This is a genomic window from Microbacterium sp. CCNWLW41 (assembly GCF_037083505.1).
Genome location: NZ_JBAOJP010000004.1, coordinates 569340 through 626428 on the forward strand (window position 1 = coordinate 569340; position 57089 = coordinate 626428).

General features: G+C 71.0%; 50 protein-coding genes, 4 tRNA genes and 1 pseudogene (1 of these 55 only partly in view). 19 read left to right on the forward strand and 36 right to left on the reverse strand.

Annotated features, from left to right (window positions below; translation table 11 throughout):
* Positions 1-136 precede the first annotated feature (136 nt).
* The 5 genes from V6R91_RS17915 to V6R91_RS17935 all read right to left on the reverse strand — a co-directional run bounded on the left by V6R91_RS17915 (position 137) and on the right by V6R91_RS17935 (position 1979).
* A complete protein-coding gene (locus tag V6R91_RS17915; RefSeq protein WP_169797637.1) occupies positions 137-301 on the reverse strand; it encodes a hypothetical protein in 165 nt (54 codons plus the stop codon).
* A gap of 123 nt (positions 302-424) precedes the next feature.
* Entirely contained in the window at positions 425-1516 is a 1092-nt protein-coding gene (locus tag V6R91_RS17920) for a calcium:proton antiporter (protein ID WP_336396375.1), read from the reverse strand.
* 168 nt (positions 1517-1684) lie between these two features.
* Positions 1685-1756, reverse strand: a tRNA-Val gene (locus V6R91_RS17925).
* A 25-nt stretch (positions 1757-1781) separates the two neighbouring features.
* Positions 1782-1852, reverse strand: a tRNA-Cys gene (locus V6R91_RS17930).
* Positions 1853-1906: 54 nt separating this feature from the next.
* Positions 1907-1979: transfer RNA gene (locus V6R91_RS17935), tRNA-Gly, on the reverse strand.
* A gap of 235 nt (positions 1980-2214) precedes the next feature.
* Between V6R91_RS17935 and V6R91_RS17940 the strand changes: the two genes are divergently transcribed.
* Positions 2215-2290 (forward strand) — tRNA-Val (locus tag V6R91_RS17940).
* Between the two features lie 45 nt (positions 2291-2335).
* On the opposite strand, the gene V6R91_RS17945 is transcribed toward V6R91_RS17940, so the two are convergent.
* Positions 2336-2638, reverse strand: a complete 303-nt coding sequence (locus V6R91_RS17945) for a hypothetical protein (protein WP_271062600.1) — start codon at positions 2636-2638, stop codon at positions 2336-2338.
* A 152-nt stretch (positions 2639-2790) separates the two neighbouring features.
* Here V6R91_RS17945 and V6R91_RS17950 point away from each other — a divergent pair, with 152 nt between their 5' ends.
* Complete coding sequence (locus V6R91_RS17950; RefSeq protein WP_336396297.1) at positions 2791-3906, forward strand: FUSC family protein; 1116 nt, start codon at positions 2791-2793, stop codon at positions 3904-3906.
* A 6-nt stretch (positions 3907-3912) separates the two neighbouring features.
* Here the strand turns inward: V6R91_RS17950 and V6R91_RS17955 are convergent.
* The 7 genes and pseudogenes from V6R91_RS17955 to zapE all read right to left on the reverse strand — a co-directional run bounded on the left by V6R91_RS17955 (position 3913) and on the right by zapE (position 11487).
* A pseudogene (locus tag V6R91_RS17955) lies at positions 3913-4682 on the reverse strand (SDR family oxidoreductase).
* Positions 4679-4846 carry a hypothetical protein gene (locus V6R91_RS17960; RefSeq protein ID WP_231820833.1) on the reverse strand — a complete coding sequence of 56 codons (168 nt, stop codon included), beginning with the start codon at positions 4844-4846 and terminating at the stop codon, positions 4679-4681. The pseudogene V6R91_RS17955 and the gene V6R91_RS17960 overlap by 4 nt, the downstream one beginning before the upstream one ends.
* A gap of 161 nt (positions 4847-5007) precedes the next feature.
* A complete protein-coding gene (locus V6R91_RS17965) occupies positions 5008-6219 on the reverse strand; it encodes an acetate/propionate family kinase (RefSeq protein WP_336396298.1) in 1212 nt (403 codons plus the stop codon).
* Positions 6216-8366: a phosphate acetyltransferase gene (gene pta / locus V6R91_RS17970; protein ID WP_336396299.1), complete on the reverse strand. Its 2151-nt coding sequence runs from the start codon at positions 8364-8366 to the stop codon at positions 6216-6218. The genes V6R91_RS17965 and pta overlap by 4 nt, the downstream gene beginning before the upstream one ends.
* A gap of 62 nt (positions 8367-8428) precedes the next feature.
* Positions 8429-9013, reverse strand: a complete 585-nt coding sequence (locus V6R91_RS17975; RefSeq protein WP_336396300.1) for a type II toxin-antitoxin system PemK/MazF family toxin — start codon at positions 9011-9013, stop codon at positions 8429-8431.
* Between the two features lie 59 nt (positions 9014-9072).
* Entirely contained in the window at positions 9073-10308 is a 1236-nt protein-coding gene (locus tag V6R91_RS17980) for an ammonium transporter (RefSeq protein ID WP_336396301.1), read from the reverse strand.
* Between the two features lie 114 nt (positions 10309-10422).
* A complete protein-coding gene (gene zapE, locus V6R91_RS17985; RefSeq protein WP_271061989.1) occupies positions 10423-11487 on the reverse strand; it encodes a cell division protein ZapE in 1065 nt (354 codons plus the stop codon).
* Positions 11488-11617: 130 nt separating this feature from the next.
* Between zapE and V6R91_RS17990 the strand changes: the two genes are divergently transcribed.
* Positions 11618-12514 carry a sulfurtransferase gene (locus V6R91_RS17990; protein ID WP_067243109.1) on the forward strand — a complete coding sequence of 299 codons (897 nt, stop codon included), beginning with the start codon at positions 11618-11620 and terminating at the stop codon, positions 12512-12514.
* Between the two features lie 19 nt (positions 12515-12533).
* Positions 12534-12983 (forward strand): SufE family protein, encoded by a 450-nt coding sequence (locus V6R91_RS17995; protein WP_067243111.1) that lies wholly within the window; start codon positions 12534-12536, stop codon positions 12981-12983.
* A 13-nt stretch (positions 12984-12996) separates the two neighbouring features.
* On the opposite strand, the gene V6R91_RS18000 is transcribed toward V6R91_RS17995, so the two are convergent.
* On the reverse strand, positions 12997-14160 hold the full coding sequence (locus V6R91_RS18000; protein WP_336396302.1) for an alpha/beta hydrolase family protein: 1164 nt from the start codon (positions 14158-14160) through the stop codon (positions 12997-12999).
* Between the two features lie 25 nt (positions 14161-14185).
* Here V6R91_RS18000 and V6R91_RS18005 point away from each other — a divergent pair, with 25 nt between their 5' ends.
* The 4 genes from V6R91_RS18005 (at position 14186) to V6R91_RS18020 (ending at position 19393) form a co-directional block, all read left to right on the forward strand.
* Positions 14186-14767 (forward strand): DUF3000 domain-containing protein, encoded by a 582-nt coding sequence (locus tag V6R91_RS18005; RefSeq protein WP_271061992.1) that lies wholly within the window; start codon positions 14186-14188, stop codon positions 14765-14767.
* Complete coding sequence (locus tag V6R91_RS18010; RefSeq protein ID WP_271061993.1) at positions 14760-15956, forward strand: ribonuclease D; 1197 nt, start codon at positions 14760-14762, stop codon at positions 15954-15956. The genes V6R91_RS18005 and V6R91_RS18010 overlap by 8 nt, the downstream gene beginning before the upstream one ends.
* A 75-nt stretch (positions 15957-16031) precedes the next feature.
* Positions 16032-17237 (forward strand): thiolase family protein, encoded by a 1206-nt coding sequence (locus V6R91_RS18015; protein WP_067250325.1) that lies wholly within the window; start codon positions 16032-16034, stop codon positions 17235-17237.
* Between the two features lie 11 nt (positions 17238-17248).
* Positions 17249-19393: a 3-hydroxyacyl-CoA dehydrogenase NAD-binding domain-containing protein gene (locus tag V6R91_RS18020; protein ID WP_336396376.1), complete on the forward strand. Its 2145-nt coding sequence runs from the start codon at positions 17249-17251 to the stop codon at positions 19391-19393.
* Positions 19394-19475: 82 nt separating this feature from the next.
* Here V6R91_RS18020 and V6R91_RS18025 read toward each other — a convergent pair whose 3' ends face one another.
* The 3 genes from V6R91_RS18025 to V6R91_RS18035 form a co-directional block, all read right to left on the reverse strand.
* Positions 19476-20147: a 2-phosphosulfolactate phosphatase gene (locus V6R91_RS18025; RefSeq protein ID WP_271061995.1), complete on the reverse strand. Its 672-nt coding sequence runs from the start codon at positions 20145-20147 to the stop codon at positions 19476-19478.
* A 44-nt stretch (positions 20148-20191) separates the two neighbouring features.
* Positions 20192-22135, reverse strand: coding sequence for a 1-deoxy-D-xylulose-5-phosphate synthase (gene dxs / locus V6R91_RS18030; RefSeq protein ID WP_271061996.1), 1944 nt, complete (start codon positions 22133-22135; stop codon positions 20192-20194).
* 63 nt (positions 22136-22198) lie between these two features.
* Positions 22199-23497 carry a citrate synthase gene (locus tag V6R91_RS18035; protein ID WP_336396303.1) on the reverse strand — a complete coding sequence of 433 codons (1299 nt, stop codon included), beginning with the start codon at positions 23495-23497 and terminating at the stop codon, positions 22199-22201.
* 106 nt (positions 23498-23603) lie between these two features.
* Between V6R91_RS18035 and V6R91_RS18040 the strand changes: the two genes are divergently transcribed.
* Positions 23604-24767 carry a citrate/2-methylcitrate synthase gene (locus V6R91_RS18040; protein WP_336396304.1) on the forward strand — a complete coding sequence of 388 codons (1164 nt, stop codon included), beginning with the start codon at positions 23604-23606 and terminating at the stop codon, positions 24765-24767.
* A gap of 26 nt (positions 24768-24793) precedes the next feature.
* On the opposite strand, the gene V6R91_RS18045 is transcribed toward V6R91_RS18040, so the two are convergent.
* The 5 genes from V6R91_RS18045 to dut form a co-directional block, all read right to left on the reverse strand.
* Complete coding sequence (locus V6R91_RS18045; RefSeq protein WP_336396305.1) at positions 24794-25774, reverse strand: Abi family protein; 981 nt, start codon at positions 25772-25774, stop codon at positions 24794-24796.
* A 286-nt stretch (positions 25775-26060) separates the two neighbouring features.
* On the reverse strand, positions 26061-28940 hold the full coding sequence (locus V6R91_RS18050) for an aconitate hydratase (protein WP_174522545.1): 2880 nt from the start codon (positions 28938-28940) through the stop codon (positions 26061-26063).
* 109 nt (positions 28941-29049) lie between these two features.
* Positions 29050-29847: a DUF3159 domain-containing protein gene (locus tag V6R91_RS18055; protein ID WP_336396306.1), complete on the reverse strand. Its 798-nt coding sequence runs from the start codon at positions 29845-29847 to the stop codon at positions 29050-29052.
* Positions 29844-30455, reverse strand: coding sequence for a DUF3710 domain-containing protein (locus V6R91_RS18060; protein ID WP_336396307.1), 612 nt, complete (start codon positions 30453-30455; stop codon positions 29844-29846). Before V6R91_RS18060 ends, V6R91_RS18055 begins: the two co-directional genes overlap by 4 nt.
* Positions 30452-30925, reverse strand: a complete 474-nt coding sequence (gene dut / locus V6R91_RS18065) for a dUTP diphosphatase (RefSeq protein WP_336396308.1) — start codon at positions 30923-30925, stop codon at positions 30452-30454. Before dut ends, V6R91_RS18060 begins: the two co-directional genes overlap by 4 nt.
* 13 nt (positions 30926-30938) lie before the next feature.
* On the opposite strand from dut, the gene V6R91_RS18070 reads away from it, so the two are divergent.
* Positions 30939-31418: a DUF3093 domain-containing protein gene (locus V6R91_RS18070; RefSeq protein ID WP_231820848.1), complete on the forward strand. Its 480-nt coding sequence runs from the start codon at positions 30939-30941 to the stop codon at positions 31416-31418.
* 74 nt (positions 31419-31492) lie between these two features.
* Here V6R91_RS18070 and V6R91_RS18075 read toward each other — a convergent pair whose 3' ends face one another.
* Positions 31493-31786: a DUF4193 domain-containing protein gene (locus tag V6R91_RS18075; RefSeq protein WP_067247723.1), complete on the reverse strand. Its 294-nt coding sequence runs from the start codon at positions 31784-31786 to the stop codon at positions 31493-31495.
* Between the two features lie 232 nt (positions 31787-32018).
* Between V6R91_RS18075 and sepH the strand changes: the two genes are divergently transcribed.
* Positions 32019-33068, forward strand: coding sequence for a septation protein SepH (gene sepH / locus V6R91_RS18080; RefSeq protein WP_271062444.1), 1050 nt, complete (start codon positions 32019-32021; stop codon positions 33066-33068).
* A gap of 299 nt (positions 33069-33367) precedes the next feature.
* Here the strand turns inward: sepH and V6R91_RS18085 are convergent, their stop codons facing one another.
* Positions 33368-34531, reverse strand: a complete 1164-nt coding sequence (locus V6R91_RS18085) for an alkaline phosphatase family protein (protein ID WP_336396309.1) — start codon at positions 34529-34531, stop codon at positions 33368-33370.
* Between the two features lie 96 nt (positions 34532-34627).
* Here V6R91_RS18085 and V6R91_RS18090 point away from each other — a divergent pair, with 96 nt between their 5' ends.
* Together V6R91_RS18090 and V6R91_RS18095 are read left to right on the forward strand one after the other, a co-directional pair.
* On the forward strand, positions 34628-37078 hold the full coding sequence (locus V6R91_RS18090; RefSeq protein ID WP_336396310.1) for a DNA gyrase/topoisomerase IV subunit A: 2451 nt from the start codon (positions 34628-34630) through the stop codon (positions 37076-37078).
* Entirely contained in the window at positions 37075-37596 is a 522-nt protein-coding gene (locus V6R91_RS18095; RefSeq protein WP_336396311.1) for an AAA family ATPase, read from the forward strand. Before V6R91_RS18090 ends, V6R91_RS18095 begins: the two co-directional genes overlap by 4 nt.
* 29 nt (positions 37597-37625) lie before the next feature.
* Here the strand turns inward: V6R91_RS18095 and V6R91_RS18100 are convergent, their stop codons facing one another.
* Genes V6R91_RS18100 through V6R91_RS18110 form a run of 3 tightly spaced genes read right to left on the reverse strand, consistent with a single transcriptional unit; the run spans position 37626 to position 41110 of the window.
* A complete protein-coding gene (locus V6R91_RS18100; protein ID WP_336396312.1) occupies positions 37626-38525 on the reverse strand; it encodes an arginase family protein in 900 nt (299 codons plus the stop codon).
* 12 nt (positions 38526-38537) lie between these two features.
* On the reverse strand, positions 38538-39008 hold the full coding sequence (locus V6R91_RS18105) for a GNAT family N-acetyltransferase (RefSeq protein WP_336396313.1): 471 nt from the start codon (positions 39006-39008) through the stop codon (positions 38538-38540).
* Positions 39005-41110, reverse strand: a complete 2106-nt coding sequence (locus V6R91_RS18110; RefSeq protein ID WP_271062671.1) for a DNA gyrase/topoisomerase IV subunit B — start codon at positions 41108-41110, stop codon at positions 39005-39007. Before V6R91_RS18110 ends, V6R91_RS18105 begins: the two co-directional genes overlap by 4 nt.
* A 180-nt stretch (positions 41111-41290) precedes the next feature.
* On the opposite strand from V6R91_RS18110, the gene V6R91_RS18115 reads away from it, so the two are divergent.
* The gene (locus tag V6R91_RS18115; RefSeq protein ID WP_067247707.1) at positions 41291-41506 is read left to right on the forward strand and encodes a DUF7455 domain-containing protein; all 216 of its coding nucleotides are present in this window, start codon (positions 41291-41293) and stop codon (positions 41504-41506) included.
* A gap of 91 nt (positions 41507-41597) precedes the next feature.
* Here V6R91_RS18115 and V6R91_RS18120 read toward each other — a convergent pair whose 3' ends face one another.
* The 6 genes from V6R91_RS18120 to V6R91_RS18145 all read right to left on the reverse strand — a co-directional run bounded on the left by V6R91_RS18120 (position 41598) and on the right by V6R91_RS18145 (position 47931).
* Positions 41598-42641 carry an alanine racemase gene (locus V6R91_RS18120; RefSeq protein ID WP_336396314.1) on the reverse strand — a complete coding sequence of 348 codons (1044 nt, stop codon included), beginning with the start codon at positions 42639-42641 and terminating at the stop codon, positions 41598-41600.
* Positions 42641-43348 carry an alanine racemase C-terminal domain-containing protein gene (locus V6R91_RS18125; protein WP_336396315.1) on the reverse strand — a complete coding sequence of 236 codons (708 nt, stop codon included), beginning with the start codon at positions 43346-43348 and terminating at the stop codon, positions 42641-42643. The genes V6R91_RS18120 and V6R91_RS18125 overlap by 1 nt, the downstream gene beginning before the upstream one ends.
* Positions 43349-43396: 48 nt before the next feature.
* A complete protein-coding gene (locus tag V6R91_RS18130) occupies positions 43397-44170 on the reverse strand; it encodes a type 1 glutamine amidotransferase (RefSeq protein WP_336396316.1) in 774 nt (257 codons plus the stop codon).
* On the reverse strand, positions 44167-45498 hold the full coding sequence (locus tag V6R91_RS18135; RefSeq protein ID WP_271062675.1) for a MurT ligase domain-containing protein: 1332 nt from the start codon (positions 45496-45498) through the stop codon (positions 44167-44169). The genes V6R91_RS18130 and V6R91_RS18135 overlap by 4 nt, the downstream gene beginning before the upstream one ends.
* A complete protein-coding gene (locus tag V6R91_RS18140; RefSeq protein WP_336396317.1) occupies positions 45482-46792 on the reverse strand; it encodes an RNA polymerase sigma factor in 1311 nt (436 codons plus the stop codon). Before V6R91_RS18140 ends, V6R91_RS18135 begins: the two co-directional genes overlap by 17 nt.
* A gap of 212 nt (positions 46793-47004) precedes the next feature.
* The gene (locus V6R91_RS18145) at positions 47005-47931 is read right to left on the reverse strand and encodes a proteasome assembly chaperone family protein (RefSeq protein WP_067247693.1); all 927 of its coding nucleotides are present in this window, start codon (positions 47929-47931) and stop codon (positions 47005-47007) included.
* A gap of 111 nt (positions 47932-48042) precedes the next feature.
* On the opposite strand from V6R91_RS18145, the gene V6R91_RS18150 reads away from it, so the two are divergent.
* The 3 genes from V6R91_RS18150 to sucB all read left to right on the forward strand — a co-directional run bounded on the left by V6R91_RS18150 (position 48043) and on the right by sucB (position 52770).
* Positions 48043-49521, forward strand: a complete 1479-nt coding sequence (locus V6R91_RS18150; protein WP_336396318.1) for a leucyl aminopeptidase — start codon at positions 48043-48045, stop codon at positions 49519-49521.
* On the forward strand, positions 49518-50891 hold the full coding sequence (gene lpdA / locus V6R91_RS18155; protein WP_336396319.1) for a dihydrolipoyl dehydrogenase: 1374 nt from the start codon (positions 49518-49520) through the stop codon (positions 50889-50891). The genes V6R91_RS18150 and lpdA overlap by 4 nt, the downstream gene beginning before the upstream one ends.
* A gap of 97 nt (positions 50892-50988) precedes the next feature.
* Positions 50989-52770 carry a 2-oxoglutarate dehydrogenase, E2 component, dihydrolipoamide succinyltransferase gene (sucB, locus tag V6R91_RS18160; RefSeq protein WP_336396320.1) on the forward strand — a complete coding sequence of 594 codons (1782 nt, stop codon included), beginning with the start codon at positions 50989-50991 and terminating at the stop codon, positions 52768-52770.
* On the opposite strand, the gene V6R91_RS18165 is transcribed toward sucB, so the two are convergent.
* The gene (locus tag V6R91_RS18165) at positions 52755-54266 is read right to left on the reverse strand and encodes a hypothetical protein (protein ID WP_336396321.1); all 1512 of its coding nucleotides are present in this window, start codon (positions 54264-54266) and stop codon (positions 52755-52757) included. The genes sucB and V6R91_RS18165 overlap by 16 nt on opposite strands.
* A gap of 157 nt (positions 54267-54423) precedes the next feature.
* On the opposite strand from V6R91_RS18165, the gene V6R91_RS18170 reads away from it, so the two are divergent.
* On the forward strand, positions 54424-55134 hold the full coding sequence (locus V6R91_RS18170) for a DUF4191 family protein (protein ID WP_067243202.1): 711 nt from the start codon (positions 54424-54426) through the stop codon (positions 55132-55134).
* Between the two features lie 63 nt (positions 55135-55197).
* On the opposite strand, the gene V6R91_RS18175 is transcribed toward V6R91_RS18170, so the two are convergent.
* Positions 55198-56391 (reverse strand): RimK family alpha-L-glutamate ligase, encoded by a 1194-nt coding sequence (locus V6R91_RS18175; RefSeq protein ID WP_271061421.1) that lies wholly within the window; start codon positions 56389-56391, stop codon positions 55198-55200.
* A gap of 17 nt (positions 56392-56408) precedes the next feature.
* On the opposite strand from V6R91_RS18175, the gene V6R91_RS18180 reads away from it, so the two are divergent.
* Entirely contained in the window at positions 56409-56903 is a 495-nt protein-coding gene (locus V6R91_RS18180; protein WP_336396322.1) for an ATP-dependent zinc protease family protein, read from the forward strand.
* Between the two features lie 55 nt (positions 56904-56958).
* On the opposite strand, the gene V6R91_RS18185 is transcribed toward V6R91_RS18180, so the two are convergent.
* Positions 56959-57089, reverse strand: the end of a protein-coding gene (locus tag V6R91_RS18185) for an RDD family protein (RefSeq protein ID WP_271061423.1). It continues 298 nt past the right edge of the window; 131 of the gene's 429 nt are visible here — the last part of the coding sequence; the start codon falls outside the window, past its right edge — the gene reads right to left on this strand; the stop codon is at positions 56959-56961.

The window sequence follows — 57089 nt, forward strand, 5'->3', positions numbered from 1 at the left end:
GCCCCCCGCCCCCGCGCCCCCCCCCCCCCCCCCGGGGGGGGGGGGGGGGCGGGCGCCCGCCCCCCCCCCCCCCCCCCCCCCCGCCCCTCGGGGTCTGTGCACGGGCGCGGGGTCGACGACCTCGCACCCGTGGTTCTCAGGTGCTGTTCCGTCCGGACATCGCGCGGATCAGCCAGGCGATGACCGTCAGGGCGAGCAGCACCAGCCCCACCCACAGCAGGAAGTTCAGCGACTGCACGAACCCGCCGGTGAAAGCCAGGATCACGGCGATGATCGCGATGACGATGAGAAGGATGTTCATGTCGTCGGCTCCTCTCGGCGAACGCGTCTGCGTCACCGGTCCCCACGCTAGAACCCCCCGATCCGCCCACGGAGGGGCTTGACGGCCGGGCCGCTCCCCCGCTAGCGCTCCTCCGCCCGCGGGTCAGGAGAAGACCGTGATGCCGTACAGCGCGAACACGAGCAGATGCGCGGCGCCGTGGAGGGCGGTGAGGCGGCGCCCTGCCACCGTGGCGACGGACAGCAGCAGCGTGACGCCGAGCAGGGCGAGATTGACCGGCGTCTCCGCCAGAACGACCTGCTGGCCGGTGAGGAGACCGATCGCCAGCACCGCCGGGATCGTGAGCCCGACCGTCGAGACGAGGGCACCGTGGCAGAGGTTGCTGACGCGCTGCATCTCGCCCGTGACCGCCGCACGGATCGTGGTGATCGTCTCCGGGAGGAAGACGATCATCGCGATGAGGATCCCCGACAGAGCCACCGGCGCCCCCGCTCTGTCCAGGCCGTCGTCGAGCAGAGCCGCCATGTCGTGGGACAGCAGGACGATCGGGATCACGGTGATGATCAGGACGAGGGCGCGCGCCACGAGCTCCCCCCGGTGCGCGGAGACGACGGCGGCGAGCGCCTGCGGCCGACCGGGGGCGGCTGCGACCGCCGCTGATCCCACCTCCTGGAAGTCCCCGCTCTGCGCGCCGGTCTGGCGGGCGAGGAAGAAGGCGTAGAGCAGGATCGTCATCACGAGGATGGGCACGGCCTGGGCGGGTGCGTACGCTCCCCCATCGCCGATGAGTCCGGGGACGGCGAAGGCGGCCGCCAACAGCACGATGAGCACGGCGAGATAGGCGGAGGCGCCGGTGCGATTGAGTCGGAGGTCGCCGCGACGAAGGCCGCCCACGACGAGCGCCGCGCCGAAGACGAGGTTCAGGATGATCATCGACACGGACATCACGGAGTCGCGGGCGATCGTGGTGTGCTCGCCGGGGCCGAGCATGACGGCCGAGATCAGGATGACCTCGATCAGCACGATCGACAGCGTGAGGACCAGCGTCCCGTAGGGATCGCCGAGACGGTGCGCGAGATGCTCGGCCTCCGTGACCACGCCGAACGCGCAGACGACGATGATGCCGACGATCGCGGCGAGGACCGTCCAGAGCACGAGTGTGGGCAGTCCGTCGGCGAGCACCGGGGCCAGCAGGGTGACGACGAGATAGCCTCCCCAGCCGACCGCGAGCCTCATGATCGCGGTCGGCGTGAGGACGGTGCGGAGAGAGGACGCAGACGTGGTGGACACGGGAGATCAGCCGATCTGCGAGGCCGTCCCCGCTTCGGACCACTCCGCCGGGTCGTCCCGTCGGTGTCTTTCACAGTGCACGAAAACCCCCGGGAGACCGGGGGTTTTCTTCTGTGCGCGATACTGGGATCGAACCAGTGACCTCTTCCGTGTCAGGGAAGCGCGCTACCGCTGCGCCAATCGCGCCCGAGGGCTATTCAGTTGTGCGGAGAGGTGGCGACGGGATTCGAACCCGTGTAAACGGCTTTGCAGGCCGGTGCCTAGCCTCTCGGCCACGCCACCGCGAGGTGGATTCGAACCCACATGCCGAAACCCCCGAAGGGGCTCCTGCACTCGAGCGGATGACGAGACTCGAACTCGCGACCCTCACCTTGGCAAGGTGATGCGCTACCAACTGCGCTACATCCGCATTTCGTTCCCGGCGTCCCGGGCACTTCAAATACATTAGCCGAGGATCGGCGCTTCGCCAAACCGGCCCGGGTCGTCGGGCGTGTCCCGCAGCCTCCTGCCCTGTCGGCGCTCACCGCCGCCGTCCTCCTCTCCCCGAGCGCGCGGCGGCACGCCCGGGACGCGGGCCTGGTCGGCGCACCGCCCGGGATCGGGTATGCTCAATACCTGTGCCGCACGGCACCACAACTCCACACGGGCGATTGGCGCAGTTGGTAGCGCGCTTCCTTCACACGGAAGAGGTCATCAGTTCGAGTCTGGTATCGCCCACCACGCAGGAAGCCCGCTCGGCACATGTCGAGCGGGCTTCGTCGTCCCTCAGTCCGGCTCACGCCCGTCGATCGGCGCGCCGGGCAGGTCGAGCTCGTCGGGATCGACGTCGACGTCACCGGTGTCGTCCGGCCCGCCCGTACCCGGGACGGCGCGGACGTCCTCCTCCGGGATGTCCGGGTCGACGGTTCCGGGAAGCGGATCCCGCTGCTTCTGGGCGGTCTCCGTCTCACTCCCCGGACTGTAGCTCATGTCCTTCCGGAGCGCCTCGTCCTCGGTGAGCGGTCGCGATCGCGCCGTCTCCGCCCGCGTCGAGTCTGCGGCGTCCGGATTCTCACGTTCGGTCTCCATGGGGCCGACGCTAAGCGTCCGGGTCCGTGGGGTCCGCCCCCTTGACAACGCAGACGCCTTCCGGAGGGTGTCAACCCCGTCCTCGTCGGATCCGCACGGCCGTATCGTCCAGGGACGCGGACTTTCCCCCACCCGCGCAGGAGGACGACATCATGCGCCCGGCCAGAGTCCTGCACGACGCCGTCTCCGCCGCGACGGGAGGGATCCGTCACGCAGCCCGCCCGGCACGCCTGCTCCTCGCAGCGAAGACGGCGGCCGCCGTCGCGATCGCCTGGTCCATCGCTCCCCTGGTGCCCGGCTCGGCGGACGACTATCCGTATTACGCCCCTCTGGGGGCGCTCATCAGCATGTACCCCACGCTGATGGGATCGCTGCGCTCCAGCATGCAGACCCTTCTCGGCCTCGCCGTCGGCATCGGACTCGCCGTGGTCATCGTCCTGACGATCGGACCCAGCGTCTGGACGATCGGGCTCGCCGTCGGTCTCGGCGTCCTCCTCTCGGGTACCGGGTGGTTCGGCTCGGGAAGCGAGTACCTGCCGATCGCCGCCCTGTTCGTGCTGCTGCTCGGCCGGGGAGACACCGACGGCTACTCCCTCGGCTATGTGACGCAGACCGCGCTCGGCATCGCGGTGGGCCTCGTGATCAACCTCGTCATCCCGCCTGCGCCGCTCGTCGCGCAGGCCGAGGGACGCGTGCAGCAGTTCCAACGGGATCTCGCCCAGCACCTCGACGACATCGCCGACGCGGTGGCGGGATCCTGGCCGCCGGAGAAGGCCGGATGGGCGCGGGACTCCCGGGCCCTCGCCGCGACCGGACGCTCGTTGCACGACGCGCTCGCCGAGGCCGACGACAGCCGACGAGCCAACCCCCGCGCCTGGCTCCGTCACCACGACAGCCGCGCCGTTCACGAGCGTCTCGCCCTGCTCGACGAGGTCGCGCACCAGATCCGGGACATCGCCGGCTGCCTCGGGGACACCGTTCTGGGCCGTGGAGCCGCCCTGCCGCTCAATCCGTCCTTCGTCCCGCCGTTGTCCGGCGCCTGCCGCGCCGTCGCGGAGGTCGTGCGCGAGGCGGCCCCCGGTGGCCCTTCCGTGGACACGGACGCACGCCGCGCCGCTGAAGACGCCGTCCTGCGCCTGCGTCGCATCGTGGCCACGGAGAGCATCGCGGCGGCGGAGGTGTCCGGCCCGGGCGTGCTGTCGGCGATGCACCTCGAGCGCATCCTGCAGCTCACGGCGGCTCGGGACGCCGACGAGGAGGAACCGTGACCGCGGTCAGATCCGTCGCCACCGGTCGTCGGCGATGCTGGCGCCCGCCTGCGGTCCCATCTGCAGCATCCCGCCGTCCACGACGACGGAGGTGCCGCTGACGTACCCGCCCTGCGAGGACGCCAGGAAGGCGATGAGGGCGGCGACCTCCCGTGCGTCGCCCGGTCGCCCGAGCGGTATCCCCGGACGCTCCTCGCTCCAGGGATCCCCGTCCGCCTGGTCCGTCATCGGGGTCGCGATCTCCCCGGGCGCGACGCTGACGGCGGTGATGCCATGCTCCCCCAGTTCGAGCGCGAGGTTCTTCATCAGACCGTCCAGACCGTGCTTGGCCGCGTCGTACGCGCTCGATCCGACCATCGGCTGATGGGCGTGCACGCTCGTCACCGCGATGAGGCGGCCGCCACGTCCGGCGGAGACCATCGCGCGGGCGGCGCGCTGCAGGCACACGAACGCGCCCGTGAGGTCCGTGTCGACGACGCGGTTCCACTCGTCGAGGGTGAGCTCCAGAACCGGCGTCCGGGTCCCCGCGCCGGCGTTGTTCACGAAGACGTCGATCCCGCCGAGCTCCTCGATCATCCCGTCCACCACCTCCCCGCATCGGGAGAGGTCGCTCACGTCGAGGTGCGCTCGGCGCCCTCCCGATCCGAGCGCCAGGTGACGCCGACGTCCGTTCCCGCCGCCGCCAGCGCGACCGCGGTGGCACGGCCGATGCCCGAGTCGGATCCCGTGACGATCGCACGTCGCGGCTCGAAGTGCTTCCCCCGCGCGGGACTCACGGCAGGTCCTCGACGTCGATCGTGTCGGAGTCCTCGTCCTCGTCGGTTTCCTCCTCGTCTCCGACCGGGTCTTCGCCGACCTGTCGAGCCACGAGGTCGTCGGGCACGTCGGCCCGCTCGTCCTCGGGCAGCCGCGGATCCTCGGGCAGTCGCGAATCGCTCATCCTCGTCCTCCTTCGTCCGCGGCCCGGCGGATCCGGGCGCGGTTCCGAGGATGCGCGCCACGCGGCCCGGACGCCCGGGGGTTGACATTCGCGTTCCGCGGGGACGGGACGCCCCTCTCCGCGTCGAACGCTGCGCGGGCGGCACCCGACGGAGTCAGGGGTCAGGTCGTGGCCTGAAGCGTCTGGCGACCGATCTCCAGTTCCTCGTTCGTGGGGACCACGAGCACCGTCACCCGGGAGTCGTCCGCGGAGATGACCCGGATCCCGCGATCCGTGGACTCGTTGCGGGCGTCGTCGATCACCACGCCGGCGAAGCCGAGCGTCGCCATCGACTCGCGCCGCACGAGCGGATTGTTCTCGCCGACGCCCGCCGTGAACACGATCACGTCGGCTCCGCCGAGCTGAGCGAGGTACGCGCCGGCGTAGGCGCGGAGCCGGTGGATGTACACGTCGAGCGCGAGCGCGGCGTCCACGTCCCCGTCCCGTGCCCGGCTCTGCAGATCACGCATGTCCGAGACCCCCGCGAGCCCCAGGAGCCCGCTGCGCTTGTTCAACAGGTCGTCGAGCTCGTCGATCGACAGTCCCGCCCGGCGGGCGAGCTGGAACAGGGACGCGGGGTCGATGTCGCCCGATCGGGTTCCCATCACCAGGCCTTCCAGCGGGGTCATCCCCATCGAGGTCTCCACCGATCGGCCTCCGTCGATCGCCGACACGGACGCGCCGTTCCCCAGGTGGAAGACGATCTGGCGCAGATCCTGCACCGCCCGTCCGAGAAAGAGGGCGGCGGTCTCGGAGACGTACTTGTGCGACGTGCCGTGGAAGCCGTACCGACGCACGCGGTGTTCCCGCGCGAGTTCCTTGTCGATGGCATAGGTGTACGCCGCCGGCGGCAGGGTCTGGTGGAACGCGGTGTCGAAGACCGCGACGTGCGCGAGGTCCGGGAAGGCCTCCTCCGCCGCACGGATCCCCTGCAGCGCGCCCGGATTGTGCAGCGGCGCGAGGACGGACAGCTCGTCGATGCCGCGCTCGACCTCCGGGGTGATGATCGTGGGGGCGAAGTAGCGCGCCCCGCCGTGGACCACCCGGTGGCCCACGGCCCGAGGCGGCTGCTCCGCCAGGGAGGGGCCATGCGCGGCGAACGCGTCCAGCATCACCTGGAACCCGGCCGTGTGGTCGGGGATCGGGAGCTCGCGGGTGAAGGTCTCCTCGACGGTGCCGAGCGCCTCGTCGGCCGAGACGGTGTGCGACGACACCCCGAGGGGCTGGCCGATCCGCTCCACGAGACCCGATGCCAGAGCATGCTCGCTCTCGACATCCAGCAGCTGATACTTGAAGGACGAGGAGCCGCTGTTCACGATCAGCACGACGGTCATGACGGCGCCCCCGCCTCCGCGACGGACTGCGCCTGGATCGCCGTGATCGCGATCGTGTTCACGATGTCCTCGACGAGCGCCCCGCGGGAGAGATCGTTGATCGGTCGGTTCAGTCCCTGCAGCACCGGCCCGACGGCCACGGCGCCCGCGGAGCGCTGCACCGCCTTGTAGGTGTTGTTGCCGGTGTTGAGATCGGGGAACACGAACACCGTGGCCCGTCCCGCCACCGCCGAGCCCGGCATCTTCGCCCGGGCGACGGCAGCGTCCGCGGCCGCGTCGTACTGGATCGGCCCCTCCACAGCCAGCTCGGGGGCGCGCTCGCGGACCAGGGCCGTCGCCTCGCGCACCTTCTCCACGTCCGCCCCGGACCCGGACTCCCCCGTCGAGTAGGAGAGCATGGCGATCCGCGGATCGATGCCGAACTGGCCCGCGGTCGCCGCCGACGAGATCGCGATGTCCGCGAGCTGGGTGCTGGTGGGATCGGGGATCACCGCGCAGTCCCCGTACACGAGGACGCGGTCGGCCAGTGCCATGAAGAAGACCGACGACACCACCGAGACACCGGGGCGCGTCTTGATGATCTCGAACGCCGGGCGGATCGTGTGGGCGGTCGTGTGCGCCGCGCCGGACACCATTCCGTCCGCCATCCCGAGGTGGACCATCATCGTGCCGAAATAGGACACGTCGGTGACGGTGTCCGCGGCCTGCCCCACCGTGACGCCCTTGTGCGCACGCAGTCGTGCGTACTCCTCGGCGAACCGGGCGACGAGCACCGGATCCGTCGGCGACACGATCCGGGCTGCGCGCAGGTCCACGCCGAGCTCCTGGGCGCGGCTGCGCACCGCGCTGTCCTCGCCGAGGATCACGAGATCGGCGATGCCGCGGCCGAGGACCACTCCGGCGGCCCGCAGGACGCGGTCGTCGTCCCCTTCGGGCAGAACGATCGTGCGCCGCTGTGCCCGCGCCCGTTCGAACAGCTCGTACTGGAACATCAGCGGCGTGACGACGCTGGAGTGGGCGACGCCGAGCACGTCGATCAGCGCGGGCACGTCGACGTGACGCTCGAACAGCGCGAGCGCGCGGTCGGCCCGATGCGGTGCATCGACGGACAGCCGGCCCGGCGTGTTCATCACCCGGACGGTCGTGTCGTAGGTGCCGAGATCCGTCGCGATGATCGGCAGGGTCGGGCCCAGTCCGTCCATGAGCCGGTCGACGGGCTCCGGCAGGGCGAAGGGCCCGTTGAGCACGATCGCCGACACGGACGGGAAGGTCCCGGAGGCCTGCGCGAGCAGGGTCGCCAGAAGCACGTCGGCACGGTCGGCCGGGATCACGACGACCGCGCTGTCGAGCAGGCGCGGCAGGACGTTCACCATCGACATCCCGGCGATCACGACCTCCTGCACGTCGCGGTCCAGGAGCGCCTCGTCCCCGCGCAGCAGCGTGCCGTCGAGGGAGCGCAGCACGCCGCGCACGGAGGGCGCGACGAGCGACCGGTCCTCCGGCAGCGCCCAGACGGGGATCGCGGTTCGCTCCTCGTCGGCGCCGCCGGAGAGGACTCCGCGGATCGCCGCCACGATGTCGTCGAGGCGGTCGCCGTCGGCCCGGTTCGCGACGATCGCGGCGAGCTCGGCGCGCTCTTCGGCGAGCTCGGCCAGGGCCAGAGCGGCGATCTGGGCCATGTGATCCGGTGTCCGGGCGGCGGTGACCCCCAGCTGCTCGCCGTGTCCCTGATGCTCGCGACCGCCCAGCACCAGGAGCACGGGCGCGCCGAGGTTCGCCGCGATGCGGGCGTTCATCCCGAGCTCGGCGGGACTGGCGACGTCCGTGTAGTCGCTGCCCAGGATCACCACGGCGTCGCACTGCGCCTGCACGGCACGGTACCGCTCGACGATGCGTCCGAGCGCGGCGTCCGGGTCCCGTCGCAGCTCGTCGTAGGTGACCCCGATCGCCTCCTCCGCTCCGATCTCGACGCCGTCCCGCGCCAGCAGCATCTCGAGCACGTCGTCGGCCCCGTCCGCCGAGCGCGTGATCGGGCGGAAGACGCCGACCCGGGGCGTCGCGCGTCGGAGCGCATCGATCACGCCCAACGCGATCACGGACTTCCCGGAATGGCCTTCGACCGACGTGATGAGGATGCTCTGCGTCACCGTCCCAGGCTACGGCGCCGGCGCTGTCGGGGCGAGGCGCATCCCCCCGCAGTGAAGGCGCTTCAGGCGGTCGTCCAGCCGAATCGACGCTGCAGCACCGCGGCGACCCGATCGAACCGGCGACGATCCAGCGCCGCGGCCTCGCGTCGCATCCCGTCCCGATGGACGCTGTAGAGCTGGTCGACGTCCACCCAGGACTCACGGCCCTGCGAATCCCAGGAGCCGGTCCCGATCGAGAGGTAGTCCCGCTCGCTGTCGTGCGACTTGCTCGTGAGCTTGACCGCGTAGACGCGATCGGTGCCGTGCTTCGCGATCACGAGCACCGGGCGGTCCTTGCCGCGTCCGTCCCGCTCGACGAACGGCACCCATGTCCAGATGATCTCGCCCGCGTCCGGCTCCCCGTCGCGGTCGGGACGGTACTCGAGAGCGAGCCCCGTCACCGCCCGCGGATCGAGCTCCACGGTCTCGGTGCCGCCGCCGCGCCCCGGCGACGGAGCGATGGATCCGCCGGGACGCACCGCAGGGCTCGACGCGACGCCGTTGTCGCGTCGAGCCTCGGCGGAGCGGGAGGTGAGGGCCCGGAGCACCGCCACCCCCGCTTCCACCAGCGCGGAGAGGATGCCGTTGCCGTTGCCCGTTCTGCTCACGACGACACCCTATCCGCGCTCCGCCCGCCGGCCGCTCAACCGCGGGCGGAGCAGGCTGCTCACGAGGTGAGCGCGTAGCCCTCCTCGCCGTGGACGACCAGGTCGACCCCCGCGATCTCGTCCTCGCCCGTGACCCGGAACCCGATCGTCTTCTCGATCGCGAAGCCGATCGCCAGCGCGACGACGAAGGAGTAGACCAGCACTCCGCCGGACGCGATGACCTGCACGGCCAGGAGCCGCAGGTCGCCGCCGGTGAACAGGCCCTGTCCGGTCGCGAAGAAGCCGAGATAGATCGTGCCGAGCAGACCGCCGATGAGGTGGATGCCCACGACGTCCAGGGAGTCGTCGTAGCCGAGGCGGAACTTCAGCTCCACCGCCAGCGCGCACGCGACGCCGGCCAGCGCGCCGAGGAGCAGCGCCCATCCCGGGTCCAGGTTCGCGCAGGCCGGGGTGATCGCCACGAGGCCCGCGACGGCGCCGGACACCGCGCCCACCGACGTGGGCTTGCCGTCCTTGATCTTCTCCACGAGGATCCATCCGAGGATCGCCGCGGCCGTCGCGCCCAGCGTGTTGATCGCGATCAGGCCGACCTTGCCCATGTCCTCCGAGACCCACTCGGCGCCGGCGTTGAACCCGAACCACCCGAACCACAGCAGCGCCGCCCCCAGGAGCGTCAGCGGGACGTTGTGCGGCTTCTGGATCCCCTTCTGGAACCCGATGCGCTTACCGAGGACGATGGAGAGCGCCAGCGCCGCGGCGCCGGCGTTGATGTGCACCGCCGTGCCGCCGGCGTAGTCGATCACGGCGATCCCGCTCTCCTCCCCGAACAGGGTCGTCCCGAGGTTCATGATCCAGCCGCCGCCCCAGACCCATGCGGCGATCGGGAAGTACCCCAGCGTCGCGAACACGCCGACGAAGATCAGCCACGGACCGAACTTGGCCCTGTCCGCGATGGCGCCCGAGATCAGGGCGACCGTGATGATCGCGAACGTGGCACCGTACGCGACCGTGAGGAGGGAGACGTTGGCCTCCGGCGACGCCGCGATCGACGCGAGCCCGAAGTCGGCGAACGGGTTGCCGGCGAACGCACCGGGGTCCGACACGGCGCTCATCGAGGATCCGTAGAGGATCCAGAGGACGGCGACCAGGCCGATCGACCCGAAGCTCATCATCATCATGCTGACGACGCTCTTGGCTTTCACCAGGCCGCCGTAGAAGAACGCCACGCCGGGCGTCATCAGCAGCACGAGTGCCGTCGCGGTCACGCCCCAGGCGATGTTCCCCGGTGCATCCATGTCCATACCTCGCATTTCGGAAAGAGTGACCCCAGTGTGGCGAGGTCGCGTTTCCGCCGAGGACGCGCGGTGTTGCGCGCGGGTTACAGGAACGGCTCCGATGTGAACAGCGTGTTACGCGGCGAGCGGGCCGGCGGGCGTGCGCTCGGCGTGCGTCAGGGCGTTGAGGCGGGAGATGGCGCGCAGGTACTTCTTGCGGTAGCCGCCGGCGAGCATCTCCGGGGAGAACACCTCGTCCAGGGACACCCCCGTGGCCGCGATGGGGATCTGCGCGTCGTAGGCGCGGTCGACGAACGCGACGAACCGCAGCGCCTCGGACTGATCCGTGAGCTGGTGCACGGCGCGCAGACCCAGCACGTCGACCCCGTCCACGAGCCGGATGTACCGCGACGGGTGCACGCGCGCGAGGTGCCGGATCACGTCGTCGAAGGCGTCGTCGGACACGCACGCCGTCTCCGCGAGCCGCGCGAGCTCCGCGCTGTACTGCGCGTCGTCGAGCACGACCGCATGGCCGTCCAGCGCGCGCTGCCGGAAGTCCACGCCGTCGATCCGGATGGTCTCGAAGCTGTCGGCCATCTGGTGGATCTCGCGCAGGAAGTCCTGGGCGGCGAACCGCCCCTCCCCCAGCGCGTTCGGCGGCGTGTTCGAGGTGGCGGCGAGACGGGTCCCGGAACCGACCAGTTCGCCGAGGAGCCGAGTCATCACCATGGTGTCGCCGGGATCGTCGAGCTCGAACTCGTCGATGCACAGCAGGTCGGCCCCGCGCAGGAGGTCGACGGTGTTCTTGTAGCCGAGGGCGCCGACGAGCGCGGTGTACTCGATGAACGACCCGAAGTACTTCCGGCGTGCGGGCATCGCGTGGTAGATCGACGCCAGCAGGTGGGTCTTGCCGACGCCGAAGCCGCCGTCGAGGTAGACCCCGGGCTTCGTCTCCGGCTCCTTGGGCGCCCGGCGGAACAGCCCCGCCCGCTTGACCGGAGCGCTCCCGCCCGCGAAGCGCATCAGCGTCCGCTTCGCGTCCTCCTGCGAGGGATAGGCGGGGTCGGACCGGTAGCTGTCGAAGGTGGCCTCGTCGAACTGGGGCGGCGGGACGAGGCTCGCGAGCATCTCGGTCCCGGTGACCTGCGGCTGACGGTCGGTGAGGTGGACGATGCCGGGTCGGGCCGTCTGTTCGGTCATGCGAATCCTGTGTCGAAGTCTTACGGAACGACCCCGTCGCGCCGCGCGGCGCTCTAGGGTCGGAGAGACGGATCCACACTACGCCGTCCCCGCCCCGTACCCGCCCGCGCATCACATCGAGGAGCCCGCCGTGACCGTCGAGATCGACACCTCATCCGCCAAGTTCGCCGAGTACGCCGAACCCGGACGACTCGTGACGACCGAATGGCTGGCCGCACACCTCGGCGATGAGGGACTCGTCGTCGTCGAGTCCGACGAGGACGTGCTGCTCTACGAGACCGGGCACATCCCCGGCGCCGTCAAGGTCGACTGGCACACCGAGCTGAACGACCCGGTGGTCCGCGACTACGTGGACGGACAGGGCTTCGCCGACCTGCTCAGCCGGAAGGGCATCGCGCGCGACGACACCGTGGTCATCTACGGCGACAAGAACAACTGGTGGGCCGCCTACGCCCTCTGGGTCTTCTCGCTGTTCGGCCACGAGGACGTGCGGCTGCTGGACGGAGGCCGCGACCGCTGGATCGCGGAGGGGCGCGAGCTCACCACCGACGCCCCGGACCGGGACCGCACCGACTACCCGGTGGTGGAGCGGGACGACACCGTCCTTCGCGCCTACAAGGACGACGTGAAGGCGTTCCTCGGGAAGGGACCGCTCATCGACGTGCGCTCCCCCGAGGAGTACAGCGGTGAGCGCACCTCGGCACCCGCATACCCCGAGGAGGGCGCGCTGCGCGCCGGCCACATCCCCACGGCGCAGAGCGTGCCGTGGGCCAAGGCGGTGGCCGAGGACGGCGGCTTCCGCCCGCGCGCCGAGCTCGAGGCGATCTACCGCGACGGCGCCGGCCTGTCGGACGGAGACGCGATCATCGCGTACTGCCGCATCGGTGAGCGCTCCAGCCACACCTGGTTCGTCCTCAAGCATCTTCTCGGGTTCGACGACGTCCGCAACTACGACGGCTCGTGGACCGAGTGGGGCAGCGCCGTGCGCGTCCCGATCGTGACCGGCTCCGAACCCGGCACCGTGTGAGCGTGGGAGAATGGCGGGGATGACCGCCACGCTTCCGAACGCCCTCGCCGAGATCCGCGACGAGTTCCTCGAGCTGCCCGAGTCCGAGCGGCTTCAGCTGCTCCTCGAGTTCTCCGGCGAGCTTCCCGACGTCCCGGCGGAGGTGGCGGATCACCCGGAGATGTGCGAACGGGTCGCCGAGTGCCAGTCGCCGGTGTACATCTACGTCGCGGTCGAGGACGGCGCCGTCGCGATGCACGCGACCGCGCCCGCGGAGGCGCCGACCACGCGCGGCTTCGCCAGCATCCTCGTCCAGGGGCTCACGGGTCTCAGCCCCGAGGAGGCGCTGGCGATCCCCGACGACTACCCGCAGTCGATCGGGCTGACGCGCGCCGTCTCGCCGCTGCGGATCGCGGGGATGACCGGCATGCTGATGCGCGCCAAGCGACAGATCCGGGAGCGCACCGGGATCAGCCCCGCCGCGCGCTGAGGCCCGGGGGCGGTCACGCCTCGGTGAGACCCTGTTCGGCCAGCCACGACGTGATCGCTTCCGACCAGCGGTTCTGGTCGTAGTTCCACAGTTTCGTGTGCCGCGCGCCGGTGAACGCGGGCATCGTGACGAGATCCGGGCGCGCGGCGGCCAGGGCGTGCGAGGCATCCGCGGGCACGAACCCGTCGTCGTCGCTGTGCAGCACGAGCATCGGCACCGTGAGCTCCTCGGCCCGGGCGACCATGTCGAGGTCGTCGAAGGGGATCGCCTGCTCCGCCCCGCTCAGCCGGGCGCTCCACTCGCGCGACAGCGCGTCCATCGCCAGCCGGGGCAGCGGATCCGGCAGCCCCATCCCCTTCGCCTGATAGCGCAGCACGGTCCGCCAGTCCACGACGGGCGACTCCAGGATCAGACCGACGATCGCGTCGCGGTGCGCCGACGAGGTCACGGTCTGCAGGGCGATCGCGCCGCCCATCGACCACCCCATGAGGACGATGCGCTCCGCGCCGTGCCGCAGGGCGTGACCGATCGCCGCGTCCACGTCCCGCCACTCCGCGGCGCCCAGGGCGTAGGCGCCGCCTCGGGTGCGCGGGGCCTCGCCGTCGTTCCGGTAGGAGGCCACGAGGACGGGCAGGCCCGCGGCATGGAGCACCGGCACCGCCCGCAGGCACTCGGCCCGGGTGGCCCCGCGCCCGTGGACCTGGATGACCCAGGTCGTCGAGGACCCGGGGAAGTACCAGGCCGGACACGGACCGGCGGGCGTCCCGATGAGGACGGACTCGTAGGGAAGATGCAGTTCGCCGGGGCCGGTGTAGTAGATCCCGCTGAACGCGGCGCCGCGATCGAGCTGCGCCCCCGGCTCGATCTGCGTGAGCAGCTTCCTGCGGACGCTGTGACCGTCGGCGGCGAGAACGGCGCCGAGCTTCACGTAACCGGGCGTCCCGCCGACGTAGAGGCCGTACCGGCCAGGGAGCTCCGTATCGGGGGTCCGGGTCAGCTCGATCGTCTGCGCGCCGGTGTCGACGGACAGGATCTCCGTGTCGAGCGCCCGGATCGACGGGGTGACCACCTTCCGCGCGATCCGGAGCACGAGTGCGCCGCCGATCGCGCCGCCGACGGCGACGGCTCCCGCAGCCGCCAGGAGCCCGATCGTCGCGGCGTGCCTGAGACTCTTCATCGCCTCCTGACTCTAGTCTGTCCGCGTGGACGCTCACCCCGGATCCGACGACGCCTTCGCGCGTGCGGCGTCGGAGGTGCGCGCGATCCGCTTCCGCTCGGACATCGTCGTCCGCGAGATCCCGGCCCCGGCCGGGCTCGCCCCGTCCTCGCTGGCGCTCGCCGCCGATGTGCGGCCCGACGACGACGGCGACTCCATCTACGGCAGCGGGCGGTTCGTCCTGCTGCACGACCCCGCCGAGCCGGACGCCTGGGGCGGACCATGGCGGATCGTCTCGTTCGCGCAGGCGCCGCTGGAGCCCGAGATCGGCACCGACCCCCTGTTGTCGGACGTCGCGTGGTCCTGGCTGATCGACGCCCTCGACTCCCGGGGCGCCGAGTACCACTCCGCGTCCGGGACCTCGACCAAGACGCTGTCGAAGGGGTTCGGCGGACTCGCCGCGGAGGGGGACGGCGCGCAGATCGAGCTGCGTGCGTCGTGGTCGCCGGACGGGGCGCTGACCCCGCACGCGGAGGCCTGGGCGGAGCTGGTCGGAATGCTCGCGGGATTGCCGCCGGGCTCGGAGAACATCGCCGTGTTCGGCGCCAGGAGAACCCTTCGTGACTGAGTTCGTCGTCATCGACACCCCCGTCGACTTCGCCGAGGCCTGTCGTCGTCTCGCCGCCGGCAGCGGGCCGGCCGCCGTCGACGTCGAGCGGGCGTCCGGTTTCCGCTATTCGCAGCGCGCCTATCTCGTGCAGGTGTTCCGCCGGGACGCGGGGGTCTTCCTCTTCGACCCGATCGCCATCCCCGACTTCGCCCCGCTCCAGGAGGCCCTCGCGGGCGAGGAGTGGGTGCTGCACGCCGCGAGCCAGGACCTGCCCTCCCTCCGGGAGCTCGGTCTGTTGCCGGCCCGTCTCTTCGACACCGAGCTCGCCGGGAGGCTCCTGGGCCACGAACGCGTGGGACTCGCCGCGGAGGTCGAGCACGCCCTCGGCATCACCCTCGCGAAAGAGCATTCGGCGGCCGACTGGTCGACACGGCCGCTGCCGGAGTCCTGGCTCGAGTACGCCGCGCTGGACGTGCTCCATCTCGTCGACGTCCGCGACACGCTCGTCGCCGAGCTCGAGGATCAGCACAAGACCGAGTACGCCCGCCAGGAGTTCGAAGCGACCCGGACTCGGCTCCCCAAGCCCCCGCGCGAGGAGCCGTGGCGGCGGCTCAGCGGTCTGCATCAGGTCCGCGGCGCCCGCAACCTCGCCGTCGCACGCGAGCTGTGGCAGGCCAGGGAGGACTACGCACGGGAACAGGATGTGGCACCCGGTCGCCTCGTGCCCGACCGCGCGCTCGTCGCGGCCGTCCTCGCCGCCCCGGCATCCAAGAGCGCCCTCGCCGGCGTCTCGGCCTTCACCGGGCGCGCCAGCCGCACCCAGCTCGACCGCTGGTGGGCGGCGGTCGAGCGCGGCCGGACGAGCGAGCTGCTGCCCCGCGAGCGCGTGCCCAGCGACGCCCCGCCGCCGCCGCGCGCCTGGTCCGATCGGAACCCCGAGGCCGACGCCCGGCTGAAGGCCGCGCGCCCGGTGGTCGAAGCCCGCGCCGAGGAACTGCGCATGCCCACGGAGAACCTCCTCACGCCGGACTCGCTCCGCCGCGTCGCCTGGGAGCCGCCGAGCGTGATCGATGGGGCGACGATCGGCGAGGCGCTCGCGGAGCTCGGGGCGCGCCCCTGGCAGATTGAGGAGACCGCACAGCGGATCGCACTCGCGTTTGTGGATGCCACGCAAACCGGTGAAGACCGTCCCGACGCGACTTCGTAGGTTCGATCCAACCGATTCCCTCGCGGTACCACCGACCCTCCTAGGCTGGGGACAACCCTGATAACTGGAGGCAGAGTGGCCGAGATCTCGGACGTCTTCTTCGTCGATGGAGTGCGCACCCCCTTCGGGCGCGCCGGCGAGAAAGGCATGTACTGGAACACCCGCGCGGACGACCTGGCGGTCAAGGCGACGATCGGACTGATGGAGCGCAACGGCGGGGTCCCGCTGGACCGCATCGACGACGTGGCGATCGCCGCCACGTCCCAGACCGGAGACCAGGGGCTCACCCTCGGACGCTCCGTCGCGATCCTGGCAGGCCTTCCGCAGACCGTGCCCGGTCTCGCGGTCGAGCGGATGTGCGCCGGAGCCATGACGAGCGTCACCACCATGGGCGCGTCGATCGGCGTCGGCATGTACGACCTGGCGATCGCCGGCGGGGTCGAGCACATGGGGCGCCATCCCATCGGCAGCAACGCCGACCCCAACCCGCGCTTCGTCGCGGAGAAGATGGTGGACCCGGGCGCGCTCAACATGGGCGTGACGGCGGAGCGGATCTTCGACCGATTCCCGCACCTCACCAAGGAGCGCTCGGACCGCTTCGGCATGCTCAGCCAGCACAAGGTGCAGGCCGCCTACGACGCGGGCAAGATCCAGCCGGACCTCGTGCCCGTGGCCGTCAAGGGCGCCGACGGCGCCTGGGGTCTCGCGACCGAGGACGAGGGCCGCCGCCCGCAGACGACCATGGAGGACCTCGCGGGTCTCAAGACGCCGTTCCGCCCGCACGGACGCGTCACCGCCGGCACCTCCTCCCCGCTCACGGACGGTGCGACGATGTCGCTGCTCGCCGGCGGCGGCGCGGTGAAGGAGTTCGGCCTTTCGCCGAAGATGCGGATGGTCTCGTTCGCGTTCGCCGGCGTGCAGCCGGAGATCATGGGCATCGGCCCCATCCCGTCGACCGAGAAGGCGCTGAAGAAGGCCGGTCTCACGATCGACGACATCGGTCTGTTCGAGCTCAACGAGGCGTTCGCGATCCAGGTCATCTCGCTGTTGGACCACTTCGGCATCGCCGACGACGACCCCCGCGTCAACCCGTGGGGCGGGGCGATCGCGCTGGGTCACCCGCTCGCGGCCTCGGGCGTGCGCCTGATGATCCAGCTCGCCGCGCAGTTCGCCGAGCGGCCCGACGTCCGGTACGGTCTCACCGCCATGTGCGTGGGCCTCGGCCAGGGCGGTTCGGTCATCTGGGAGAACCCGTTCTACGACGGCAAGAAGCGCAAGTGAGGGACACCGGAATGACGAACTACGACGCCATCGACTTCTCCCCCATCCAGGCCCTGACCGAGGGCGAGGTGGTCACGCACTCCCCCGTGCGCGACGTGCGCCTCCCCTCCGGGAAGGTGCTCGCGCTGATCACCCTGGACAACGGCCGCGACCACACCCGCCCGAACACGCTGGGCCCCGCCACCCTGACCGAGCTCGGCGAGACGCTCGCCGGGCTCAAGGCACGGGCGGCCGCCGGCGAGATCCAGGCGGTCGGCATCACCGGCAAGCAGTACATCCTCGCCGCCGGCGCCGACCTGTCCGACATCAGTCGGGTCGGCTCTCGCGACAACGCCCGGCTCATCGCGCAGCTCGGCCACAAGGTTCTCGGCTCGCTGTCGGAGCTGGGCGTGCCGTCGTTCGCCTTCGTCAACGGCCTCGCGCTGGGCGGCGGCATGGAGATCGCGCTCAACTCCACCTACCGCACGGTGGACGCCTCCGCCGCGGCGCTGGCGCTGCCCGAGGTCTTCCTCGGGATCATCCCCGGCTGGGGCGGCGCCTACCTCCTGCCGAACCTCATCGGCATCGAGAACGCGCTCGAGGTCGTCATCTCCAATCCGCTCAAGCAGAACCGCATGCTGAAGCCGCAGCAGGCGTTCGAGCTGGGCATCTTCGACGCCATCTTCCCGGCCGCGAACTACCTCGAGGACTCGCTCCGCTGGGCGGACGCCGTCCTCGGCGGCAAGAAGGTCGAGCGCAAGAACGAACCGGGCAAGATCGAGCGCCTCACCAAGTGGCCGATCGCCATCAAGATGGCGCGCGGCATGCTCGAGTCCAAGATCGGCACCGTGCCGAAGTCCCCGTATGTGGCCCTCGACCTGCTCGACAAGGCCAAGAGCGGCACGAGGGAAGAAGGCTTCGCCCGTGAGGACGAGGCGCTCGCCGATCTCGTGACCGGCGACCAGTTCGCCGCGTCGATGTACGCGTTCGACCTCGTCCAGAAGCGGGCGAAGCGACCGGTCGGCGCGCCCGACAAGGAGCTCGCGAAGAAGGTCACGAAGGTCGGCATCATCGGCGCCGGGCTCATGGCGAGCCAGTTCGCCCTGCTGTTCGTGCGCCGGCTCCAGGTGCCCGTGCTCATCACCGACCTGGATCAGGCCCGCGTCGACAAGGGCGTCGCCTCCATCCACGAGGAGATCGGCAAGCTCGAGGCGAAGGGGCGCCTCGACGCCGACACGGCGAACAAGCTGCGTGGGCTGGTCACCGGCACCACGGACAAGAGCCTCTACGCGGACTGCGACTTCGTCATCGAGGCGGTCTTCGAGGAGGTCGGCGTCAAGCAGCAGGTGTTCGGCGAGATCGAGCGGATCGTCGCCGAGGACGCCATCCTCGCGACCAACACCTCGTCGCTCTCCGTCGAGGAGATCGGCGCGAAGCTCGCCCACCCGGAGCGTCTGGTCGGGTTCCACTTCTTCAACCCGGTCGCGGTGATGCCGTTGATCGAGATCGTGAAGACCCCGCACACCACGGACGCGGCGCTGTCGACCGCCTTCGTCGTCGCCAAGGGCCTGGGCAAGAACGCGGTCCTCACCGCCGACGCCCCCGGCTTCGTGGTCAACCGCCTGCTCGCCAAGGTGATGGGTGAGGCCGCGCGCGCCGTCTACGAGGGCACGCCGGTGGCGGAGGTCGAGAAGGCGTTCTCGCCGCTGGGGCTTCCGATGGGTCCGTTCCAGCTCATCGACCTCGTCGGCTGGAAGGTCGCGGCGCACGTGCAGGACACGATGGTCCGCGCCTTCCCGGAGCGCTTCTACGCGAACGACAACTTCCACGCGCTCGCCGAGCTGCCCGAGGTCGTCGAGAAGGACAAGGGCGGTCGCGTGACCGGCTTCACGAAGGCGGCGGAGAAGGTCGTGAAGGAGGCGGCCGGGTCGTCCCCGGCCTCCTCGGAGGAGATCCTGCGCCGCGTCCAGGACGGCCTCGCCCAGGAGATCCGCCTCATGCTGGACGAGGGCGTCGTCCCCGAGGTGGAGGACATCGACCTGTGCCTCATCCTCGGCGCCGGGTGGCCGTTCATCGACGGCGGCGCATCGCCGTACCTCGACCGCGAGGGCGCCTCGGAGCGCGCGTTCGGCGGGACCTTCCACACGCCCCCGATCCGCGGCATCGCGAGCCGCTGACCCGCGCCGTGACGCGGAAGGGCCGTCTCCTCGGAGGCGGCCCTTCCGCGTGCCCCCGTGCACGGCGCGGGCACGCCCCTCATCAGCGCTGCGGCGTGTCCCGAAGCACCCGCGGGGTGAACACGCCGCCCCGGAGCTCCGCCACGACCGTACTCGCGTCGAGCTCGGCGGCCAGACGGATGTCCGTCTCGGCGTCCGGGTACTGCTCGGGCCGCGCACGGAGGTGGCGAGCCGAGCCGCTCGCGCTCACGAGGTGCCGCAACGCCCCGCGCAGGCTTCGGAACGACTCCGCGGTGAGCATCGCCTCTGGCGACACATGGTCGATCCCGCGTCGGATCAGCGCGTCGATGACCGCACCCGCGCCCAGCTGGTCCTCCACGGCGAAGCGCAGACGCGGGTCGCCCGACGCGATCGCCTCGCCGGCGGCGATCACGGCGACGCTCGTTCGCCGGTCCCGCCGCACCTGTTCGCGCAGGATCGCCTCCGCGACGGCGTCGGCGTTTCGGAGGCTGCCGGCGAGGACCAGGGCGCCGGGCACGGTCGCCGCGGCGGCCGCCACCGGGGCGCCGTTGATTGAGGGGGCATCGTGCAGCGGCGTCGTCTCGGAACGCTCGGCCCGGACCGTCACGGTCGTCGTGAACCTCAGCACGTCGAGGACCACCACGACGTCCGCCGGTGCGAGCCGGTCGAGCCCCGCGGCGCCCCACTCGAAGCGCACCTGGTACATCGCCTGATCGAAGGCGGGATCACGCATCGGTCCCGTCTCGGCGGCGCGACGGACCGCGCCGAACGGCGGGCTCACCGGGCCTCGTGGAGCGGGAGGTCGATCGCGCCGGTCTCGCCGGTCTGACGGGCCACGGGGATCCGCTTGCCGAGGACCTGGGCCACGACGTCCTGGGCGATCTTCGGCGCCGTGAGGCCCGCCGCCTCGAGGATCTGTTCGCGCGAGGCGTGATCGATGAACTCGTCCGGCACACCGAGCTCGTCCACCGCCGTGTCCACTCCCGCCTCTCGCAGCACCTGTCGCACACGCGTGCCGATGCCGCCCACCCGGATGCCGTCCTCGAGCGTGATCACGAGGCGGTGTCGCGCGGCCAGCTCGATCACAGACGGCTGCACCGGGATGGCCCACCGCGGGTCCACCACCGTGGCGCCGATCCCCTGGGCGCGCAAGCGGTGCGCCACGTCGAGCCCCAGGGCGGCGAAGGGGCCGATGCCCACGATCAGGACGTCCTCGGCCTCACCCCGGAACAGCACGTCCGTGCCGTCGGCGCGACGCTCGATCGCGGGGATCTCCTCGGTGGCCGCGCCCTTCGGGAACCGGATCACGGTGGGCGCGTCGTCGACGCGGACGGCTTCGTCGAGCGCTTCCCGCAGGCGCACGGCGTCGCGAGGGGCCGCGATCCGGATGCTCGGGACGATCTGCAGCATCGCGAGGTCCCAGATGCCGTGGTGGCTGGGACCGTCGGGTCCTGTCACGCCGGCACGGTCGAGGACGAAGGTCACGCCGGCACGGTGCAGTCCCACGTCCATCAGCACCTGATCGAACGCGCGTCCCATGAACGTGGCGTACACGGCGACCACGGGGTGCAGCCCGCCGTACGCGAGACCGGCCGCGGACGCGACGGCGTGCTGCTCGGCGATGCCCACGTCGTACACGCGGTCGGGGAAGCGTTCCGCGAACGGGGCGAGGCCCGTCGGCCGGAGCATGGCCGCCGTCATCGCGATGACGTTCGGCTCGCGGGCGCCGACGTCCACGAGCGCGTCCGAGAACACGTCGGTCCAGCTGCGCCCGCCGGACCCGCCGAGCGCACCGCCCGTCTTCGGGTCGATCTTGCCGACGGAGTGGAACTGATCGGCCTCGTCGTCGAGAGCGGGCTGGTAGCCGCGCCCCTTCTCCGTGATCGTGTGCACGATCACGGGTGCGCCGAACTGCTTCGCCATCTCCAGCGTCTCGGTGAGCGCCTCGATGTCATGACCGTCCACGGGGCCGAGGTACTTGATGTCCAGGTTCGAGTACAGCGCCTCGTTGTTGACGAATCTCGCCAGGAACCCGTGGGTTCCGCCTCGGACGCCGCGGAAGAGGGCGCGGCCGAACGGTCCGAAGGCCCGGAACAGCCGGTCCGACTTCCGGTGCAGGTCGCGGTAGGCGCCCGCCGTCCGCACCCGGTTGAGGTAGCGCGACATCCCGCCGATGGTCGGCGCGTAGGAGCGGCCGTTGTCGTTCACGACGATGACGAGGTTCCGGTCGTTGTCGTCGGTGATGTTGTTGAGGGCCTCCCAGGTCATGCCACCGGTCAGGGCGCCGTCGCCGACGACGGCGACCACATGACGGTCGGCACGTCCGGTCGCCGTGAGCGCACGGGAGACGCCGTCCGCCCAGCTCAACGAGCTCGACGCGTGCGAGGACTCCACGACGTCGTGCGGGCTCTCCGAGCGCTGCGGATAGCCCGCCAGACCGCCGCGGGAGCGCAGACCGGAGAAGTCCTGGCGCCCGGTGAGCAGCTTGTGCACGTAGGACTGATGCCCGGTGTCGAAGATGATCGGGTCATCCGGCGAGGAGAACACGCGGTGCAGTGCGATCGTGAGCTCCACGACGCCGAGGTTCGGCCCGAGATGCCCGCCCGTGCGGGCCACGTTCTCGATGAGGAAGGCGCGGATCTCCGCCGCCAGCTCTTTGAGCTGACCCGGAGAGAGGTCGTCGAGATCGCGCGGACCTGAGATCCCGGGGAGAATCGCCACCGTGCCTGCCTCCTGCGAGCTTGTCCGGCGCCGCCTGTGTGGCGTGCACCGCATCGTCCCAGACTACCGAGCCCTGCTCACCGCCTGCTGGACATCCGCCGGATCCGGGCCCGTGTACCGGCCCCGCGGCCGCAGCCGCAGAGGCGTCCGCCCGTACTCGTCCAGGGCGTGCACGCACCAGCCCGCGGAACGCGCGATCGCGAAGACGGTCTCGCCTGCGTCATCGGGCATGTCCCAGGCGAGCATCATCGTGGCCAGTGCGAAATCGATCGACGGTCGCAGGCCGGTCCGGCTGCGGACGAGACCGGAGACGCTCTCGGCCGCCTCTCGCGCCCGGACCACAACGGGGTCGGAAAGCTCGTCCAGGGCCGACAGGAGGGTGCGGGCACGGGGATCCCCGTCGGGATACAGGGGCTGCCCGAAGCCCGGGACGCCGGATCCGCCGCGCCGAGCCGCCGCTCCGACGGCCGCGGCCGGTTCCGCGCCTGCGGCCACCTCGCGGAGCATCCGGACCGCCTCGCCGCTCACCGCCCCGTGCAGAGCGGAGTCGAGCGCTCCCAGCCCCGCCGCCACGACCGCGTACGGATGGGCCCGCGCCGACGCGGCGGCCCGGGCCGCCACGGTCGATGCCGCCATGTCGTGATCCACCAGCAGGACGAGCGCGGCGTCGAGGACGGCGACCCGATCCGACGCCGCGGCCACAGCGGTCAGGCGGGGCCAGAGACGGCGGGCGATCGGCTCGTGCGGGGCCGGCGCCGGGCCGAGCAGCGGCAGCGCGTCGGTCAGGCCCCCGATCAGGCGGACGGCGACGCGGGCGACCGTCGGCGGCGCGAGATCGAACCGCTCCGGATCCGTGGCCGCCAGCGCGGAGACGGCGCTGAGCAGGCGGCTGAACGCCGGTGCCTCGGAGGGAAGCACGTCGAGAGCGCGGCGCGCGTACGACACCGTCCCGGGCGACGGCAGCGGCTCGGCGTCCGGGTCCGGTCGCGCCGTCTCGTCCAGGAGCCAGCGCACCACGGCGTCGAACCGGCCGAGACCCGCGCCGTCGACGTCTCCCGCGCCGAACACGAGGTCGGTCACCGGGATCCCCCGGTACCAGAGCTCGCCGTCGTCGATCAGTGCGACGTCCGTGTCGATGACGCCGAGCGGGCTGCCGTCCGAACCGGCTGCGGGTGCCGGACCGCGGCCGGCCTCGGGCTGGCGTCGCCGCGACCGGGCGAAGCGCTCGACCTCCAGGACGTCGAAGGAGGATCCACGGCCGTCGCGTTCTCGGGAGATGAGCCCGCGCGAGACATAGGCGTAGAGCGTCTCGGTCCTCACCCCGAGCCGGGCGGCGGCCTGTGCGGCCGTGAGTCGGTCCATCTCGCTCCCATTGATTCGATCAACATTGACGATAGCGCCGTCCATGTCGGATCGTGAAAGCGATCCCGTCGCGTCCGGCGACGGGAAGGAGCAGAGGAGCCGACGCATGGCCATGACCGTGGAACGCGATGACGACCGCCCCATCGAGGTGCCCCGCGGCCTCACGAACGTCGTGGTCGCGGAGACGGCGATCGGTGACGTCCGGGGCGCCGAGGGGACCTTCCATTACCGCGGGGTCTCCGGACCGGAGCTCGCAGCCGATGCGCGCTTCGAGGACGCCTGGCACCTTGTCGCCCTCGGCGCGCCGCTGCCCGACGACGCCGCCAGGGCCGCGTTCCGCCGGCGGATCGGCGCCCTGCGCACCCTGCCCACGGAGGCCGCCGAGGGCCTCGCTGCGCTTGCCGGGAGCGGCCTGGACCCCATGGCATTACTGCGGACCGGCATCGCGCTGGTCACGGCCGCGGACGGCAGACCTGCCCTCTACGACGAGGATCCGGACGGCCGGATCGACGACGCCCTGCGGATCGCCGCGGTCGCTCCCACGCTCGTCGCCGCCCAGCACCGCCTCGGCGCCGGCCTCGCTCCCGTCCTGCCCGACCCGTCGATGGATCCGGTGACGGACTATCTCCGCATGCTCACCGGCGAGAGGCCCGACCCCCGTCTGTCCCGCGCGCTCGCGACGTACCTCACGGCGGCGATCGACCACGGTTTCAACGCCTCCACGTTCACCGCGCGTGTGATCGCCTCGACCGGCGCCGACCTCGCGTCCTGCGTGGGCGGGGCCCTCGGCGCGCTCTCGGGCCCGCTGCACGGCGGCGCGCCCGCCCGCGCGCTGGAGATGCTCGACGACGTGCGGGATCCGGATCACGCCGACGCCTGGGTGCGCGAGCGCGTCCTCCGCGGCGAACGGATCATGGGTTTCGGGCATGCCGTCTACCGCACCGAGGATCCGAGATCCCGGCTGCTGCGGGAGGTCGCGCTCGCGTTGCGCGCCGACGGGTTGGCCGGATCCCGGGTCGATCTCGCCGTGGCCGTGGAGCGGACCGTCATCCGGGTCCTCGAGGAGCTCAAGCCCGGGCGCTCGCTGCGCACCAACGTCGAGCTGTACGCGGCCGTCGTCATGGAGGCGTGCGGGATCCCCCGTGAGCTGTTCACCCCGACGTTCGCCGCGGCGCGGATCATCGGCTGGGGCGCGCACGCGGTCGAACAGGCCGGCGACGGCAAGATCCTGCGGCCGTCGTCCCGCTACGTCGGACCCGAGACCGCCTGAGGTCTCGCTGCACGGTTCCCGATGATCTACACCTCGGGGCGGCGCCAGAAATCGTCCTGTGCCCATTCTGGCGGCACCCCCATGCCGGCGAGGTTCATAGCTGGGCGCGTGCCGATCAGCTCATGCAGCCGCCCAGCCCAGCTACTGTGCGGCGAGACGGTGCGCATGATCGCCTGGAGGGAAACGAGCACCGGATAGAGCCGTCTGAGCGAGCGTTTCGGCAACGCCTCAGGTGTGCGCAGCCACGCGATTGACGGAGAAGTGGGGATCATTGGATACACACCGAGGCCCACGTTCCAGAGTCGGCCGTGATGCGCACAGATGTTTCGGACCCGGACGTAAGTCTGCAGCCACGACTCGAGGACAGGGCTCGTCAAGCCCAGGCACGAGGCGACCGCGGTCCGATCCGACCGTCGCTTCAGGTTCCGGTACAGGTTGGTGATCTGCCCGATCGTGAGGGTTTCGACCATCAACCACGAAGGCGGCATCTCCGGAGTCCCGTAAGTGGTGAGATAGTGCTCGAGCGCTGACCTGTGGATCACCGCCGCGTTTCTCCGCCCCGTGCCCGACTCCCCCGTATCGCCTTCCACGACATCGACCGGCTCGGCGACCGCTAGCAGCCGCGTGTCCGAAGTATCCCGAACGATCTTAAGAAGGCCCCCGTGTCGGCCAAGGTGGTGGAAATGGCCGGGGTCCACATACCAGAACGGATTGTCGTACGCCGTCGACATATGGTCGGTGAGCGCTGCCCTGACCGCGACTTCGACGCGCTCCAGCGCGTCGATCACCAACAGCCGGAGGGCTCGGTCGAATACATACAGGTCGAGGACGTCGTCGAACGATGTACCTTCGTGAAACAGGTGATCCGGTCGGCTCATCTGAAACGGGATCGCGTAGGGCGAGAGCCGGTAGTAGCCGATGTGCCGGAGGTAGCGAAGAGCCCGGTCGCGATCCGGGATCACCATGCCACGCTCGGTCAGTCGGTTGACGAGCTGGTCCAGCGTCATCGCGGGTTTGTCGTAATGGTGCGTCCCGCGCAGACGGGGTGCGCGGGGCGGTTTGGGCATCCGGCGATCGTCCTTGGCAGTGGGCAAAGAAAATCCCCCAAGTGCGCATCGTGGAGAGGCGTGGGGGATGTAGTAACGAGAGGTTACCACACGAGCTACGGCGTGACCGAGATCGGTACACGAGTACGCCACAAACAGGAAAAGCACGCGCAGAAGCGACACCCCCGAAGAACACGGAAGGACCCCCGAGAGTCTCGGCTCTCGGGGGTCCCTGTGTCCTCGCGGCTCAGACCAGCGAACGCAGCACGTACTGGAGGATGCCGCCGTTGCGGTAGTAGTCGGCCTCACCGGGGGTGTCGATCCGCACGACCGCGTCGAACTCGATCGTCTGCTTCCCCTCGGGCGAGAACTCGCTCGGCTCGGCCGTGACCTTGACGGTCTTCGGCGTCACGCCCTCGTTGAGCTGCTCCAGGCCCGAGATCGACACGATCTCGGTGCCGTCGAGGCCGAGGGACTCCCACGACTCGCCGGCCGGGAACTGCAGCGGGACGACGCCCATGCCGATGAGGTTCGACCGGTGGATGCGCTCGAAGCTCTCGGTGATGACCGCCTTCACGCCGAGGAGGTTCGTGCCCTTGGCCGCCCAGTCGCGCGACGATCCCGAGCCGTACTCCTTGCCGCCGAAGATCACCAGCGGCGTGCCCTGCGCCTGGTAGTTCTGCGAGGCGTCGAAGATGTACGCCTGCGGACCGCCCGGCTGGGTGAAGTCGCGGGTGAAGCCGCCCTCGATCTGCTGTCCGTCGTTGACGGCCTTGACCAGAGCGTTCTTCAGGCGGATGTTCGCGAAGGTGCCCCGGATCATCACCTCGTGGTTGCCGCGGCGCGAGCCGTACGAGTTGAAGTCCTTCTGCGCCACGCCGTGCTCGGTGAGATACTGCGCGGCCGGGGTGCCGGCCTTGATGTTGCCGGCGGGGCTGATGTGGTCGGTCGTCACCGAGTCGCCGAGCGTCGCGAGCACGCGGGCGCCCGTGATGTCCGTGACCGGTGCCGGCGTGCGCTCCATGCCGTCGAAGTAGGGGGCCTTGCGGACGTAGGTCGAGTCCGCGTCCCACTCGAAGATCGGGCCCGTCGGGGTGGGAAGGCTCGTCCAGCGCTCGTCCCCGTCGAAGACGGTGGCGTACTGCTTGATGAACTGGTCGCGCGAGATCGACGAATCGATGATCTCCTGGACCTCCTCGGGGGCGGGCCAGATGTCCTTGAGGAAGACGTCGTTCCCGTCCGCGTCGGTGCCCAGCGGGTCCGACTCGAAGTCGAAGTTCATGGATCCGGCCAGGGCGTAGGCGACCACCAGCGGCGGCGAGGCCAGGTAGTTCATCTTGACGTCGGGGCTGATGCGCCCCTCGAAGTTGCGGTTGCCGGAGAGGACGGCCGTGACGGCGAGGTCGTGCTCGTTGATCGCCGCGGACACCTCCTCGATCAGCGGGCCGGAGTTTCCGATGCAGATCGTGCAGCCGTAGCCGACGGTGTAGAACCCGAGACCCTCGAGGTCCTTGTCCAGGCCGGACTTCTCGTAGTAGTCGGTCACGACCTTCGAACCGGGGCCGAGCGTGGTCTTGACCCAGGGCTTCTGCTTCAGGCCCTTCTCGAGCGCCTTGCGGGCGAGCAGGCCCGCGGCGATCATCACCGACGGGTTGGAGGTGTTCGTGCAGGACGTGATCGCCGCGAGCGTGACCGCACCGTTGTCCAGCAGGTACTTCTGCCCGTCCGGAGTCTTCACCTTCACCGGCTTGGACGCCACGTGCGGCGACCCGCTGGAGATCAGCACCTCGCCCGTGTGGGTGTGCTCATCGCCCGGCACCGCGCCCGGGTCGGAGGCGGGGAAGGTGCCCAGTGCGTCCGCGTCGACGATGTCCTCCGACGTGGACGGCGTGGCGTAGTTGACGATGTCCTTCTCGAACTGGGACTTCGCCTCGGACAGCAGGATGCGGTCCTGCGGACGCTTCGGGCCGGCGATCGAGGGCACGACGGTTCCGAGGTCCAGCTCGAGGTACTCGCTGTACTGCGGCTCGTTGGCGGGGTCGTGCCAGAGCTTCTGCTCCTTGGCGTACGCCTCGACGAGCGCGACCGCCTGCTCCTCGCGGCCGGTCAGGCGCAGGTAGTCGAGCGTGACGTCGTCGATGGGGAAGATCGCCGCGGTCGAGCCGAACTCCGGCGACATGTTACCGATGGTCGCGCGGTTCGCGAGCGGGACGGAGGCCACGCCCTCGCCGTAGAACTCGACGAACTTGCCGACGACGCCGTGCTTGCGCAGCATGTCGGTGATCGTGAGGACGACGTCGGTGGCCGTGACGCCCGCCGGGATCTCGCCGGTCAGCTTGAAGCCGACCACGCGCGGGATGAGCATGGAGACGGGCTGGCCGAGCATCGCCGCCTCGGCCTCGATGCCGCCGACGCCCCAGCCGAGCACGCCCAGGCCGTTGACCATCGTCGTGTGCGAGTCGGTGCCGACGCAGGTGTCGGGGTAGGCACGGAGGACGCCGTTCACGGAGCGGTCGTAGATGACCTTCGCCAGGTGCTCGATGTTCACCTGGTGCACGATGCCCGTGCCCGGGGGGACCACCTTGAAGTCGTCGAAGGCCGTCTGGCCCCAACGGAGGAACTGGTACCGCTCGCCGTTGCGCTCGTACTCGATCTCGACGTTGCGCTCGATCGCGTCCGGGCGCCCGAAGAGGTCCGCGATCACGGAGTGGTCGATCACCATCTCGGCCGGCGAGAGCGGGTTGATCTTGCTCGGGTCGCCGCCCAGGGCCGTCACGGCCTCGCGCATGGTGGCGAGGTCGACGATGCAGGGGACGCCGGTGAAGTCCTGCATGACCACGCGGGCCGGCGTGAACTGGATCTCCGTGTCCGGCTCCGCCGACGGGTCCCAGCTGCCCAGCGCCTCGATCTGCGCCTTGGTGACGTTCGCGCCGTCCTCGGTGCGCAGCAGGTTCTCCAGGAGCACCTTGAGACTGAAGGGAAGCTTCTCGAAACCGGGCACGGTGTCGATGCGGAAGATCTCGTAGTCGGTGCTGCCGACCGTCAGGGTGCTCTGGGCACCGAAGCTGTTCACCGTGGACACGAATCCGTCTCCTTCTGATCGGATGGGAGCGACAGGCGACTCCATCTTGCTCGCCCGCTGGGCGACAGGGCTAGCAAGGCGGACCTAACCAGTCTGCGCCTCGACCCGGGCGAGCGAAAGGGTGTCGATTTATCTTGATGTCGAGATAAATCTATCACGCATCCGGTGAGCGATCGGCCGCTTCCTTGGGCGCGTCGCGCGGGTACAGAGCACGGACAGCGAGCCAGGTGACGGCGACCATCGGCGCGAACAGCGGCAGACCCATCACGATCTTCAGCGTGCCCAACGCCGTGACGTTCCCGGCGAAGTAGAGCGGCAGCTGCACGGCGAGACGGGCGAAGAACAGCGACGCCCATGCGACGGTCAGCCAGAAGAACACACGACGCTTGCGGCGATCCGCGCGCCAGGCCTGCCCCTCCCCCATGAGCAGTCCTGCCGCGACGCCGATGAGCGCCCACCCGACCAGCGCGGAGACGAGCAGGACCGAGCCGTAGATCGCGTTGGTGAAGAAGCCCGGGACGAAGTTGTCCTGTCCCCGGCCCGTCCACAGCGCCAGCCCCGCGGCGAAGGCGACGGCGACCAGGCCGCCGATCGCGGCGGACGGCGGAGACTTCTGCACCAGGCGCACGACGGAGAACACCGCGGCGAGGCCGACGGAGATCCCGAGCGAGAGCACGAGCGGCTCCGGCCGGAGCGTGTAGATCAGGACGAATGCGAGGCTCGGGAGGACGGACTCCAGCACGCCCCGCCAGCCGCCCATCGCCCGCCAGACCACGTGACCGGCGCGGGCGTCGGCGGGCGCGTCGATCCCCATCCGGCGCGCAGCGCCGCCGAGCGCCGAGGCGAACGCCTGCGAGGGATCGGCCGGCGGCGGCGTGTATCGCGCGTCGGCGGGCGCGGGGTCTTCCGCGTCGTCGGCGCCGCGGGACGGGTCCTCGCGCGGAACGCTCACGCCGTGCCGGGTGCCGCGGGCATCCGCAGCGGGATGAGGTCCCGCGGCGGCATCGGCGAGCCGCCGCGCACCACGACGATGGAGCGGAACAGATCCTCGACCGCCGCCGCGGCCTCAGGATCTGAGGTGGCCGCGCCGCCGATGACGCCGCGCAGGAACCACCGCGGCCCGTCCACGCCGACGAACCGGGCGAGGCGCAGGCTGGCGCCGTCGCCGGCGACCGTCGGCACCTCGGCGAGCAGCTCGGCGCCGAGCGCGGTCTCGCGCTCCTCCACGCGGCCGCCCTGCTGGGTGATCTGCTCGCGGATCTGGGCGCGCGTCTCCTCCCAGAGACCCGACGACCGCGGGGCAGCGAACGGCTGGACCTGAAGGGTCGAGTCCGCGTAGTCCAGGCCGACGGCGACGATGCGCTTGGTCTGCTCCTCGACCTCGAGGCGGAGGTTCAGTCCCTCGCGCGGGAGGATCTTGATGCCGCCGAGGTCGATGTACGGACGAACAGGATTCGCCTCCGTCTCGTCGAACGGCCCGTCCACGGAGCGGTCCCCGTGCAGGGCCGGGGCCTCCTCGGCGGCCGGCTCTGTCGGCTCGATGCTGTTGTCGTCGGTCATGCTCTCTCCTCCGCGCCGCTCGGGACGGCGCTCTGGGTCTGGTAGCCGCTGGAGCCGAACCCGCCCGCTCCGCGGACGCTGTCCTCCAGCGAATCCACGGGGATGAAGCGGGCTCGGGTCACCGGCATCACGATCATCTGGGCGATCCGGTCGCCGGGCGCGATCTCGTACGCCTCGCGCGGATCGGTGTTCAGGAGGCACACCTTGATCTCGCCGCGGTACCCCGCGTCGACCGTCCCCGGGGAGTTCACCACGGTGATCCCGTGCTTGGCGGCCAGACCGCTGCGCGGGACGACGAACGCCGCGTATCCCTCGGGGAGGGCGATCCGCACTCCGGTGCCGATCAGGGCCCGCTCCCCCGGCGCCAGCACGACCGCCTCGGTCGAGACGAGATCCGCGCCCGCGTCACCGGGGTGGGCGTAGGCAGGGACCTCGGGGGCGATAATGGGGACGTCCACGGTATCGGTCACGAGAAAGAGGCTAATGCAGAACCTCGCCGACGACGCGCGTCCGCGGTACAGCGAGCGTCTCACCCCCAGTCTCTGGCTCTTTCTGGCCGCCGCCGTCGGAGGACCCATGGTCACGCTCACACTGATCCCGGTCGGCTCGGTCGTCGCGCTCGTGATCGGCTGCGCCGCCACGGCGGCGATCATCGGCCTGATGGTCCTCGCCTCTCCGCGCGTACGGGTGGGCCGGCGGACGCTCCGCGCCGGCAGGGCGCACATCGATGCGCGGTGGCTGGGCGAGCCCTCGGCGCAGACCGGAGAGGCGGCGCGCGTCGCGCGGGGAGCGGGCCTTCCGGCACGCGGATGGCATCTGATCCGCGGCGGCATCGACGGGGTGGTCGTGGTGCCGATTCTCGATCCCGACGATCCCGCCCCCACCTGGACCCTCTCGACGAGGACCCCCGACCGCCTGGCGGCGGCGATCGACGCGGCCAGACGCACGGCCGCCGACGGCTGACCGCGCGCGCGACCGTCACCGGAAAGCAGAACGCGCCCTGGACCGGAGCGGTCAGGGCGCGAACGTCCGTCGGGTCAGGCGGCGCATTCCTTGCAGATCGGGCCCGACGCGTCCTCGTGGTCGAGCTGCGAACGGTGCTTCACCAGGAAGCAGCTCATGCAGGTGAACTCGTCCTGCTGAGCCGGGAGGACGACGACGTCGAGCTCGACGTCGGACAGGTCTGCGCCGGGCAGGTCGAAGTTGCTCGGGTTGTCGGAGTCCTCGTCGCCGACCGAGCCCGACAGCTTGTCGGGGACGCGCTCCTTGAGAGCCTCGATGGACTCGCTCTCGTCTTCGCTCTTGCGCGGGGCGTCGTAATCGGTTGCCATTGCGGTGATTCTCCACTTTCGTGATGCGAGTGGCGCGGTGCCGGGGGTATCGCTTGGTGCCGACTCAGCGGCGTGCCGTCGGGTGTTCGGCGGCCATAGTTTGCACGACCCGCGATCGTTTGGCAAATGCCGCGCTTCCGCCGATCCAAACTCGCGGCACGCCCACGCTATTCCCGTCCCGCGTCCGGGGCCCGTGACACGATGGGCGCACACCCATCAGAGGGGCTCTGCCATGGAACACGTCACGATCGTCGGCACCGAAGACAATCTCCTCGTCCTCGCGACGGAGTCGGGGACGCGCTTCGCCCTGCCCGTCGACGAGGTCCTGCGCGCCGAGATCCGGCGGGCGCGCGCACGCCAGGAGGAACGGGCGGCTCCGCTGGCCGCGAGCCCCCGGGAGATCCAGGCCCAGATCCGTGCCGGCCTGTCCGCCCGCGAGGTCGCCGAGCTCCTCGGCGTCCGCGTCGAGGACGTCGAGAAGTTCGAGGGACCCGTGCTCGCCGAGCGCGAGCACATCGTCGGCCAGGCCCTGGCCGTCCCCGTCCTCATCGGGAGCGAGGTCGAGCCGGATGCACAGCCCACCTTCGGGGTGGCGATCCGCGCCAAGCTCGCCGACGTCGGAGCGACCGCCGAGCGGTGGGCGAGCTGGAAGGACGAGTCCGGCTGGATCATCAAGCTCGAGTTCACCGCGTCCGAGGTCGACCACGACGCCCGGTGGAGCTTCGACCCCCGCCGCAGCGTCCTCTCGCCCCTCAACGCCGACGCCACCCAGCTCTCGCGTCAGGGCTCGCTTCCCGAAGGGCTGATCCCTCGCCTGCGCGCCCTCGACAAGGAGCGCCCCTCCCCCTACAAGGACGACTCGCGCTTCGACTCCGGCGCGTTCGGACCGAGGCTCGTTCCCGCCCCGAGCGAGTCGCGGGAGGACGGTCGCGAGGAGAACGCCGCGCCGCAGCGGTCCGCGCCGGCCGTCCAGGAGGCCGCGACCAACCGCGCCCCGCAGGTCGCCTCGACGCCGTCGGACACCGCCGATCTGCTCGAGGCGCTTCGGCGACGCCGCGGTCAGCGGGAGCCGGCGCCGAGCGCGGACGAGACCGACGAGGCACCCATCGCCCTGTTCGACGCCCTCGAACCCGGCTACCGCGCGGGCACGGAGGATACGACTCCCGATCCCGCTCCGCAGCCTTCGGCGCCCGCATCGCACGACGAGTCCGGCTCCCGTCGTCGCCGCCGCGAGATGCCCTCGTGGGACGAGATCGTCTTCGGCGCACGCACCGACGACTGAGCCCCGCCCGCGTCCCCCGAGCGTCCGCGCCCTCGCGCTCCTCGTCGCCGGATCAGGCAAACACGCCAGAACAGGCACTCCTGTACCCAATCCGCCTGAACTCGCGCGTTCGCCTGATCCCACGCGCATGCCCCACCTCGCGCGTGGCTCGCGCGCAAGACCCAGCCCACCGCCAGATCAGGCAAACACGCCAGAACAGGCAGCGCCGCATCCAGACCGCCTGAACTCACGCGTTCGCATGAACCCACGCGTATGCCGGAGCCGGCGCGCGGGGGCAGGAGGATCCGGTGACCGCTGGGTCAGCGGGCGAAGGCGCCCATCCGCAGGATGGGGACGCGGAGCTCCTCCGGAGTCAGCGAGCCGTGCTGGCCGACCATGTCCTGGGCCTTCTGATCCTCCGCCGCCCCGTCGTACAACGCCCAGGTCCCCCGTGCCGGGATCACGAGATCACCAATGCGAGAGGCGGCGTCCGCGGTGACCTCAGACCCGAACAGGCCGCCGGCGATCGCCTCATCCCGGGTGAGCACATCCGCGGCGCCCTCCGTCCCGGCCGCCCACGCGCTGCGCGCAGAGCCGAGGCGGTCCGGATCGTCGAGGTAGACGTGCAGCATGCGCGGCTCGCCGCCGATGTGCGCCACCCCGTCCCGCATCGGACCCGATTCATCCACGATCAGGTGTCGGTGACGGGGGACGTCGACCATGCCGTGATCCGCGGTCACGAGCACACCGACGCCACGCGGGACAGGAACGGAGAGCGCCGCGTCGATGTCCTCCAGCGTGGCCACCCACTCGGCCGACGCCACACCGTCCCGGTGCCCGGCCTTGTCCGCCTCCGGCAGATAGCAGTACACCAGGGCCCCGTCGTTCTCCTCGGCGAGCCCGAGGGCGAGCGCGACCCGGTCGGCCCCGGACTTCGCGGCGTGGAACTCGGCGCCGCGCAGCGTCGCCGCGCTGAAGCCGCTCCGCGCGTAGGCGGGCAGGCCCACGGCGTGGACGGGGTGGCCGAGGGCGCGCGCACGCTCGAAGACGGTCGGCTCACGCTGCCATGACGCCGGATCGATCCGCTCCTGCTCCCACCCGCTGAGCTGGTTCACGAGCCGGCCGCGCTCACGGTCGAGGACCCGGTAACCGACGAGCCCGTGCCGCCCGGGCGCGACTCCTGTGACGAGACTCGTCAGGGCGGATGCGGTCGTGGACGGGAAGACCGAGAACGCGACGTCGCGCTTGGTCATGACCGACGCCAGGGTGCGGGCATGACCCGCGTGCGCGCGCAGCTGCGCCGCGCCCAGCCCGTCGATCACGACGAGGACTGCCGAGCGCACCGCGGGCAGCGGCTCGGCCTCACCGCGGTTCACGGAGGGATCGGCATCACCACGGAGTCCGCCGAGGGCGTTGAGCAGGTCCTGCGCCACCCCGGTGATGCTCCGGGCGGTCGGCGGCACGGCCGGTAGCATAAGGGTCATCCGAGCCAGTCTCGCACGAGTGCCTTCGTGTGAGTCCCCGGCCGGACCCGGCGTCGAGGACCGCCTCCGCCGGCACCCGACCGACGCAGGAATCCCATGCCCCGCAGCACCACGCCGCCCGAGCCGATCGACGAGCGCATCCAGGACATCGACCTGACCAGCGAGATGCAGGGCTCGTATCTCGAGTACGCCTACTCCGTGATTTACTCGCGCGCGATCCCGGACGCCCGCGACGGCATGAAGCCCGTGCAGCGGCGCATCCTGTACCAGATGGCCGAGATGGGCCTGCGTCCCGACCGCGGCCACGTCAAGAGCGCCCGCGTCGTGGGCGAGGTCATGGGAAAGCTCCACCCCCACGGCGACTCGGCGATCTATGACGCCCTCGTGCGGCTCGCCCAGGGCTTCGCGCTGCGGGTGCCGCTCGTCGACGGGCACGGCAACTTCGGATCGCTGGACGACGGTCCGGCCGCCTCCCGCTACACCGAGGCCCGCCTCGCGCCGCCGGCGCTGGCGCTGACCGAGAGCCTCGACGAGGACGTCGTCGAGTTCATCCCCAACTACGACGGCCAGTTCCAGCAGCCCTCCGTTCTGCCCGCCGCCTTCCCCAACCTGCTCGTCAACGGGGCGAGCGGGATCGCCGTGGGCATGGCCACGAACATGGCGCCGCACAACCTCATCGAGGTGGTGGCCGCCGCGATCCACCTCCTCGAGCACCCGGAGGCCACGACCGAGGAGCTCATGGAGTTCGTGCCCGGCCCGGACTTCCCCTCGGGCGGGATCCTCATGGGCCTCGACGGCGTGAAGGACGCCTACGCCAACGGCCGCGGCGCGCTGAAGGTCCGCGGAAAGGTGTCGATCGAGTCGCTCGGCCCTCGGCGGACCGGGATCGTCGTCACCGAGCTGCCGTACATGGTCGGCCCCGAACGCCTGATCGAGAAGATCCGCGACGCGGTGCAGTCGAAGAAGCTCCAGGGGATCAGCGACGTCACCGATCTCACCGACCGCAACCACGGCATGCGGATCCAGATCGGGATCAAGACGGGCTTCGACCCGAACGCCGTGCTGGAGCAGCTGTACCGGCTGACCCCGCTCGAGGACTCGTTCAGCATCAACAACGTCGCCCTCGTGGAGGGACAGCCCCGCACCCTGGGGCTCAAGGAGCTGCTGTCCGTCTACGTCACGCACCGGCTCGAGGTGGTCACCCGTCGCAGCCGCTTCCGTCTCGCGCGCCGAGAAGAGCGTCTGCACCTGGTCGAGGGGCTGCTGATCGCGATCCTCGACATCGACGAGGTGATCCAGGTCATCCGCTCCTCCGACGACGGAGAGCAGGCCCGGGCCCGGCTCCGCGACGTCTTCGACCTCTCGGAGCCGCAGGCCGAGTACATCCTGGAACTGCGCCTGCGCCGCCTGACGAAGTTCTCGCGGATCGAGCTGGAGAGCGAGCGCGACAAGCTGCAGGCCGAGATCGCCGAGCTCCGCGACCTGCTCGGCAGCGACGCCCTCCTGCGCGCGCAGGTCGCGCGCGAGCTGGACGCCGCGGCCGAGCAGTACGGCACGCCCCGGCGCACCATGCTCCTCAACGCCGCACCGCCCAAGCCCCGCGTCGCCAAGGGCGCGGCCGTCGACCTGCAGATCGCCGATACCCCGACGGTGGTCGTGCTCTCCACGACCGGGCGCGCCGTGCGCGTGGACCTCGCCGAAGGGCAGGAGCTCGCCGCGGGGGCGCGGCGCAGCAAGCACGATGCGGTCCTCGCGACCCTCGCGACCAGCACCCGGAGCGAGATCGGTGCGGTGACGAGCGCCGGTCGGGTCCTCCGCTTCTCCCCCGTCGACCTGCCCTCGGTGCCCTCGTCGTCCGTCCACCTGGCCGCCGGGGTCCCGCTTCGCGACTACATCGGCGTTCTCGACAAGAGCGAGAAGGTGCTGGCCCTCGTCCGCTTCGACGACGACACGCCGCTGGCGCTCGGAACACGCACCGGGGTGGTCAAGCGGGTGGTGCCATCAGGCCTCGCGGCGCGTCCGGAGGTCGAGGTCATCGGGCTCAAGGCGGGTGATGCGGTCGTCGGCGCCGCCGCGGCCCCGGACGACGCCGAGCTCGTCTTCGTCAGCTCGGATGCACAGCTGCTGCACTTCCCTGCGTCGTCAGTGCGTCCCCAGGGCGGAGCCGCCGGCGGAATGGCGGGGATCAAGCTCGCCGCTGGAGCGGACGTGGTGTCGTTCTCGGTCGTGACGGATGTCGCGGACGCGGTCGTCGTCACCGTCTCCGGCGCGGACGGCGTGCTCGCGGGCACGGATGCGGGTCGGGCGAAGGTGTCCTCGTTCACGGAGTTCCCCGGGAAGGGCCGTGCCACCGGCGGCGTCCGCGCCCACTCGTTCCTCAAGGGCGAGGACAGGCTCCGCCTCGCCTGGGCCGGTCCGGCGCCTGCGCTGGCGGTCGGCCCCGACGGTGCCGCACGCACCCTGCCGGAATCGGGAGCCAAGCGGGACGCGTCCGGCCAGACGCTGGACGGCGTCGTGGGATCGGTCGGCCGGGCCCTCGGCGCATGACGGGCTCCGTCGTCCTGGTCTCCGGTCTCCCCGGCGTCGGCAAGACCACGATCGCTCGTGCGCTCGCCACCGCCGCGCCGAGGGGTGTGCACCTGGACAGCGATGACATCGGCGAGTCCTTCATCGTGTCCGGGCTGGTCGTCCCCGGCGCCGAGCCGGCGGACGAGGCCGAACGTCAGCTCGCCCTGCGCCGCGAGAACCTGTTCGCTCTCTCCCGGAACTACACCGCCGCCGGCTTCGACGTCGCGATCTCCGATGTCGTGCTGTGGCCGGGTCTGCTGCGCGCGTACCGTATCGGCGTGTTCGCACCACTCCGGTTCGTGCTGCTCACCGCCTCGCCCGAGACGGTCTCGGCGCGCGACGCGGGGCGGGACAAGCAGGTGGCCGCCGCCTGGACCCATCTTCGTGCCGCGCAGGACGCCTGGCGGGCACCCGGCCTCCGCATCGACACCACGACGTTGACCGCGGAGGCGACGCTCGAGGCGATCCACGACGGCTGGGACGCGGCGCTGGTCTGACGCCAAGACGCGCGCGGATCGACGTCGGTTCAGCCGGTCCGCGTCCGCCCGAGGTCTTCGAAGCCCTCGGCGATGACACGGGAGAGGGCCCGCGCGTGCACGCCGTCCGGATCAAGGTCCGGGTCGAAGATCGTGACGGACGCTCCCCACGCGCCGGGGGCGAGGCCCCGAAGCAGATCGATCAGCTCGTCCGGCGAGAGGCCCCCTGGATCCGGGCTGTCGACCGCCGGCATGTGGATCGGGTCCAGGACGTCCACATCCACCTGGATCCAGTACCCGTCGTTCATCCCCGGCACGGAACGAACCCGCCCGGCCGCCCTCGCCCCGCCGTGCAGGATCACCTCCGATGCGGGGATCACGAGCGCCAGCGCCGCCTCGACCTCCGCGAGATCCTCGTCGTCGTCCCGGCATCCGATGTGCGCCACGCGATCCCCCGCGACGTAGGGGCCGAGCCCGTCGATGTCGGCGATCGCGGGGATGTGCCGGCCGACGAGCGCGGCCAGTCCCTCGCCGCCGACGGCGCCCACCGCGGGGCTGTTACCGAGGTGTCGGAAGTCGGTGTGCCCGTCGACATGCACGAATCCGCCGCCGGCGACGCGGGTGGCGAGTCCGGCGCCCACGGCGATGCTGCAGTCGCCGCCCAGCACCAGCGGAGCGAGCCCGTCGCCGCGGAGCCCGACCAGGCGGGCGGCCAGGCGGCGGGCGTGCTCGACGATCGCCTCCTGGTTGCGGACGACGTCGTGCGGGCGCGGTGCATCGACATACCGCCCCGGCAGCACCACCCCGGCGTCGACGGCGCCGGCGCGAATCAGCCGCTCATGCAGTCCGGCCTCGCGCAGAGCCTCGGGCGCCTTCGCCGTCCCGGGGACCGCGCCGGGCTCGGGCGGGTTCAGTCCGAGGTTGGTGGGCGCCGAGAGGATCGCGATCATCGTCCCAGTCTGTCAACCGGCACCGACACCGGCCACCGCGGAGTCACGGTGCATCCACACGTCGATCCCGTCGTCCTCGTCGACCACGAACCCGTGCCGTGCGTACAGACGCTGCGCGGCCGAGCCCACCAGCACCTGCAGGCGCAGACGGGCCATGGGCGCCTCGGCGCAGAGCATCCGCAGGACCGCGGACCCGATGCCTCGGCCCTGGTGCGCGGGGTCCAGGTAGAACATCTCCAGCCACAGGTCGCCGCCGTCCGGCCGGAGCGTCACGGTGCCGACGGTCTCCTGATCGATCAGGATCATCCGGGTGTTCCCGGGCGAGAAGTGCGCGACGACGCGGGCCCGCGATCGCTCGGGGTCCCAGTCCACGAGCCGCGCCAGGTCCGCGCGCAGCGTCAGCGCCTTGAGCGCGACCACGGTCTCGAGGTCGCCGGACGTGGCAGGACGGAGGACCGGATCGCCCGCGGACAGCCGGGTCACGCGTCGATCGACTCGCGGGCGAGCTGGTCCGCGGAGTCCACGATGAACTCGCGCCGCGGTGCGACCTCGTTGCCCATCAGCAGCTCGAAGACGCGGCCGGCCTCCTCCGCGTCCTCCATCCGCACGCGCCGGAGCAGGCGTCCCGACCGGTCCATCGTGGTCGTGGCGAGCTGCTCGGCATCCATCTCGCCGAGACCCTTGTACCGCTGCACGGGCTCGTGCCAGCGCTTGTTCTGCTTGCGGAGCTTCGCCAGCAGGCTGTGCAGCTCCTGCTCGCTGTACGTGTAGATGGTCTCGTTCGGCTTGGATCCGGGGTTGATCACGATCACCCGGTGCAGCGGCGGCACCGCGGCGAAGACCCGGCCGTCCTCGATGAGCGGACGCATGTACCGGAAGAACAGCGTCAGCAGCAGCGTGCGGATGTGCGCGCCGTCCACGTCCGCGTCGCTCATCAGGATGACCTTGCCGTAACGCGCGGTCGAGAGATCGAACGACCGGCCCGAGCCGGCGCCGACGACCTGGATGATGGATGCGCACTCGGTGTTGGACAGCATGTCGCTGACCGACGCCTTCTGCACGTTGAGGATCTTCCCTCGGATCGGGAGGAGCGCCTGGTACTCGCTGTTGCGGGCGTGCTTGGCGGTCCCGAGCGCCGAGTCGCCCTCGACGATGAACAGCTCGGACTCGGTGACGTCGTTCGTCCGGCAGTCGACGAGCTTGGCGGGCAGCGAGGAGGACTCCAGCGCGTTCTTGCGACGCTGCGTCTCCTTGTGGGCGCGGGCCGAGACGCGCGCCTTCATCTCCGCGACGACCTTGTCCAGCAGCATGGAGGCCTGGTTCTTGTCGTCGCGCTTGGTGGATGAGAAGCGCAGGCCCAGCTCCTTGCGCACCACCTGCGACACGATCGTGCGCACGGCCGGGGTCCCGAGGACCTCCTTGGTCTGCCCCTCGAACTGCGGTTCGGGCACGGTGACCGTGAGGACGGCGGACAGCCCGGCGAGCACGTCGTCCTTCTCGATCTTGTCGTTGCCCGCCTTCAGGCGCCGGGCGTTCTGCTCCACCTGGCTGCGCATGACCTTCAGCAGTTCCTGCTCGAAGCCCTGCTGGTGCGTGCCGCCCTTGGGCGTCGCGATGATGTTCACGAAGGAGCGGATCGTCGTGTCGTAGCCCGTCCCCCAGCGCAGGGCGATGTCGACCGTGCACTCCCGTTCGACCTCGGTCGCCCGCATGGAGCCGTCCGGCTGCAGGACCGGCACCGTCTCGGTGAACGAGCCGCTCCCCTGCAGCCGCCAGGTGTCGGTCACCGGGGCATCGGTGGCCAGATACTCGACGAACTCCGAGATCCCGCCCTCGTACAGATAGGACGTCTCATTCACGGTTCCGGCATCCTCGCCGTCCGCTCCGCGCGACGCGCGCTCGTCGCGCACGACGATCTCGAGCCCCGGCACAAGGAACGCCGTCTGCCGCGCCCGGTTCTCCAGATCGGGCAGCTGGAACGCCGCGTCCTTGGTGAAGATCTGGCGGTCGGCCCAGTACCGCACTCGCGTGCCGGTCACGCCCTTCGGCGCCTTCCCGACCACCCGCAGCTCGCTGCTCTTCTCGAACGGCGTGAACGGGGCGTCCGGTCGCGGCGCGCCGTTGTCGTCGAACACCCCCGGCTCGCCGCGGTGGAACGACATCGCGTAGGTCTTCCCGCCACGGTCGACCTCGACGTCCAGACGCTCCGACAGCGCGTTGACGACCGATGCGCCGACGCCGTGCAGACCGCCCGAGGCCGCGTAGGAGCCGCCGCCGAACTTCCCGCCCGCGTGCAGCTTCGTGTAGACCACCTCGACGCCCGTGAGCCCGGTCCGCGGCTCGACGTCTACCGGGACGCCGCGTCCGCGGTCCCGGACCTCGACGCTGCCGTCGGCGTGCAGCACGACGTCGATGCGCGTGCCGTTGCCCGCGACGGCCTCGTCGACGGAGTTGTCGATGATCTCCCAGAGGCAGTGCATGAGCCCCGGGGACCCGTTCGATCCGATGTACATGCCCGGGCGCTTGCGAACGGCTTCGAGGCCCTCGAGAACCTGCAGATGATGGGCGGAGTACTCGGCGGTCACAATGCTCCATTTTATCGGCCTCTACGCGGCACCCTCGGAGGACACTCCCGTCCGGCCCCCTCGCGGGCGTGCGGCGTACGCGCTGAGCGAAACACGCCGTCGCGCGGGCATGACTCCCAGGTCCGCGTGGTTGTATTGAGCACGCTCCACCGCGTACCCGACAACCGAGGAGGCACCGAGATGAACGCGACAACCGAACGGGAAGCGCCCGCCTTCGAGCACCGCCTCACGGCGATGGATCGCTGCGACTCCTGCGGCGCGCAGGCCTACATCGCCGCCGTGGTCAACGGCAGCGAGCTGCTGTTCTGCGCCCACCACGGTCGCAAGTACGAGGAGAAGCTGCGTGCCGTGGCCACGAGCTGGCACGACGAGACGGCCCGCCTCCTCGACGCCTGACCGTCCCACCGACTGATCGAGACCCCGCGCCCTGCCACAGGGCACGGGGTCTCGCCGTCTCCACGCGGAGCGCCGCTCGCGGGCGAGACCGTCAGGACACGTGACGACGCCGCACGCGCGACGCCAGGCGGGTGAGGATCTCCTCCCCGACCGTGTCGATGCTCTCCGCCAGCGTCGTCGCCGACGACTCTCCCCTCGTGCCGGGGCCGAACAGGACGACCTCGTCGCCGGGAACGGCCCCGGGCCAGGCCTCGACGCGGACGGTCGCGAGCTCCACCGCGCGCAGTGGTCGGGGCCCGACAGGGGTGCCGACGTCGACGCGACCGGCCAGGATGCTGGGGATCCCGTCGAGCGCGCCGATCCCGACGACCGCCTCTCCGTCCCGGACCTCCTCGACGCGCGCGCACAGCGACGCGATCGGGGCGAGGCCCGGCAGTTCGGGGCCGTCCGCGGACCGGATCCCGTAGCAGAACGCACCGACGCGGACGAGGGATCCGCGCAGCTCCGGCCGCGCCCAGGTCGCGGCCGACGCCGTCAGATGGGTGAGCGGCGACGACGCTCCGGCGCGCGCCGCCTCGTCCACCGCGCCGAGGAAGCGCCGGTGCGCGGCGTCGTCCTCCTCGTCGCTGGCCTCGGCGATATGGCTCCAGACGCCGACAAGGTCGGCGTTCGCGTGGCCGCCGTCCCCGAGGACGCGGTCGAGCCCCTGAGCCCATTCCCCCGCCGACAGTCCACTGCGATGCAGGCCGGTGTCGATCTTCAGGTGGATGCGGGCGCGCGCGCCGACGCGCTCGGACTGCGCGAGGACGCGCTCCAGGTAGGCGAGCGAACCGACCCCGAGGTCGACGCCGGCGATCAGCGCCTCGGCGATCTCGTCGTCCGCGGACGTCGCCCAGGCGAAGAGGCGCGGGCCGGCGCCGATGGCGTCGCGTAGGCCGACCGCGGTGGGGATGTCGTAGGTGCCGACCCAGTCGACGCCCGCTCTCACAGCGGTCTCGGCGGCCCATCCGGCGCCGTGGCCGTACGCGTCGTCCTTGACCACGAGCATCAGGGAAGACGGTTCCACACGGTCACGGAGGACGTCGAGGTTCCGACGGAACACGGTCTCATCGATGCGGAGCTCCGGACGAGTCATCACGCCTCCCAGGCCCGATCGCTGCGCTGCCCGGCCACCGCCACCAGCTCCGGGATCGAGAGCCCGGTGTGCGAGGCCCACGTGGCGAGAGCCCCGGCGAGCGGGCCGCGGCCGCCGAAGTAGGTCACCTCCGCATCGTCCGGGACCTCGACGTCGCCGATGTCCAGCACGCAGACGTCCATGGCGATGCGCCCGACGATCGGGAACACCGCGTCCCCGATCGCCGCGTGGGCGTGGCCGCCGAGGGAGCGCACGACCCCCTGGGCGTAGCCGCCCGTGACCAGTGCCAGGCGGGAGTCGCGCGGTGCGCGATACCGATAGCCGTACGAGACCCCGGCTCCCGCGGCGATCTCCTTCGTGGACAGCACGCGGCCCGTGAGCCGCATCACCGGTTCCCCGCGAAGAGTGCCGTCCGGCAGCGGCAGGCCGTAGAGCAGGTGCGGATCCAGGTCGGGTTCCACGTCGACCGACGCGGTGATCCCCTCGAGACGCAGCGCGCCGGCTTCGGCGTCGGAGTCGACGAGGACGCCCCGCGCGCCCGCGGCCACCACGGCCTGCGCCACAGCGAGAAGGCCGTGCCCCCACGCGTCCCGGCGGAGGTCGGCGATCCCCGGCCCTCCCGCGTCGACCGCACGAGCGGCGCCGAGCGCGAGCGCGGAGCGGGAGATGAGGGCTCGCAGCATGGCGCTCCGGGACAGCTCACTCACTCCGCCAGCCTACCTTTCGCCCTGACCGCAGCCTCCGTGAGGAGGCGGTCACACCTGCATGTACGTGAAGACCTCGCCGTCGACGTTCTTCTCGATCGCGGCCCTGGCGCCCGCCGCGAGCTCATCCAGGGCGGCCTGCGCGTCGCCTGCCGCGTAGTGGAGGCCTCGCCGAGCCGCGACCATCGAGAGGATGGCGTCGGCGAACCGAGGGTTCAGCGGGAGGACCGGCCCCTGGACGTTCGTCGCGAACGCGCTGCCTGCGCGCACCGCCTCCCCCGTCCCGCCCGCGTGCGGGAACGATCCCTTGCCCGCGCGCACCGTGCCGTAGGGCTGGGCCGCGTCATCGAGGCGCCAGGTCGACGCGTGGTCCTCGAACCCGATCAGGGGACCGTCGGCGGTCTCGGCGATGATGTAGCCGACGCGGCGCTCCCGCGTCCGCTCCACCCGGAACGGCAACAGGCCGAGGCCGTCGAGCACCTCGCCGTCCAGAAGGGTGACCCCTGCCGACAGCAGCTCCGCGCCGCCGCCGACGGCGAGGACGGGGACGTCGTCCTGCAGCGCACGGGCGAGCTCGTCGCGGCGCGCGCGCAGATCGTCGGCGACGATGCGCATCGCCGACAGCGGACCGTTGCCGATCACGATCGCGTCCGGGCTCTCGGGGGTCGGATCCCCGATCCCGGCGTGAAAGACCTCGACATCATGGCCCGCGCGCTGCAGGCGGGTCTCGAGAGCACGCACGTTGCCGCGGTCCCCGGTCACGCCGAGCTCGCGGGGGTAGAGCTGCACGATGCGGATCGTCTCCGCAGCCGGGGTCTCGCTCATCGTCGTGCCACCTCCTGGTCGCCGTGACCGAGGATCCGGCGCCCGATCATCATGAGCTCGTAGTTCACGAACCAGGTCTGACGTCCCGACGCCGTGTCGGGAAGAGACCGCATGTGCGCCACGGCCTTCTCCATGTCCGGCTCGACGAGCCCCATCGGGATTCCCGCGTGCTCGAGCCGCAGAGCCAGCTGATAGGCCTTCTCTCCGGTGACGACGTCGACGTGGTCCAGGACGTCGAGGTCCACGTCGTAGAGCCACGAGACATCGGGCGTGCCCTCGTCGATCGCGAGCAGCAGGCGCTCCGGCGCGCCGTCCAGTGCATCCAGGTTCATCTGCAGGCTCGGCGCGTTCTTGAACATCACGAACTCGACCTGCTCGCCGTCGGCGGCGCCGCGCAGCGGGATCACCTCGCCGCGGCCGTACGCCGGAGCCATCCGCGCGAAGCCGTCGGCGGCCGCGGCCGCCGCGAACGACGAGCCCAGGACCCGCGCGGCCACCGTGAGGGCGGCTGCGGCGTCCGCCGCGTAGTGGAGGCCCTTGGCGGGAAGGGTGATGTCCACGGTGGAGCCGTCGACCGACACCGTCACCGCGCGTCCGTCCACCGCCGTCACCTCGGCGAAGGCTCGGTGCCCGAGGGCACCGGCCTCGCCGCTGCGGGTGTCGTCCGCGTTCGCAAGCCCGTGTGCGGACGCGGCGATGATCTCCGGCGCCACGCCGAAGAAGGACACCTCGCCGCGCATCGCGTCGACGTCGATCTTGCTGAGGTACGGGTCGTCCCGGTTCACCACGACGTGGGAGGAGGCGCGCGTCGACGCCTCGAGCATCATGTCCGCCACGCGCTCGGTCTCGTAGAACCGGTAGAGCTGGTCGACCTGCACGTTCAGCGACAGGATCACGGACGGCGAGAGCAGATCGGCGAGATCCGCCGCGTACCCCTCATCCACCTCGAGCACGGCGACGTCCGCGCGCACACGACCGGTGAGGGTGGCGTCCGCGAGCAGCGCGCTCGTCACGCCCTGCGGGAGGTTGGCTCCCGTCGGGTTCGTGAACACCGTGAGCCCGTGTGCGCGCAGGACCTCGCTGATCATGTGCGTCGTGGTGGTCTTGCCGTTGGAGCCCAGGACGAAGACTACGCCGTGCGGGAACTGCCCCGCGAGCGTCGGCAGCAACGAGGGCGCCAGACGGTTCGTCAGGTAGCCCGGGAACGCCGAGCCGCCCCCGCGCAGGCGCGTGGCGAACCGGGCGAGCTTTCCTGCCGCGACGGGAAAGACGTAGCGGAGCCCGGGGGTGCGTGCGTGCGGCGGTCGCGCCTCACTCAAGGTAGTCACGCAGCGACTGCGACCGGCTGGGGTGCCGGAGCTTGGCCATCGTCTTCGACTCGATCTGACGGATGCGCTCTCGCGTCACCCCGAACGTGTCCCCGATCTGGTCCAGCGTCTTCGGCTGCCCGTCACCGAGCCCGAATCGCATGCGGATGACACCCGCCTCGCGCTCCGACAGCGAGTCGAGCAGCTGCTCGAGCTGCCGCTGCAGCATGGTGAAGCCCACCGCATCGGCCGGGACCACCGCTTCGGTGTCCTCGATAAGGTCACCGAACTCGCTGTCCCCGTCCTCGCCGAGCGGCGTGTGCAGGGAGATGGGCTCGCGCCCGTACTTCTGCACCTCGATGACCTTCTCCGGAGTCATGTCGAGCTCCTTGGAGAGCTCTTCCGGAGTGGGTTCGCGACCGAGGTCCTGCAGCATCTGGCGCTGTACGCGGGCGAGCTTGTTGATGACCTCGACCATGTGCACCGGGATGCGGATGGTGCGGGCCTGGTCCGCCATCGCGCGCGTGATCGCCTGGCGGATCCACCACGTGGCGTAGGTCGAGAACTTGAAGCCCTTGGTGTAGTCGAACTTCTCCACCGCGCGAATGAGGCCGAGGTTGCCCTCCTGGATCAGGTCCAGGAACTGCATGCCTCGTCCGGTGTAGCGCTTGGCGAGCGAGACCACCAGGCGCAGGTTCGCACCGAGGAGGTGGCTCTTCGCGCGCTGGCCGTCGCGGGCGACCCACTGCAGATCGAGACCCAGCTGGCTCGACTTCTCCGCCGCCGACATGGTCGACAGCTTCTCCTCGGCGAACAGGCCCGCCTCGATCCGCATCGCGAGCTCGACCTCTTCGGCCGCGTTCAGGAGCGCGACCTTGCCGATCTGCTTCAGGTAGTCCTTGACCGGGTCCGCCGTGGCGCCCGTGATCTGCGTCGAGTAGACCGGGACGTCGTCCTCGTCGCTCGAGGACAGCACGATGGCGCCGGTCGGCAGCGGCTCGCTGAACGCGGGCTTCTTGCCGTCCTCGTCGTCCCCGTCCGCCTCCGCGGCGTCGGACTCCGAGGAGCCGGCCTTGGCGTCGTCCTCGGGGATCTCGACGTCCTCGTCGACGGGCTCGTCGTCCTCGCCGGACTTCTTCTTCCGCCCACCGCTCTTCGCGGTCGGCTTGGCCGCGCCCGACGTCTTCTTCGCCGTCTTGGGCGCTCCGGCCTTCGTGGTCGCGGTCTCGTCGGCGACCGTCTCGTCGACGGTCTCGTCCGCTGCGGTCGCCGTGCTCTTCGTCGTCCGTGCGTTCTTCTTCGTGGCAGTCGTCACGTTTCGCCTTTCACGGGGGCTGCGCGGGCACCCCGGGCCATTTCGGACACTAGTAAGACCCTTGTCAAGTCCTCACATCGCGCACGATGAATGGTTGACAACGGGTCGGTCCTCCAGTATTGCACATCGTCAGAGGGATCGCGCCCGATTCGACGGATCTCCATGGAACTTCGCTGCGGCGGCCGAAACGGGGCGGGTGCGGGGGCCGGCGATCAGCTCAGACCGCCGCGGTCCTCGTCGGTCGGCCGGGAGGCGAGGAAGCGCTCCAGCTCGGCCGCCAGCTCGTCGGCGCTGGGCAGGGCGCCCTCGTCGAACCCTCCGCCCATCTCGACGGACAGGCCCGCCATGTACGCGTCGTGACGCTGCTCGAGCGTGCTGATCATCTGCCGCAGCTCATCGTTGCCCTGCACCTGCTCGTCGACTCGCGCGAGATACTCGGACTCCTTCTCATGGAGGCCGTCCGTGGTCAGGACGAGACCTGTCGCCGTCATCAGCCGGTCTGCCACCGCGAGGACGGCGCCGGGGTGCTCGGTGTCGGCGAGGTAGTGGGGAACCAGCAGCACGAACCCGGCGACGCGGGCGCCGCTCTGCGCGAAGCGGTATTCGAGGAGGTGGCCCACCGTCGCGGGGACCTGCGTGCGGGGACGCCACACGGAGTGCGCCGCGATCAGGTCGCTGCGCGTGCCGCTGACCGTGGTGCCGAACGGACGGGTGTGCGGCACCGGCATGGCGATGGAGTGCGCCCAGGTCACGCTGCTCGCCCCGTACTCGGCCGCCAGATCCTGGACCGCGTCGGAGAAGGCGTTCCACAGGAAGTCCGGCTCGTATCCGGAGAGCAGGAGGAACTGCTGCCCGAGAGCGTCGTGCGCCAGGGAGAGCTCCAGCCGGGACGGGCGGAACCCGGTCAGGTGATCCTGATCGAAGGTGATGATCGGCCGACGGGCCCGGTAGTCGAGGAGGAGGTCGTTGTCGAAGACCACCAGCGGCTGGGGAGACGTGGTCTCCTGGAGGTGGTCGATCAGACCGGACACCGCGGATCCCGCGTCGGTGAATCCGGTCAGCAGAACGATCAACGGCAGGCCGTCGGGCACGGCCGGGGCGCTGGCGACGCGTTCGGAGAGTTCACCGGAGAAGGGCATGCTCCCATGCTACGAGCCGTGCCGACGGGCGGGTCCGATGACCGCTGAGAGCGAACACGCAGAGCCGAGGCCGCACGCGGTCGCCTCGGCGCGCGAGCCTAGGATGGACGCATGACGTCTCCTGCGCTCGAGCTCTCACAAGGTGCTCCGGCGGATGCGAACGCGGAAGCGGTCGTGCTCGTCGTTCCCGGCATCCCCGACACCGCCGCCTCCCTCGCTCCGTTCGAGGCCGTGATCGCCCCTCTGGAGGCGGTCGGTCACAAGGCTCCGGTCAACTCCTTTCTGCGCGTCGCCGCGCCGGACATCACCGACCTGCCGCTCGCGGTGGTCAGCGCCGGACCGGACCCCGACGCGCAGCGCGTGCGCGAGGCGGTCGGCGCAGGGCTGCGCTCCCTGACCGGGTTCGACCGAGTCTCGGTGCTCCTGCCCGACGCGCTCCTGCCCTTCGCGGAGGCGGCGGCCGAGGGCGCGCTGCTCGGCGCCTATCGCTTCGACGACTACCGGTCCTCGGACGAGCCCCGCCGCGCCGGGACCGTGATCCTGCACGCGGACCTCTCCGACGCGGCCGTGGCGCGGGCCGGCATCGTGGCGGACGCCGTCGCGCTGACCAAGGACCTGATCACCACGCCGGCCCAGTGGATGGGCCCGTCCGATCTCGCCGACCGTGCGGTCCAGGCCGTCGACGGTCTCGGCATCACCGCCGAGGTCTGGGACGAGGACCGTCTCGCCGACGAGGGCTTCGGCGGCATCCTCGGAGTGGGCCAGGGCTCGGACCGCCCGCCCCGGCTCGTGCGGCTGGACTACTCCCCCGCCGACGCGGCCACCCACATCGCGCTGGTCGGCAAGGGCATCACCTTCGACACCGGCGGACTCTCGCTCAAGCCCGCCGCCAGCATGGTCGGGATGAAGTTCGACATGGCCGGCGCCGCCAGCGTCCTCGCGGTCGTCCGTGCGGTCGCCGCTCTCGCTCTCCCCGTGCGCGTCACCGCTTGGCTCTGCATCGCGGACAACATGCCGTCGGGACGCGCCACCCGCCCCGGGGACGTGCTCCGACTCGCCGGGGGCACCACCGTCGAGGTTCTGAACACCGACGCGGAGGGCCGCCTGGTCCTCGGCGACGGGCTCGTCGCCGCCAGCCGCGAGACCCCGGACGTCATCATCGACGTGGCCACGCTCACCGGCGCGATCATCGTCGCCCTCGGGATGCGCCACACCGGCGTCTTCGGCGACGACCCGACCGTCGAGGAAGTTCTCGCCGCCGCTTCCGCCACCGGAGAGCAAGCGTGGCCGATGCCGCTTCCCGACCACATGGAGGACGACCTGAAGTCGCCCATCGCCGACCTCGTGAACGCCAAGATCGGCGATCCGGCGGGCGGGTCGCTGTTTGCGGGCCTGTTCCTCCGACGATTTGTGGGACGTACCTCCGACGCCGACGACGCGCCGCGGATCCCCTGGGCGCACCTGGATATCGCCGGCTCGTCCGAGCACAAGGGCGGCCCCTACGGCTACACGGACAAGGGCGCGACGGGCGCAATGGTCCGCACGCTCATCGCCTTCGCCGAGAAGCGCGCGGGCGGAGCCGACGCATGACCGGCGGGAGCTTCGACGTCGTCGTGCTCGGCGGCGGCAGCGGCGGGTACGCCGCGGCGCTGCGCGCCGCCGAGCTCGGCAAGACGGTCGCGCTGATCGAGAAGGACAAGGTCGGGGGCACGTGCCTGCACCGCGGCTGCATCCCGACCAAGGCGCTGCTGCACGCCGCGGAGATCGCGGACAGCGTCCGCGACGCCTCCGCCTACGGCATCTCGGCGTCCTTCCAGGGCATCGACGCCGCCGGCGTCCGCGGGTACCGCGAGGGCATCGTCGCCAAGAAGCACAAGGGACTCGAAGGGCTCATCAAGGCGCGCGGGATCACCGTCGTCTCCGGCGAGGGGCGCCTGCTCCCGGACCGCACGGTGGGCGTCGGGGACGACGTCTACACCGGCACGGACGTCGTCCTCGCCACGGGCTCGTACAGCCGAACCCTCCCCGGGCTGGAGATCGGCGGCCGCATCATCACGAGCGAGCAGGCCCTCGCGCTCGACGAGGTGCCCGGTCGCGTGATCATCCTGGGCGGAGGCGTCATCGGCGTGGAGTTCGCGAGCGTCTGGCGCTCGTTCGGCGCCGAGGTGACCATCGTCGAAGCCCTTCCGCACCTCGCGCCCAACGAGGACATCGCCCTGAGCAAGGGGCTGGAGCGCGCGTATCGCCGCAGGGGGATCGCCTCCTCGCTCGGCGTGCGCTTCCAGAGCGCCGTCCAGGACGACTCCTCCGTCACGGTCACTCTCGAGGACGGGAAGACCTTCACCGGCGACTACCTCCTCGTCGCCGTCGGGCGCGGACCGGCCACCGACGGGCTCGGCTTCGCCGAGGCGGGGATCGAGCTCGACCGGGGCTTCGTGCTCACCGACGCAGAGCTGCGCACGGCCGTGCCGCACGTGTGGGCCGTGGGGGACATCGTCCCCGGGCTCCAGCTCGCGCATCGGGGGTTCGTGCAGGGGATCGCGGTCGCCGAGCGCATCGCCGGCCTCTCCCCCGCGCCCGTTCCCGAGAGCCAGATCCCCCGCGTCACCTATTCGCACCCCGAGCTCGCGTCGGTGGGTCTCACCGAGGCCGCGGCCGTGGACGCCCATGGTGCCGACCAGGTGGTCGCCTACGAGTACAACCTCGCCGGAAACGGCAAGAGCGAGATCATCGGCACCGGCGGATTGGTGAAGGTCGTCCGCCAGAAGGACGGCCCCGTCCTCGGAGTCCACCTGCTCGGAGACCGTGTGGGCGAGCTCATCACCGAGGGGCAGCTCGCTGTCGCGTGGGAGGCCCACCCCGAGGACATCGCCCCGCTGATCCACGCCCACCCGACGCAGAGCGAGGCGCTGGGCGAGGCCTTCCTCGCCCTCGCCGGAAAGCCGCTTCACGCGCTGTGAAAAAGAAATTACGCATTGTGGAAATCTTGACCGGCCGGAGCGACGCGACGGCCACTAAGCTGAACACCATCACGAACTTCCTGAAGGAGATCCCGTCATGAGCACATCCGTGGTCCTCCCCGCTCTCGGAGAGAGCGTCACCGAGGGTACGGTGACCCGCTGGCTCAAGCAGGTCGGCGACACCGTGCAGGCCGACGAGGGGCTGCTGGAGATCTCGACCGACAAGGTCGACACCGAGATCCCCTCGCCGGTGTCCGGCGTGCTCGAGGAGATCCTCGCCGCCGAGGACGAGACCGTCGAAGTCGGCGCCGTCCTCGCCCGTATCGGCGACGGTTCCGGGGCTTCCTCCTCGGACGACGCGCCCGCGGCCGCCCCCGCCGAGGCCGAGTCCGCAACGGAAGTGGCCGAGGCGGTGGCACCCGAGCAGGCCGCGCCTGAGCAGGCCGCGCCCGCACAGGAGGCTCCCGCCGCGGAGGCGCCTGCCGCCGCGGCCCCTGCCGGCGATGCGACGGACGTACGCCTCCCGGAGCTCGGCGAGAGCGTCACGGAGGGCACGGTCACGCGCTGGCTCAAGCAGGTCGGCGACACGGTCGAGGTCGATGAGGCCCTGCTGGAGATCTCCACCGACAAGGTAGACACCGAGATCCCCTCGCCGGTCGCCGGCGTGCTGCAGGAGATCCTCGCCGCCGAGGACGAGACCGTCGAGGTCGGCGCCGTCCTCGCCCGCGTCGGCAGCGGTGCACCCGCAGCCCCCGCCGCCGAGGCTGCCCCGGCTCCGCAGGCCGCTCCCGAGACGCCCGCCCCACAGGCGGCTCCGGTGGCCCCCGCCCCGCAGGCTGCTCCGGCACCGCAGGCGGCTCCGGCTGCTCCGGCACCGCAGGCCGCCCCCGCGGCTCCCGCCCCGCAGGCGGCTCCTGCCGCTCCGGCACCGCAGACCGCACCTGCCGCCCCCGCGGCAACTGCCGACGCCGACGGAGAGAAGCTCTACGTCACCCCGCTCGTGCGCCGTCTGGCCGCCCAGCAGGGTGTGGACCTCGCCACCGTCACCGGGACCGGTGTCGGCGGGCGCATCCGCAAGGAGGACGTGCTCAACGCCGCCCAGAGCGCCCCGGCCGCCGCCGCAGCACCCGCGGCAGCAGCACCGGCGCCGCGCGAGGTCTCGCCGCTGCGCGGCACGACGCAGAAGATGACCCGCCTGCGGAAGGTGGTCGTCGAGCGCGCCGTCGCGTCCATGCAGCAGACGGCGCAGTTGACGACCTTCGTCGAGGTCGACGTCACCGCGCTGGCCGCCTACCGCGACAGCGTGAAGGGCACCTTCCAGCAGAAGACGGGCGACAAGCTGTCGTTCCTGCCCTTCTTCACGCTCGCCGCTGCGGAGGCCCTGCAGTCGTTCCCGATCATCAACGCGACGGTCGACGGCGACAACATCGTCTACCCGGCCACCGAGAACATCTCGATCGCGGTCGACACCGAGCGCGGACTGCTCACGCCGGTCGTCCGTGACGCGGCGTCGAAGAACCTCGCCCAGCTCGCCCACGAGATCGCGGATCTCGCGGCCCGTACGCGCGACAACAAGCTGAAGCCCGACGAGCTGGCCGGCGGCACCTTCACGGTGACGAACACCGGCTCGCGCGGCGCGCTCTTCGACACCCCGCTGGTGTTCCTCCCGCAGTCCGCGATCCTCGGCACCGGCACCGTGTTCAAGCGCCCCGGCGTCGTGACGGTGGACGGCGTGGACGCGATCGCCGTGCGCTCCTACGTGTTCCTGGCGATCTCGTACGACCACCGGATCATCGACGGCGCCGACGCGGCGCGCTTCCTCGGCGCGGTCAAGGCTCGCCTCGAGGCGGCGGACTTCTCGGCTCAGCTCGGAGTCTGACCCTCCGGTCCAGCCTCTTCGGATGGCGGATCCCCGACGTCGTAGGCGTCGCGGATCCGCCATCCGTCGTCTGTGCGCACGAGGACGAGCATCTGCGAAGCGCCTCCCTCGCGATCGAGCCGGACGGCGGCGACATCGCCGTAGTCCTCGATGAGCACGGCGTCGCCGTCCACGGCGATCGCCCTGCCGGTTCCTGGGCTCCCCGTGTCCCGGAGCTCGGGGACCCAGGCCCCTGCGCAGGCGTCCGCCTGCTCCGTCGCCTCACAGGCCTCCGCTGCGCTCAGAAGCGCAGGGACCGCGCCGAGAGGCGAGGCCGTCTCCTCCGGCATCGGGCTCGGCGAGGCGACGACGAGACTCTTCTCGGCATCTGCGGCGGGCGATGCCCCCGGGACCGAAATCCCCGCGTTCCCGCTCGGCGTCGACGCCTCCGGGGGCGGCTCCGTCCCTCCGACAGAGGGCGCGCTCGGCCACAGCATCCCGGCCGCCGACACGGCCACGGCGACCACGGCGGCCGCGAGCACCGGTCGGCGCCATCGCCGTTCCGGGGCCGACGCGACCGCCGTCCGCGGCCGCCGCAGCCTCCCGAGCGCGCTCGACATCCGTGCACCGACCGCTCGCAGGACGTCGCCGGGGCGCATCGGCGACACACTGCTCCCCCTCCGCGCGGACCAGGTTCCCGCGCCGAGGTCGTCCGACGCTCGCCGCAGGAAGCGGAGCCGCGGACGACATGACCGGGTCGGGAGGGCGTGGTCCTCCGCGACAAGGGATCGCGCGCGGGCATCCTCTTCCACGACCCGCCGGAGGTCGCGCACCCGTGCCGGTGTCGGCGACTGCGGGACTGCGGCGCCGACACCGACGCCGCAGTCACCCGCGCCGCCGAGCGGCTTCGGCGCAGCAATCTCCAGCAGCTCCCGCTCCCACCCGCCGGCACGGTGCGGCAGGCGGCGCCGATCATCGCCGAGACCTTCGCCGATCCGCTGGAGGAGGCGGCCGAGCGCACGGTCACGCGCCTGCGAGGCGAGCGCATCGATGATGCCGCGCGTCGCCTCCTCGATGGAGGACCCCCGACCGATCACGAACATCGGGCGCCCGTCCGCTGTCAGCCACCATCCGCCCGACAGCGTGTCCTCGCCCGCTTCGACGAGCCCGCGCAGCACGCTCGCGACCAGCGTCGTCGTCTCGCCGGCGGCGAGCGGCGCTTCCCCCGCCCGTCGCATGCGCAGCGCCTGCTCCACCGTCTGCACGCACCACGGCAGGAGCACGTCATGACTGTCTGACCGGCGCACGAGATCGACCGGGCCGACGATGTGCTCGGCGCCGGCGTATCGCCACCCCGACCATCCCACGAGCCCCGCCGCGTCCGTGCAGACCCGGACCTCCTCCCGAGCGTCCGTGACCAGGCGCCCGGGAAAGGGACCCTCGCCGGGGTTCAGGGTGCGAACGGTGCGATGGGCCCGGTGCAGCGCCTCGGGCTCGCCGTCTCGGAGATGACTCATGTGCCCATCTGAGCCGACCCCGGGTCCCGTAGGTCCCCCGCCGGCACGATCGGTGCACAACCCGGCGTGGACGGTCCTTCGGGGAGGACGACGGTGACGTGTTCGCCCGTCGCGAGACGGGCAGGATCCGGCGGACGGAATCGGTAGGCTGGAAGGCATGGCAAATCGTCGTCCTCAGCCGGAGAAGCGTCCGGGCTTCTTCTCCCAGATCAAGTCGCTCTACCGCTTCACGCGGGAGGAGTACTCCTGGCTGCCGTGGCTGCTCATCGCCATCCTGATCGCCGGCGTGCTCGTCGGGCTGATCGTGGGCTATCTCATCCCGCCCTTCCAGATCTGGTCGTTGATCCTCTGGGCCATCACGGGTCTGATGGTCGGCGTGCTCGGTGCGATGTTCACCATGACACGGCTGTCGACGAGCGCGATGTACAAGAAGATCGACGGCATGCCGGGGGCGGCCGGACACGTGCTGAGCACGAGCCTCGGGCGCAACTGGCAGGCGTCCGACACCCCCGTCGGCGTCAACCCCAAGACGCAGGAGGCGGTGTACCGCGCGGTCGGACGCGGCGGCATCGTCGTGGTGGGCGAAGGCGCTCGCGGACGGCTCACGCGTCTGGTCAAGGAGGAGCGCACGAAGGCGCTGCGCGTCGCCCAGGGCGTCCCGGTGAACGTGTACTACCTGGGCCACGGCGAGGACGAGGTCCCGATCGACCAGCTCACCAAGACAATCAAGAAGCTCCCCAAGGCGATCGACAAGGCGACGATGGCGGCGGTGATCAAGCGGCTGGAATCGGTGTCGCAGTCGTTGTCCTCGCTTCCGATCCCGAAGGGCATCGACCCGCTCAAGGCGCGCGCCCCTCGTCCGCGCTGACCCGGACCCCCGAACCCAGAAGCCCCGGCCGCTCCGTGAGCGCCGGGGCTTCTGCGTCTCCGCCTATGAGACGGGCGGCAGGGGCTCCTTGGGGAGCTTGCGCACCTTGGCGCGCCGACGCCGACGCTCGGGGATCATCGAGCGCATCTCATCCAGCTTGCCGAAGCACAGCAGCCGGTCCTCGGCCTCCAGTACCTGGTGCTTTCGCGGGTTGGGGATGACCGAGACCCCGCGATGCAGGGTGAGCACGGTGATGTCGCGCTCCCACAGCCCGGACTCTCCGAGCGTCTTCCCGACGAGGTCGGCACCGCCGTGCACGAGCAGCTCGGCGACGCCGTACCCGGTCGAGACGGTCAGCCGCTGCCGGACGTCGATCTCGGGGAACGCGACCTGCCCGGCGATGTAGTCGATGATCGCACCCGCCACGTCGAGATTCGTGGCCGCCTCGATCCCCTGCAGACCCGGCGAGGAGTTGACCTCCATGACGAGCGGCCCGTGCTCGCCCTCCAGCATGTCCACGCCCGCCACGCGCAGGCCCATGATCTGCGCGGACCGGACGGCGGTCTGCTCGTAGACGGGGTCCAGCGTGACCGGCTCCACGGTCCCTCCCCGATGCACGTTGGAGCGGAACTCGTCCCCGTTGGCCACCCGGCGCATCGCCGCGACGACCCGGTCGCCCACCACCAGCGCACGGATGTCGCGCCCACGGCTCTCCGCGATGAACTTCTGGATCAGTACGTTCTGCTTGGTCGAGTGAAGCGTCTCGATGATCGCCTCGGCGACCTTGACCTGCGGGGCGAGGATGACGCCGATGCCCTGGGTCCCCTCCAGCAGCTTGATGACGACGGGCGCCCCGCCCACGCGCTCGATCGCCGGGCGGACGTCCGCGCGGTTGCGCACGAACGCGGTGGCGGGCATGGAGATGTTGTGGCGGGAGAGGATCTGGTTGGCCCGGAGCTTGTCCCGGGCACTGGAGATGCCGTTGGCGGTGTTCGGCGTGTACACGTCCATCTGCTCGAACTGACGGACCACCGCCGTGCCGAAGTAGGTGATGGAGTTCCCGATCCGCGGCAGGATCGCGTCGTAGTCGCTGAGCGGCCTTCCCCGGTAGTGCAGGTCCGGTTCGTCCGAGGTCAGATCGATCGCGAATCTCAGGGTGTTGAGCACCTTCACCTGATGTCCGCGCTGCAGGGCTGCGGCGCGGAGGCGCTGGGTGGAATAGGCCTGAGGGGCGCGCGAGAGCACGGCGAGCTTCACTGAGATTTCCTGCCAGGATGGACGTTGTGGATCGGTCATCTCATTCAACCACCCTCACGGGGTGGCGCGAGTGGGTGAGCCTGCCGGACGTCGGCGTCCCGTGGATCAAGGCGAAGATCGACACCGGCGCGCGCAGCTCCTCGCTGCACGCCCAGCACATCCGCGAGCTCGATCGCGACGGCGAGCCGTGGGTCCGCTTCGACGTCCGTCCCTGGCAGGGCGCTCACGAGCTGGTGCCGGTCGAGCTCCCCGTGTTCGATCGGCGGGACGTCCGCAGCTCGTCGGGCCACGCGCAGCGCCGCGTCGTCGTCCTCCTGGACCTGCTCCTCGTCGGGCGCCGCGTGACGGCCGAGGTCACGCTCAGCAACCGCACGGAGATGGGCTTCCGCATGCTCATCGGGCGCGAGGCGCTACGGCAAGGCTTCGTCATCGACCCCGCCCGTTCCTTCCTCGGCGGCAAGGCTCCGAAGGACTTCCGCCGCCGGAACCGAGGCGCCGCGCCCGTCGCCTGAGGACACTGCTCACGCATTCCCCAGAGGTTCGCAGGAGCATCCGCCGCCCGCGGCGTCACGCCCGGATCAGGACCGTGCCCACCGCCTTGTCGTGGAGTCCGCGCTGATCCGGATCCCAGACGACGGCGGGGATGATCAGCAGAAGAAGGAGCGTGCGGACGACCGGACGCCAGACGCCCGTCCATC

Bases quoted from the DNA above. Each gene is read 5' to 3' on its own strand.
- zapE (WP_271061989.1), bottom strand. From the start codon at position 11,487: ATGACCGAACAGACGGCCCGACCCGGCATCGTCCACCTCACCGACCGT.
- V6R91_RS18025 (WP_271061995.1), bottom strand. From the start codon at position 20,147: ATGCGTGATCCCGCCTTCGATCAGGCGATGTACCAGGTGCGCTTCGAG.
- V6R91_RS17960 (WP_231820833.1), bottom strand. From the start codon at position 4,846: ATGAGCGATTCGCGACTGCCCGAGGATCCGCGGCTGCCCGAGGACGAG.
- V6R91_RS18115 (WP_067247707.1), top strand. From the start codon at position 41,291: ATGAACGCGACAACCGAACGGGAAGCGCCCGCCTTCGAGCACCGCCTC.
- V6R91_RS18100 (WP_336396312.1), bottom strand. From the start codon at position 38,525: ATGATCGCGATCCTCTCGGCGCCCACCAACCTCGGACTGAACCCGCCC.
- V6R91_RS17920 (WP_336396375.1), bottom strand. From the start codon at position 1,516: ATGAGGCTCGCGGTCGGCTGGGGAGGCTATCTCGTCGTCACCCTGCTG.
- V6R91_RS18150 (WP_336396318.1), top strand. From the start codon at position 48,043: ATGACGTCTCCTGCGCTCGAGCTCTCACAAGGTGCTCCGGCGGATGCG.
- V6R91_RS17995 (WP_067243111.1), top strand. From the start codon at position 12,534: ATGACCGCCACGCTTCCGAACGCCCTCGCCGAGATCCGCGACGAGTTC.
- V6R91_RS17950 (WP_336396297.1), top strand. From the start codon at position 2,791: ATGCGCCCGGCCAGAGTCCTGCACGACGCCGTCTCCGCCGCGACGGGA.
- V6R91_RS18020 (WP_336396376.1), top strand. From the start codon at position 17,249: ATGACGAACTACGACGCCATCGACTTCTCCCCCATCCAGGCCCTGACC.
- V6R91_RS18075 (WP_067247723.1), bottom strand. From the start codon at position 31,786: ATGGCAACCGATTACGACGCCCCGCGCAAGAGCGAAGACGAGAGCGAG.
- V6R91_RS18040 (WP_336396304.1), top strand. From the start codon at position 23,604: ATGGCCATGACCGTGGAACGCGATGACGACCGCCCCATCGAGGTGCCC.
- V6R91_RS17980 (WP_336396301.1), bottom strand. From the start codon at position 10,308: ATGGATGCACCGGGGAACATCGCCTGGGGCGTGACCGCGACGGCACTC.
- V6R91_RS18180 (WP_336396322.1), top strand. From the start codon at position 56,409: ATGGACGTTGTGGATCGGTCATCTCATTCAACCACCCTCACGGGGTGG.
- V6R91_RS18085 (WP_336396309.1), bottom strand. From the start codon at position 34,531: ATGACCCTTATGCTACCGGCCGTGCCGCCGACCGCCCGGAGCATCACC.
- V6R91_RS18095 (WP_336396311.1), top strand. From the start codon at position 37,075: ATGACGGGCTCCGTCGTCCTGGTCTCCGGTCTCCCCGGCGTCGGCAAG.
- V6R91_RS18050 (WP_174522545.1), bottom strand. From the start codon at position 28,940: ATGGAGTCGCCTGTCGCTCCCATCCGATCAGAAGGAGACGGATTCGTG.
- lpdA (WP_336396319.1), top strand. From the start codon at position 49,518: ATGACCGGCGGGAGCTTCGACGTCGTCGTGCTCGGCGGCGGCAGCGGC.
- V6R91_RS18070 (WP_231820848.1), top strand. From the start codon at position 30,939: ATGCAGAACCTCGCCGACGACGCGCGTCCGCGGTACAGCGAGCGTCTC.
- V6R91_RS18120 (WP_336396314.1), bottom strand. From the start codon at position 42,641: ATGACTCGTCCGGAGCTCCGCATCGATGAGACCGTGTTCCGTCGGAAC.
- sucB (WP_336396320.1), top strand. From the start codon at position 50,989: ATGAGCACATCCGTGGTCCTCCCCGCTCTCGGAGAGAGCGTCACCGAG.
- sepH (WP_271062444.1), top strand. From the start codon at position 32,019: ATGGAACACGTCACGATCGTCGGCACCGAAGACAATCTCCTCGTCCTC.
- V6R91_RS18035 (WP_336396303.1), bottom strand. From the start codon at position 23,497: ATGGACCGACTCACGGCCGCACAGGCCGCCGCCCGGCTCGGGGTGAGG.
- V6R91_RS18000 (WP_336396302.1), bottom strand. From the start codon at position 14,160: ATGAAGAGTCTCAGGCACGCCGCGACGATCGGGCTCCTGGCGGCTGCG.
- V6R91_RS18045 (WP_336396305.1), bottom strand. From the start codon at position 25,774: ATGACGCTGGACCAGCTCGTCAACCGACTGACCGAGCGTGGCATGGTG.
- V6R91_RS18165 (WP_336396321.1), bottom strand. From the start codon at position 54,266: ATGAGTCATCTCCGAGACGGCGAGCCCGAGGCGCTGCACCGGGCCCAT.
- V6R91_RS18090 (WP_336396310.1), top strand. From the start codon at position 34,628: ATGCCCCGCAGCACCACGCCGCCCGAGCCGATCGACGAGCGCATCCAG.
- V6R91_RS18170 (WP_067243202.1), top strand. From the start codon at position 54,424: ATGGCAAATCGTCGTCCTCAGCCGGAGAAGCGTCCGGGCTTCTTCTCC.
- V6R91_RS17915 (WP_169797637.1), bottom strand. From the start codon at position 301: ATGAACATCCTTCTCATCGTCATCGCGATCATCGCCGTGATCCTGGCT.
- V6R91_RS17945 (WP_271062600.1), bottom strand. From the start codon at position 2,638: ATGGAGACCGAACGTGAGAATCCGGACGCCGCAGACTCGACGCGGGCG.
- V6R91_RS17965 (WP_336396298.1), bottom strand. From the start codon at position 6,219: ATGACCGTCGTGCTGATCGTGAACAGCGGCTCCTCGTCCTTCAAGTAT.
- V6R91_RS18060 (WP_336396307.1), bottom strand. From the start codon at position 30,455: ATGACCGACGACAACAGCATCGAGCCGACAGAGCCGGCCGCCGAGGAG.
- V6R91_RS18130 (WP_336396316.1), bottom strand. From the start codon at position 44,170: ATGAGCGAGACCCCGGCTGCGGAGACGATCCGCATCGTGCAGCTCTAC.
- V6R91_RS18145 (WP_067247693.1), bottom strand. From the start codon at position 47,931: ATGCCCTTCTCCGGTGAACTCTCCGAACGCGTCGCCAGCGCCCCGGCC.